We start from the raw sequence: 57,671 nt of genomic DNA, 5'->3' as shown, positions 1-57,671 counted from the left end.
GCTCTGTTTTTGAGCTATTACGGAAGTATCACCTTTTTCTCGCATTATCACGTGGTTAACGGGGTCACGATTGTCCATTCCCATTTCTTTTGCGGTCACGCCGATGCCGACGGGAAAGCCGATCACACGCACTCCCCCAAGGAACTGACATTAATCGCCTACTTAACCACTTTCATCACCTTGATCAGCGTCGCATTGCTTATACTGATCTCTTTCTCGATAACCCAGAGACATTACCATATCCGGAATCAGGCAGATGAACCGGACAAACATATTTTCACCTTAAGCCAACTCCGGGCTCCTCCCATTCTCGCGTAATTATTTCATTCAGACTAAAAAGCATTTCTCAAAGAAATGTAAGGGACTATAATTGTCTCCAGGCGGGTACGTCTCATTCCAAGCCATACTTTTTCCAAGAAGGGAAAACTATGGCCAAATATTAGGACATCCCTCTTGTTATCAGTCTAGTAAGCACAAAGCTATGTGCTTTCTTCTTAGAAAAAACACCCCTCTTTCCCAGACAGGAATGAGGTATAAAATAATTACGTACAAATGAAAAACTTACTTACACTCGTTATATTACTTTTCCCAACCCTTTACGGTTGGGCTGATGAAGAAAACACCGTGAAGAAAACCACGGATGCTCATATCACCGGACACATTATCCTGAAAGAAACCGGTGAACATCTCCCCTTCATGACCATATTGTTGAAGGGAACCAACATCGGTACGGCCACGGACGAAACCGGGCATTTTTTCTTGAAAAACCTGCCGGAAGGAAAATACACACTCCGCGTACAAGGGGTTGGTTATAAAAGTGCAGAGAAAGAAATCGTGATCGTGAGAGGGAAAACCCAAGAAGTTAACTTCGAAATCAGCGAGGATGCCGTTATGCTTGATGGAGCAGTAGTCACCGCTAACCGGAATGAAACGGATAGAAGGGAAGCCCCCGTTATCGTCAATGTACTATCACCCAAAGTATTCGAGAACACGAACTCCGTATGTTTGTCCCAAGGCTTAAACTTCCAGCCGGGACTACGGGTTGAAAACAACTGCCAAAACTGCGGTTTCCAGCAAGTGCGCATCAACGGGCTGGACGGCCCCTATTCCCAGATATTGATTGACAGTCGCCCCATGTGCAGCTCGCTTGCCGGAGTGTACGGCTTAGAACAAATTCCCGCCAATATGGTCGAACGAGTAGAAGTACTACGGGGTGGAGGCTCCGCCCTCTTCGGGTCAAACGCCATCGCCGGAACAATCAACATCATCACGAAAGAACCCTTGTACAATTTTTTTCAGGCTGGGCACACCCTTTCCGCCATTGACGGGGAAAGTTTTGACAACGTGACCTCCTTCAACGGGGCCATCGTCAACGATCAACGGGATGCCGGAATCTACCTGTTCGGAATGGTTCGTGACCGCCAAGCTTACGACCACGACGATGATGGTTTTTCCGAACTGGGAAAAATAAACAGCACGACACTCGGTTTCAAGACTTACTACAAACCGACCCATTTCAGTAAATTCACCCTAGAATACCATCATATCAAGGAATTCCGTCGAGGAGGAAACAATTTAGACAGACCACCCCACGAGGCCGACGTGGCAGAACAAGCCGATCACAACATTCATGGCGGGAGCTTGAACTACACACTCTCGTCAAAGGACTACAAACACCGCTTGAACGTGTACTCTTCCATCCAGAACATAGGACGTGAATCCTACTATGGAGCCGGACAAGACACGAACGCTTACGGGAAGACCAAAGACTTCACGGTTGTGGGCGGAGCCCAGTATTCCTACGACTTCGACAACTTCCTGTTCATGCCCTCTTCCCTCACCGCGGGAGTAGAGTACTCCTATAACAAGCTGAATGACCTCATGCTAGGTTACCACAGGGAAATCAATCAAGAAGTTTCCGTGTACAGCGCATACCTTCAGAACGAGTGGAAAACCGGACGATTCAGTTTTCTATTAGGCGGACGTCTGGATAAAAACTCGGAAATCGACGATCCGATATTCAGTCCCCGCTTGAACATTCGTTATAACCCGATCCCCGATTTAAGCCTGCGAGCAAGCTATTCCGAGGGATTTCGGGCTCCCCAGACCTACGATGAAGACCTTCACGTGGCAGCCGTCGGCGGGGAAGTGACCCTAATACAAGTGGCAAAGGACTTGAAGACCGAACGTTCCCGTAGTTACAGTGCATCCGCGGATTACTACACCACCTGGGGCCCCGTACAGATCAACCTCCTACTGGAAGGATTCTACACCAGCCTCCACAACCCCTTCGTGCTGGAAGAGATCGAATCGGACGACGAGAACAAAATACTGGAACGCCGTAACGGGTCGGACGCCGTGGTGAAAGGATTCAACCTTGAAGGCAAGATTGCCCCGCACAAATCCGTACAATTACAATTCGGGGCCACCCTGCAAAGTAGTAAATACGATGAACCCGTCGCATGGAGTAAAGACCCGGACGTGGAAGCCTGTCGCAAACTGTTGCGCTCACCAGATCAATACGGTTACGCAACATTAAATCTGCTCCCGTTCAAAAACTTCTCGGCAGCCCTCTCCGGGACTTACACGGGCTCCATGTACGTGGGGCACTCGGCCGGGTACATCGAGAAAGACGTGTTGGAAAAAACGGACTCCTTCTTCGACGCCACGATTAAACTGGCATACGACATCAAGGTTGGCAGAGGCTATACGATTCAATTCAATATCGGGATGCAAAACGTGTTCGACAGTTACCAGAACGATTTCGACAAGGGGGAATTCCGGGATTCCGGTTACATTTACGGTCCGGGCTTGCCAAGGACTTATTTTGCAGGCCTGAAATTCGGAATATTCTAAAAATACAGTATCAAGATTTCACTTTATCGACAAAGGGCCGAACTCGCAAGGTTCGGCTCTTCCTCCTTAGTATTAAAGCGTACTTGCCTCGGTATTTCACTGGTGACTCGTTAATATATCCTTCACGTTTCAAGATAAAATCAAATAAAAATACACCACCGCCATCCATCCACTTCCCGTTGACTTTCCATTGACTTACTAACGAGACACTCCTACAACACCTATTCAACCACGGCAAGATACCAACGAAAGTACATGAAAAAAGCCATACCTTTTCGGTATGGCTTTTATTGAATATAGAATGTTGGTTATCTGATCTTTCCCGTTATTCAACCACACATTCACTAACTTCTTCTGTCGCCACCATCTTACTCTTATCCTGGTTCAAACCCTTGTTTTCACCCGTTTCACCAGTATTTTTCAAGGTATAGGTTCCACTATCTTCCCGGTTAACCGTTTCTGAAGTGTTTTTCCCGTATTCAGTCCAGAGCAGTTTTACCGGTACAGACGTCTGTCCCTCAGGCACGATAGATGTCAAGTCGAAAGAAACCCGTCCCCGACCCCAAGAATAATGTCCTTGATCGTTACCCGTGTCAGGCCTTTCTCCGTAAGCGTTATGACGCAAGGTCACGTAAACCGTGTCATTATGAGCCACCACGTCATCCTGTACCAAATTAATGAAGTGTTTCTCTTTAGACCCGTCTTTTACCGGAATCCGGAACTCGACATTCAAGTATCTTCCACCGAACCACGCTTCCCGCACGTTGATCGGATCATTACCAATACTATCTTGACGTACTTCCTCATCTTCATTAATAAAAGACTGTTTTACCGGCACCTTCGTCAACACGTCATCAAACCCGTAAAGACGAATGTAATAATTCATATTACCTTCCAACCCGGTCTCGTCACGTTCGCTACCCACGATCGAGTAATTCACGTACACCCGAAGATCTTCCTCCGCCCCGTCAAAATTAATAGGCATCCCTTCCGTCACGATCAGCCGGTTACCATCGTCCCGACGAATGGCAAACTTGGAACGGCTTCCATTATCAATTTTTTCGAGGTTACCATAACTAAGCCATGAGCTACCTCCGCCCACGTAGTAATATTCGTCATCATCGTCACAAGCCGTAAAACCCATCACGATCAACGAACAAATAAGTGCAAATTTCCATGTTTTATTTTTCATAGCTGTTTTTTTTAATACATTAAATAGATGCTTACATTTTTAAAAAGTTGCGTCAACAGGCTATATTATTGCTTTTTTTAAAATTCGTTTCAAAATATTCAGACCCTCAAAAGCAACAAGTTACTAAATATTAAAACACCCCGGAACAAGGCCAAAACCGACAACTTGTAACTTGCAACATACAACTAAATCTATATCTTTGTAACAAAATAATGCCTATGAAATACTCGCTCGTTATATTTTCTTTCTTATTTCTGATTATTTTCACGTTTTCCTCCACGGCACAGGAAACGGCCAAGGCAAACAAGGGAGAAGGAGTTCTGCAATTTTTAAAACGTTTCAATCGCACGAAATCATTTCATTTCGACCGTTTCGTCGAACTGAACCGGGATAAGCTGGACAAAAATAACGGGCTAAAACTCGGTGTCACGTACACCCTTCCCCCTTTGAAAAACGAGGGCAACGAACCTCTATTCGGAGAGAAATTGGCAAAATATACCATTGACTCTGACGAGTTAAACGGGGCCTGCTTTTATCTCGTGAGCGGACACGGGGGACCGGACCCCGGGGCCATCGGAGAATTACGAGGCCACCCGTTACACGAGGACGAGTACGCCTATGACATCATGCTCCGTCTGGCCCGTAACCTCATGTCAAAAGGAGCCAAAGTACACATCATTATCCAAGACGCGAAGGACGGCATACGCAACGATAAATTCCTGGATGTCAGCGACCGGGAAACCTGTATGGGACAAGCCATTCCTTTGAACCAGGTCAAACGTCTGCAACAACGTTGCGACAAGATCAACGAGCTATTCAAGAAAGACAAGGAACACTATCGCCGGGCTCTTTTTATTCACCTCGACAGCCGAAGCGAGAGTAAGCAAATTGACGTGTTTTTCTATCATTACGACGGAAGTGCCAAGGGCAAACATCTGGCAAACACGCTACAAAATGTTTTCAACCGGAAATACGACAAGCACCAACCTCTCCGGGGTTTTTCCGGCACCGTGTCCCCACGTGACTTGTTCGTAATCAAGCAATCCCTGCCCGTTGCTGTCTTCGTCGAGCTTGGCAATATCCAGAACAGCCGGGACCAGCAACGTTTTCTACTGGACGATAACCGACAGGCTCTAGCAAACTGGATGTGCGAGGGACTTATCGAAGATTATAAAAACTACAAGAATAAATAATTTATCAAATCTGCATGTATCACAATTGTTCTATCTCCTCACGAGAAAGACCCGTTATTTGAATTATCGTCTCTAAAGCTATCCCCGAGGATTTCATTTTTTCGGCTATCTCCTGTTGTTTCCTCTTTTCTCCCTCCACGAATCCTTCTGCTCTTCCTTCTGCTCTTCCTTCCGCTCTTCCTTCTATCCGACCAGTTTCAATGACGCTTTTTTGATAACGTAAAGCTTCCATATCCCGGTAATAAGCACGTTTTTCATGCTCCGGCAAGGCATCCACCCGCAAACGTTCACGCGCTTCAGGCAATCCCTTCGCCGTGGCAGTTCGGTCAATCTCTCCGGTCTTGAGAAATTTGACCCATTCATCCAAAGGCGTCCGAGCCACCGTATCGAAATCATTCACTCGCAACACGTAATACTCCGGGAACACGTCTCCAGCATCTTTACCCACGAATAATTCCCGTTGCCGGACAGACAATTTCAACTCGTCGTTCGGGTCATGCAATCCCCGGAACAAAGTTTTCCCATGATACACGTAATCCTTACCCTGTCCCAAATCGAAATAAACAATATTTATTGAGTAGACTTTTCGCACTTCACTGTAAGCGTCGCCTAACCCTATATATTCAGAGATCGTTTTAGACACCCCGTATAGCATCCGATGGAAGTAATCCAATTCACGGTTATTTTGGATCTCAATAATCATTAATTCTCCTTTGGTATCCTCCACCAGAATATCTGCCCGATTGAACTTGTTGCTCGCATCCGATTGATTGGATTCGCTTTCCAAGAACCGACAAATATGTATATCTTCTTGCAATAACGTTGACAAAAATCCTTCCAGAACGACATAATTACTCTTGTCCCTAAGCAAGCGTTTCATCGCCCAATCGAAATGTATTAAATTAGATCTCATGGCTATTCTTTTTATACCTATTACAAAGATAGGCATTATTTCGATAAATCCATCATTTAGAGTCGCTTTTGCTATTGCAGAGAAGTCTTTTTCTTAACCATCAACCCGAACCCTTTCCCCCACGACGTGGCAATCTCAACCGGATCACCTTTCGGGAAGAACTTCCTCAAACGAGCGATCACCCTATCCAAGTAACGATAGGACTCTTTAAAATCATTACCCCATCCCTCTTTGACCAGTTCATCCTTACTCACGTATTGATTTTTCTTCAAACACAAGGTTTTCAACACTCTTGCCTCCATAGGAGTCAGCTGGTTCGTCTCCCCTTTTATAATCAAGTACCGACGAATCGGGTTAAACGAAACATCATCTGAAATCTTCATGAAATCGGTCTCGACTTTCAACATTCCCATATTCCTCAACCACCGGTTCACCCGAGCACCCACTTCATCCAGAAGTACCTCTTTACGTATGTAGTCATTCGCTCCAAGGTCAAAACCATCAATAGCGTGTTGAGAATGTGTCAAGGAACTGATAAACAGGATTGGCGTCGAAAAATCCTCTTCCCGAATCTTTTTGGCCACCTCGAACCCGCTCATCTTGGGCATAATCACGTCCATCAAGATCAAATCGGGCGTTTCCCTGCGATACAACCACAAGGCCTGTTCTCCATCGGCAGCATGAACCACCTTATACCCGGCTCTTTTCAAATAATCAATACACGTTTTCGCCTGCATGGCGTCATCTTCGGCATACAAAATCTTAATCATTTTCCCGTTTGTCAACTGTTAATCGTTCTCATCTTTCACCAAAGGGATCATCACGGTGAAAGTCGTGCCAACACCGACCTCGCTTTCCACCCGAATCACACCTTCATGCGCCTCGATTACCTGTTTCACGTAGCTTAACCCGATCCCGAAACCATGCACATCAGTCGAACGCCCGCGGTGAATCCTGTAATACCGTTCAAAGATCTTCTCTTTCAACTTTTCCGGAATTCCAATCCCGTTGTCTTTAATGGCAATCACAACCATCCCGTCCACCTCTTTACACTCGATCTCTACTTTTGCCGGATCACCCGAATACTTGATAGCATTCTCTATCAAATTACTTATGGCATTCGGGAAATGAATATCATCCGCTTCAATTACATCAACGCTCAACTGATAGTCAACCTTGATAGAGACATTCTTTCCCATTAACATCGGATCAAACAATGCAACCAGTGAATCAATAGTTTCTCGCAAATTTAATCTATTCCACGATATTTTAAACCCTTGTTTCCAAACAATTAATAATTTATACACGAAATTATTCAATTGATCCACCCGTTTATGCGCCGCATTTAACAATATTCTCTGTGCATCCTTCAAATTTTCAGTTCCATACGAAATAATCCCGGAAAAAGCATTTTGCACGGCAGATAACGGAAGTTTCAATTCGTGAACCATACTACTCATAAATTCTTCCCGAATCTTGGATATTTGGTACTGAACGAGGATCGTTTTGATCTGGTAAATAAAACACACGACTAACAAAACTAACAAGAGAAAAGAACTAATTAGAGCTCCTGTCATTTGGGTAAAAAACGTTCTATAAGGTGTATCAAAATAAACAATCACACCATGATGACTTTTCAATCCTAATTCCACCATATTAGAAACAAGTTTCTTTTCTATCCCCAAAGCCCTATTACCTGTTGATGCAATTATATCCCCACTTTTTGTATCTACTAATTCTAATACATATTCATCCTTAATACCATTATTCCTAAAAATAGAACCACATACACTATCTAACATATTAATATTTTCAGAGGACTGTTCTTGTATCAAGTCATAACATACTTTCCGAAACACACCTAGATAACCAGCATCCTTATCGTAATCAACAATTGTCGTGTCTCCTTTCCAAACAAACTTTACGGTATTATCACTAGAATGAATACTAACACGTACAGGATTTTTAGATATAGTTCGATTTCCAACCACATATTCTTCAAATCCTGATTCTATTGCTCCAGATAAAATATTATTAATCAAATTCAAATACTCTATTTTTTTGAACTCAATCATTCTATTCAGCCAAAAACCTTGAAATATCAACAAACAAAGTATAGCAAAAATCGAAACACCCCAAACAACATGAATTCTTCTATTCATAAACCCTTGTTTTATAAATACACACAAAAATATAGAAAATATTCTCTATTACACATATTAGCACAGCCTAAAACCATTTAGATAAATTAACAAAAAATAGATACAAATTTGATACAATTTAAATCAAATCCATCCTCTATTTTTGTCTCACATCAAATACCAGTACAAATGAAAAAAATAGTATTAATAATAATCTTCATATCTATAACATTAGTACTTACATTAACAAATGTAGGTCTAAGGAAAGATTCTACGAATATAGATATAAAAATCCAAAATATCGAAGCATTTGGAAATAACGAAGATGATGATGACAATCCATGCAAATCTCCCGGAGGAGTATGTATGACATACGACAAAGATGGCAATCCCGTATTTTACGCAGGTTTATCACTCGAATAATATATCATGAAAAAAGTAGCATTTATAATTATAGCTTTATTTCTCGTATTCGGCTGTTCTGAAGAGAAACACGAGGTTACTAAACAGGATAATCCATTATTCAGTACAAGTCGTGCAATCTCCTTGAACCAATTAGGAGAAACAATTAACTTAGATGAAATTGGAATCTATAACCCAACAAAAATTATCAAGAAGGATTCCTTGTTTATTGTATTGGATCGAAACGGACTTAATAAAATCTCCATATACCAAGAAAACGGGAAGTTACTAGGTAGTTATCTGCCAACGGGAATGGGTGCGGATCGGGGACTCTATATTCTCACGATGACCCTCGACGACAAAGGAATCCTTTCCGCCTATGACTTTGGAAATGACAGATTAGTTGAATTCGATCTAAATCACTTCGGACAATCTGAATTCGGGCCTAAATTTATTGATATGCCCAAGGATAAAAAACACCTTTGCGTGGCAAAATCAGGCTCGACAATTATCTCTACCGGAATGTTTGACGAAGGTAGATACGGTTTAATGAACAACAATAGCGAAGAATACTTTTTAAGTTACCCGGAAATACCGAGTTATCGCACTATAAACGATACTTTAAGAAGTGCTTTATTTGCCAGTAATATCATCAAGATAAAACCCGACGGAACAAAATTTGTCTGTGCGAATATGCAGAGTGGCATCATCGATTTCTGCTCTCTCATACCTTGCACCAATATCACTCGCGTTGCCGAGCTGAATCTTTATTCTCCGAAAGCCACAGTTAAAAATATGCGGAGAACGCCCGTTGCCTATTCCACAGACAATCTCTTCGGGTTCTGTGATATTGAAATTACTGACGAGTACATATACGCCTTGTATTCCGGTAGAAGTTACCGCAAATATAAAGACCAGATAGTATACGGTGAACGGATTGTTGTGTTCGACTGGGAGGGCAATCACGTCCACACTTATTTATTAAGAAATCCGTTCACCTCTATTTCTTTCAACAAAGAAGAGAATGCAATTTACGGTTTGACAAACAACCCGAATTCAGTGTTAATCAAATATACATTGGATTAATTTCCGCGTGAGACCAGGCCTTGGAATGATGTCTCAGATAGGTCTCCTTCCAAGGACCTTTACCCGGAAACGGCAAATAATACCACGGAGAATTGAATCGTTAGATTAAACCATGGCAAGAGAAACACGAGACATAGCATACCCGATCGCTTTCACCGGATTCATATTACTGGTTATGACCATACTGGTAATTGATCCTGACAGAATGAACGGGCTAACGCTTGCCAAATATTTCTGGTTCTATTCCACGTTATTACTCACGGGAGTTATAACATTCGGTCTTGCTTTTTACTCTATGTCGGTCGCGAGTATCGACATAACCAAGTCAATAATGATAGGGATTTTGACTGTAGTGATTATTGACATATCCCGCTACTCTAACATGGAAATGATGAACGCAAAAATATTTTTGCTAGTAATCATTTCCTTTTTCTTCTTCGACACCTTTTTCCACCACTATCAAAAAGCCACCAAGGTATTCCAATTCGTACTGATCGCTTTTGCACTACTGGAGGTAATCTGGGGATATTGCCAGTTGTACGCCTATATCCCCGATATGCAAAAAGACTTCACGCTCTCAGGCTCGCTACCCCACACGAACTCCTATGCCATGTTTCTGGCCATCACTCTACCCATAGCTCTCTATTGGACCATCACGTTATTCCAGAAATTAAAATACGGTTACTCTCGTCTCCTTACCGAAGCCGATGAAGAACATGTGAGATTGGAAATTGTTGACGACATTCTTTTATTCCTTCTTTCTGCCCTCGGGCTAATCGGGATTCTATCCATACTACCGTTTACGGGAATCCCATCCGCGTGGTTTATCGCAGGATGTAGCGGGCTATTTGTCCTGTACTTTAAACTGGACCTTCACTCCTTTATAAAGGCCTCTATACTCCGAAGTCACAAAAGAACTGCCATATCCGGGATCACTCTCTTACTCGTGATAGGCTTGCTTACCACCGGTTTTTATCGATTACGGAAGGATGAAATAAACGAACATCTGTTAACCTGGAAAATATCCCTGCAAGTGCTGAAGGAAAAACCGATCATTGGTGTCGGGATCGGCAATTTCCGGAAAGCATTCGGGGATGCCCAAACAATCTATTTTGAACAAGGAGAACCAACCGAACAGGAAGTAGCCCTTGCCGGAAATCCCAACTGCCCGGTGAACGACTTCATTCAACTGGCAACCGGCACGGGAATCATCGGGATATTATTGTTTATCGGCCTCATCGTTTCCGTCCTGTTCTCCGGATTCAGGAACATGGATAAACACCCGGAGAAACTGGCTATCACGGGAGCCTTAATTGCTTTTATCCTTGCGGGATTCATCAATTCCCCTATTCAATCATTATCCCTCTCGATCTTGTTGGTACTATTAATCGCTCTCGGGACCTCAGACATTCAGCCCGCAAGAAAAAGAATTCCCAAAGTTATACCGATCATGACCTCTCTACTTTTGATCGGGATCACGACCACCATCGTTTACCCCCAGTTCACGATGTTCAAAGCATACAAACAATGGGCCCACGGACGTCTTTACTATAAAATGAAAATATATGCCACGGCAGCTAAGATATACGCCCCGCTAACAAACACGCTACGTCACCCCTATTTTTTCATGGAATACGGGTACGCCTTGTCACAAACCGGGCAACATGAAGAGAGTATCGCCATCCTTCAACGAGTGGCACAAATTCTCCCTGACCCGCAGATTTATAATCGCATCGGCAAGAGCTACCAAGCACTGGGCGAATATCAACTGGCAGAACAGTATTTTCAAAAAGCACATCACATGGTTCCCAACCTTGTGTATCCCAATTTCCTACTGGCCCAATTGTACCTTGAAATGGGCCTGCGGGACAAAACACTGGAGTGTGCCCGTCAGATACTCACGCTGAAACCTAAAAAAGAATCAGAAGAAACACTACATATAAAAGCACAAATGGAACAATTAATCCAACGACTGGATTAATCCCGCCGAGGGATCGACCGGATCCCATTCACACCATAGTACATCTAAATCCATCACTTTGGGGAGACATCATAGTCTCCCTTTCTTTTATTCTGACAAATAACTATATTCGCGACATCATAAATCAACACGCATGAAACATATCCGGTTACTCATTCTATTTTTGATCTTAGGTATAACCACCTTATCGGCACAAAAGTCCCCTAAGCGAGAATTTCGCGGGGCATGGATTCAAACCGTTTTCCAGAGCGAATATGCTAAAATGACACCGGAAGAGATGAAAGCCGATTTTATTCGTAAACTCAACCAATTGCAAGAATGTGGGATCAACGCTATCATTTTCCAAGTCCGCCCGGAAGCCGATGCCTGGTACTTGTCGGAAATAGAACCTTGGAGCCGTTTTTGCACGGGCAAGCAAGGTGTTGCCCCCGATCCCCTGTTCGATCCCATGGCTTTCCTGATCAAGGAATGTCACCGCCGTAACATGGAATTTCATGCTTGGCTTAATCCTTTTCGCGCCGGGACTTCCGGCACCTCCACGCTGGCAGAAACCCACGTGTACCACGAACATCCCGAATGGTTCGTTACCTACAACAAACAGTTACTTTTCGATCCGGGCATACCCGCTTGCCGGAAGTACATTTGCCGGATCGTGGAAGACATCGTGAGCCGCTATGACGTGGACGCCATTCACATGGACGATTACTTCTATCCCTATCCCGTGAACGGGATGCCTTTTCCGGACGACAACAGTTTCCGCACCTACGGGAAAGGCTACAAACCCGAAGAACGGGACGAGTGGCGCCGGGAGAATGTCAATAAACTCATCCGCGAGCTGAAACACACCATCGTGACAACCAAAGAATGGGTACGCTTTGGGATCAGTCCTTTCGGTATCTACCGAAACAAAAAAAGTACTCCCGACGGTAGCGGTAGCAACACCAACGGGTTGCAGAACTATGACAACCTGTATGCCGACGTAACCTTATGGGTCAAAAAGAAATGGATCGATTACAACATACCCCAAATATACTGGGAAATCGGCCACCCGGCCGCAGACTATATCACGCTGGCTGAATGGTGGGACAAAAATGCTCATGATGTTCACCTATACATCGGGCAGGACGTTGCCCGCACGATGAAAGCCAATGATCTCACCCAAAAGATGGAACTCGCTCGTTCCTTACGTCACGTGAAAGGCAATTGTTTCTGGCCCGCGAACGAGATTCTTTGGAATAACGGAGGGATTGCCGATAGCCTCCGGGAACATTACCACCGTAGCCCCGCATTAATCCCAGCCTATACCCACATGTACAACGGCCGTCCCAAGAAAATAGCCTCTCCCCGAGCCGAACGCTCGGAAAAAGGCTACACGGTGAAATGGTTCGCCCGCGGTGACCGGGAAGATCCCCGTAATCCCCAGTATTTCGTCATCTACCGTTTCTTTCCCGGCCAGAAAATCAACCTGAACGACCCGGCTCACATCGTCGCTGTCACCCGCTACACGGAATGTTACATCCCGAACAAAAAATTCAAATGCCGTTACGTGATCACGGCTGTTGACCGCTTTCACAACGAATCAAAAGGAAAGAAGATAAAAGGTATACGGTAAATTTCACCGTGGTGAAATTTACCGCTGTTTATTTTGCACTCGCCTTTATTTCAGCATTTCCTTCAACAACCTCCCTGGCTAGCCTTCCCCCTTTGGCATCAACGCTTTATATGCTTTTTTTCCCAAACCAACGCCTAAAACGCAAGCATGCGTCGTTTCGAGAAGCCGTTTATAATTTAGCGATATGCATGCCTGCGATATTATTAACTTGTTGTTACTTTCCCAAGACTTTCTCCACTACTGCCGACAGCTCCTTTTTCTCCATGTGGGCTCGCACCACGATCTTTCCCTCTTTATCCACGACCACGAACATCGGCACGGCCAACACGTGGTACAAACCTCCCACACGAGACCTCCCCTTCTCGATTTCATCTATCACCTGCGGCCACGGCAACCTCTCCTCATCCAATGCTTTCTCCCATGAGGCCTTATTCTCATCAATACTCACCCCAATAATCTCGACCCCTTTCTCGCGATACTCTTCATAAAATTCCCGCACCCAAGGAAAAGACGCCCGACACGGCCTGCACCAACTTGCCCAAAAATCAAGCACCACCACTTTACCCCGGTAATCAGCAAGGCTCACCAAAGAACTATCACGCCGGGCTAGTGTAAACTCCGGAGCCAAGCGTCCCGGTTCAATCCGTTGCCGCAACTCGATACTTTCCCGAATCGCTTTTCCCCATTTGCTCTGCTGCACTTTCACGTCGAACTGCCCGAAAACCTGCTCCAGTTGCTCCAACGTCATATTATCCTTCATATAACCCAATTCATAAGCCACCATTTCCACGGACGGATTGGCTGCCATTATTTTCAACTGTTCTTTCTTTACACGTGCAATCCATACATCATACCCTTTCTTATACTCCCAATAAAAAGTAGTATCTTCCAATATTTCCGGAGTTTCCAGCACCTTTTCTAGTATCTCTGCAAATTTTGTAAACTCCGGCAATTCTTTTACCGCTTTATATTGCCCCTCCACTTGTTCGTACACGTCTTGATTCTTCGAACCGATAATTTGCATCCCAAGGACAGCCAGCTCCTCGTTTTCATCCATTCCTAAATTATTCCAATCACCTCGCATTTCGATCCGGCTATTTTCCAATGCCAACATCATTCGAACGCCCTCCTTCCCCTCCGGTTCCACCACCACGGTTGCCCATCCGGCATCCGGCACTTCTCCCTCAAACACGAACTTTCCTCCCTTCATTTCCACCGTATCGCTGATCACCCGCTGATCTTCACTACTCATCAATAACACGGCACGCCCGTTACCCGCTCCCTTAAACTCACCTTTCAACACGTATCCCGCCTGACTACCACAAGAGAACACCACGCTGATCACCAATAATATTAAAAAGCTTTTCATTTTTATCCTATTTTAAATTAATTACACGTCTATATTTTACGTCTTCAAGCACTTATCCACCCACTTTTTCAATTTTATACAATTTATCATTCTATACATTATTTCCAACCGGCATTCTGTTCCCACCCCATCATCTCCGCTTCAAAGGTATAGAACGGTAATGCCCAACGAGGATCATCCGGGGCAATTTCCAATACGGTACGCGTATTCAAATCAACAGGGTTTGTCAAAATTTCACGACGTACATAAATACCGGCATCTTCCGCCCCGTTCAGACGTTTAACATCAAAGAATCTCCAGAATGCACCCATCTCCCGTAATCGCTCATCCAGCACGTCCTGCACGCTACCTGTTACTCCGGCCTCGGCAGACGCCTCGTCCATGAAACGAGTGTATCTCAACGTTCGCAACGTCTCGGCCGCCTCACCTGTATTGCCACTCCGAGCCTCGCACTCAGCCTTGATCAGATACATCTCGGCCGTGGTCATCCCGATAAGCGAGTTACCAGCAAAACGTGAATAGCTATACAAATTCCAAGGTTTCAAACGTTGCCAATTTTCATGAGTGATATATTCGGTCCATGTCTCTGGATCCAATTCGACAAGATTGGCATAAGCCATCAAAAGAGGCGTACAAGAACTATAGAAATAAATCCAGCGGGCATCATTCTCCCGATCCCAAAGCTCATAAAAAGACTTTGATATCGGACAAGTTCCCCCTAACCCTTCCCAAGACACGTTGGGTAAGTACAACTCTTCATACTTGGCTACCGCCTCCACATCCATATCGTCCAACTCAAACATAGAACTTATAACAATCTCATCCACCGGTTCACCCTCTTCATCTAACACGCTAATCCAACTCCACTCTTCCAACTCGTACTCCGGTTCGTTCTTGAAATCCACTAGAACATGATGGGCTTTCAATGCTTCGGTCGCATTCGCCAACGCCAACTCGTAATCCCCCCGATATAAAGCAACCCGCGCACGGAACGCTTGCACGGTCGGTACTGTCGGACGGAAATTACGCGTCTGATCAAACGTCGTACGTCCTGCTCTCGTCAATGCTTCTTCCGCCAACCTTAAATCCTCGTAAATATGCTCCAACGTGTAACCGACAGTCTCCCGTCCCGGAATCTCTCCCGCCTTGGCATTATCCCGATAACCGATCCCCGGCTTGTCTTCATCCCACAAACAATATTGCGTCAACAACATAAAGTGGTAATACGCTCTACCGAAACGGGCCTCTCCCTCCACTTGATCGTGTACAGCCGCTGTCGTCTGCACGACCTCATCCAAATATTCCAGCACCGTATTGAAACGATAAATCCGTTCCCAAACCGGAGTCCAAGTCCATATCATCCAGTCCGACGTCATCAACGTCTCCCCTTGCCAACAATACGCCTCGTAAGTCGTAGGCTCTCCCGACAACAACCCGTACACGTAAAACTCCGGAGACAACTCCACCGCATCTGACAGCGGTAGCGCTTCCGTCAAGTAAGCCCCGGAAGAAGATCCTTCCCCCGTATCCGAATCTATATTGTTAAACAAATAAAGATCAATACTTCCCATCAGCCCGTAAAGCTGATCCATGTGATAAATGTAAGCGCTACCCGACTTGTCCGTTGGCTCATCCAAAAAGTCACTACACGCCCCCAATATCATGGTTCCCAACAAGGCGATAATTGCATATATTTTTTTCATATTTCTTATTGTTTTATCCATTCATAATCATTCTACCAACTCTTAAAACCGAGTCTCAATCCAAACGTGAACACGGGCATTGGTTTCAAACTTCCAAGAGGATAATCTGGATCCATCTTCCCGTTAGCACTCCAAATTAGCCCCAAATTACTTGCTTGTGCGTAAATATTCACCCGACTGAACACCCCTTGTTTTGCTAACAGGTTTTCCGGTAGATCATACCCCAAGAACACTTCATTCAAGCGAATATGATCACCTTTCACGAAACCACTCTTAAAATACATCGCTGCCCCTATCGTGGCCAAATATGTCTCTCCACTCCGGAAGGCATCCACATTACTATCCGTGTAAAGCGGCAACTCGGAATAAGACATCTGATTGGCGTATCCTTCGTCATATACCTCCAAAGCCTTGTCCAAGCGTTTAGAATAGGCCGCCGAGTTTCTACTAGCAGGTGAAAAACTGTCAGAAGAAGTCGTATTGACATAATAACCAAACTGCCCCGTGATCATGAAAGAGAGTGTCAATCCTTTCCAGCTAAACTGGTTACTAAAACTCAATGAACTCGTCGGGGCCAACGTTCCCAAATAATAAGCCCAATTACTATCATTAAACGACTCTCCTTCCCGAGGTATCACGTAATCCATCGAATGCGAAAAATTATAATCCATGATGGTCTCTCGTGTACCGTCTTTTCCTTCCAACAACACGTAACCTTCCGGCGTATACCCCACCGCTTTCAGCACTCCCACAGAACCGATCGGGTGTCCTACCACGTATGCAGGTCCCACCGGCATATAAGGCCCCGTGTAACCGAATTTTTTCAACTCATTGTGATTATAGGAATAATTCAACATCCCGCTCCAAATCAAATTTCCCGCTACCGGAAGATCCGAACCGATAGAAAACTCGATTCCCCTGTTCAATATCTCTGCATTATTCAACAACATGGATGTCTCTCCCTGTGAAATCACCGGCACCGTCGTGTTCGCCAATACATCGTACGAAAACTTGTTATAAAACTCTATGCTACCGCTCAACTTATGCCCGAAAAACGCCACGTCCGCCCCGATATTCAGCGTCCTCGACTTTTCCCATGTCAACGTGTTGTTTCCGCGTGCAGCGATCGTATTAAAAGACTCGTTACCAGAATAAACCAAGCTACCCGGATATACAGCCACCGTCGTCACGCTGGACGTTCCCTGTTTACCGGCTGCCACACCCGCAATACCATATGATACCCGCAACTTCAACTGATCCACCCAAGAGACCTCTTGCATGAAACGCTCGTTCGAAATCAACCAACTAGCTCCCATCGACCAAAACGGAGAGAATTTATCACGCACGTCTTCCGCTTGAAAATTGGATGCATCCGTACGGAAACTGGCAGTCACCGAATAACGATCGTCATAAGTGTATGATGCATTCGCATACACCGAGAAAAAGCGATCCTCCAATGTTGACAGACTTCCCAATTTCTCGAAAGGCATATACTCGGATACCCCGAAAATATTATTCCGTTTCGTCACGTAATCCAACTCTGTCAACACGGAATTAGTGTATTTGTTATACCCGTAGCGTGTCACTTTCGGATCCGCCTCCGTCGTGGCGGAAATAACCTCCGTCCCCACCAAGGCATTGAACATATGTTTATCTTTTATCATCGTATAGTCCACCTGCCCGCGCAAATTATAAGCCTCATACGTGTGTCCCTCGTTCGAAAACACACCCCCGGTCGGGAAATAAGAAACGTACCTCCCGGACTCTAATGGCTCGGCATACGTGTTATACAAATTTCTCACGTAAAATGATTCCGGCTCGTAAGACACGTGCTTGGTATATCTTCGCTGTTCATATTGTCCCTTGGCACTCACGTTCAATCCCCAATTTGTCCGGTATTCAAAACCTCCCTGTATCCTGTAATTCATCGTTTTCGAATAGTTATCCGTGTATTTCCGGTCGGCTACAGGATTGTACGTCCAGTCCGTCGGAGTCTTTCCTGCATAATATTCCCCCGACATCAACAAAGGCTCATATACCGTCTGAGAGGTTGCCACGTGTACGAAATTTCCCTCGTCATCCGTCAGTCTCGTCCACGGACTAAGCCACCCCCGCATACTTTCAATGCTCGTCCCATTGTTCTCATCCCGATCAAACATAGTACTCACCGCAAATTCGAACGTCAAGTTCTTCGTCAACCGGGTATTACTCGCCAAGTTCAACAACATACGTCGCTTGCCATTTTCTTGCAAGTAACTATCTTCATCATCATAAGAAGCCGAGAACGCGTAATCCAACTTCTCTGAACCTCCCCGCAACGACACGTTATATTGCTGACGCATCATCCGCTGGAACATATACTCGTTCAAATCATCTTTCCACACTTCCCGGTTTCCTAATTCGATAAGTTCCTGTTTTTTAGCCTCATAATCTCCCGCGGAGAGATTCTTTTTATTATCCCGTTCGTACAGCATACCGAATGGAGCCGACATATATCGCCTCCGGGAGGAAAGTTTCGTGTAAGGATCATTACTTGCAAGATTAATCGGATTATATTTATGCATCAATTCCTCGAAACGGAATTGATTCTCCGCTGAAGCCATATTGAACAAATAGTCCAAATCTGTCCGTGAACTCACAGACCAGTACGCATCTGCCGCAATCTCCAACTTTCTCCCCGTTCGTCCCTTTTTCGTAGTGATCACGATCACCCCGTTGGCAGCACGTGCACCGTAGATAGAAGTTGCCGCCGCATCTTTCAACACCGTCACCGATTCTACATCATTCGGGTTAATCGTTGAAAACGGGTCGCTATCAAGCCTATAGCCACTGATCGGGAACCCGTCCACCACGATCAACGGATCATTGTCCGGCTTAAAATTGGCATTTCCCATAGAGACTTGAGATATGGTGCCCTGCCCCCGAATAGCAAACCGCACCTGCCCATCCACGGGGGCGCTGACAACTGTTAATCCCGGTACCAACCCAACCAACGCTTGCGCAAGATTGGACGTCGGTTTCTTCCTTAACGTCTCCTCATCCACGATCGAATAAGCTCCTGTTGCCCGCTCCTTGGCAATCGTCTGGTATCCCGTCACCACCACATCTGCCAATGCCTCTCTATCCTCTTCCAGCACAACTTCAATAAATTCCTTATCGGTCACCGGAATCTCCTGCTTTTTCATTCCCACGAAAGAAAACACCAACATATGCTTTCCCTCCTTCGGTAACATAATATTAAAAGCTCCGGCTGTATCCGCAACAACTCCTAACGCCGTACCTTTCAATATCACGGTTGCTCCCGGCAGAGGCATCCCATTCTCATCAACGACTCGCCCTTTCAATATTCTTTCCTCTTTCACATCCTGTTTCACCGGAGTACCCTTCCATATAATAATTGTCTTTTCCTCGATTGCAAACTTCAATCCCGTCCCTTTCAGACATACTGTCAAAATATTCTCAACAGGTTCATTCTTAAAAAAGACATCCACACATTCCATTCCCGCAATATCCGCATCGCTATACACGAAACTGAATTCCGTGTTCCGCTTGATCTCCCCGATAACTTGTTTGATCGTAGCCTTCTCCAAGTTCATGCTCAACCGTACCTGCTGGGAATAAACCCCGGCATGCACTTGCAGCGCAAACAAAACCGATAAAATAAACGTCGCTTTCATCATTAAAATAAGCTTCATTACTTTTCTATGCCTGTCCATGCAGGCATAAAGATTTTTTTTCATAACTTTGTAATTAAGATTCTACAATAATTCAATTCCTGTTTGCAGCAGGATTGAACGAGTTTGACAAGGAGCAGTGTTTGCAGCACGGCTCTTTGTTTATTTCACAATAATCATGTTTTTATTCACTTCAAACTTCACTTTCCCGGTTCGTTCGATAAATTTCAGCACGTGAGCAATATCCTCATGTTTCTTGATGTTCAACGAGTAAGGAATTTCTTTCAACTCCTTGTTCGTATAAAACACATCGAACGAATACCAGCGGCCCAATTCCTCCAAAATAAATTCCAAGGGCTTGTTATCAAATACCAAACGGCCATCTTTCCAACCAACATATTGTTCAACATCAACCTCGGCCACGGTTAACCGGTCATTTTCTCGATTAAAGTCAGCTTGCTGCCCGGGATTCAACTCCACTTGTTGCCCGTCAGCCTCCACGTTCACCCGTCCCTGTACCAAAGTCGTCAACACATTCACCTCCCTCGTGTAGGCCCGTACCCCGAACGAAGTTCCCAACACCCGAATCGCCACCTGCTGCGCCTCGACAATAAAAGGCTGTTTCTCGTTACGTTGCACGTCAAAATATCCCTCTCCCGTCAAGTACACTTTCCGCTTCTTTCCCCTGAATTGTTTCGGGAATCTCAATTCCGATTCGGCATTCAGATAAACCGTTGTTCCGTCAGCTAACACCAAAGTATATTCTCCCCCGCGAGGAACACGCAGTGTATGATATATCTCGCAGGAATCTTGTAGCCCACCGGAAACAACCTCCGTGTAATTCAACGTATCACCGCTATTTCTCACGCCCTCTTCCAAAGCCCTGTTCATTTCCCGATCCAACATCACTTTCGTACCGTCAGGCAACACCAATTCTGCCATGGATGCTCCGGGAACAATCCGTGAAGAAGTTTTCTCCGACTTCACTTCCCGAGTACTATCCCACGAAAGATACACGATCCCACCTACCAACAAAGGCAAAATAAACATGGCTGCATAACGCATCCACAACATTTTCCGAGAAGATCGTTTCTTCCGTACTGTCCGGCTTAAAATCCGGTTCCATTCCAGTTCTTGCTGTTCCGGGGTCTTCACGAAACGACGAATCCCGCTCTCCAATCGTTCCATGGAAACCACGTTACGGAACAACTCTTCATGTTCCGCTCGCTCGTCTCTCCAACGCTCTAGCTCGTCCATTTCCCCCTCGCTTAACTCTCCTTTCACGTAACGGACGACCAATTGTTTTATCCGGTCATTATTCTGAATCTCCATATTCTGATATTCATTTTATACTAAAGCACGCAAACTTTCATTTGGTGTAATACAAAAAACAATTATTTTTTATTCGAATCAAAATATTTTTCTAATCATACCCTATTTCAAGGGTTAAGTAACCCTTTTCACAAGGTTATAATACCCCATCGCCCTTCTATCTCCCTTTCATCACCCTTTCATCGCCGTTCTGGAAGGACGAGGAAAGGTTAAAGAATAGGTCTTGTAACGTCCGTTAAGTAGTTAAACCTTAGTATTACAGTAGTAAAACCCTAGTATTAGTAAGTATTCAGGAAATCCAGACTAGTAGAGAAAGAACGTTTTTCAACCGTTCCCTCATATAATGATTGGCATTATTCTTATGCTTTTTGACCGTGTTGACCGAGATATTCAACGTTTGCGCAATCTCCTCATGACTTTTCCCGTCGAGGCTCATCTGGTAAACTTCTTTACATGCCGGGGATAATTCGTTGAAGACATCCGATAGGATTTGAAATATCTCCGATTCCAGAATCCGATCCAGAAATGACTCGGAATCCTCCCCCTCTGTTACCACCCGCCTAGCATATTTATCCTCCACCTGCTGATGGCGCATCAAATTGAGACAGTCATTCCGGACGGCTTTATACAAATAAGCCTTCACGGCATATTCCCCCCGGAAATCAGCTCTCTTCTCCCATAAATCGACAAAAGCATCCTGCACGACATCATCAATCATCGTGTCCTCGTTCAAGTACTTTGCGGCAAAATAACGTAATGCGACCGCAAACTTGTCATACAAGACACGGAAAGCCTTCTCGTCCCCTTGAGAAAAATCAATGATAATATCTAGCTCTTTATCACCCAAATTGATATTATTTAAAACTACTCGATCTAACTTTTATCCTTCCCAACCGTTTACAAAGATAAAACTTTTATTTCAGAACGAGATATAAAAATAGAGAGACCCGGCAATAAACCTTTTCTCTCCCGTTTTGTCTTAAATGTAAATGCATTTTTAAAACGCATGAAATTTATCGACCACTTAAAATTCTAAATTCCATGCCATTACAAACGTTAATAAAACAAAGTATGAAAACAGTAACCCTAATTATCTCGTCGCTTTTTCTTTTCATGGCATTAGGAGTAAGCGCACAACAACACGGCCCACAACATCGCGGGCAAAGAGGTCACATGAACCCCGAAGAAATGGTAAAGAAACAGGTTGAACAAATGAAAACCGAGTTGAAACTCAACGAGCAACAAGAAAAACAGGTGAAAGATTTGTTTACCGAAAACCTCAAGAAGAGAGAGGAACTCATGAAAAAATATCAAGGACAACGAGATTCCGTGATGGTCAACATGAAAAAGATGGAAGACCAGCAAAACCTTTCCCTAAAGAAAATCTTGACAGAAGAGCAATATAAAACTTATTTGACTAATCTGGAAAAGAGAAAACAAGAAATGGAAAAACGCCGGAAAGAGATGATGGATAAACGTGGCGGACAAAGAGGCGGCCACGGCGACCCTGCTACTGTAAATGAAGACCACGAATGTAAAGGTTGCGGCGGTTGTGACAAACACAAGTAATCCCATATATTGATCAAATCATAAAGCCGAACCATTTTCTCGTTAGCAGAAATGATTCGGCTTTATTTATGAATAAAAATCTTCTATTCCCCCAATTTCTGCACCAAAACCTTCTGTACTTCTTCCGGTTTCGGATTCACGGCAAGAATCGTCCCGTCCCGATCGACCAGAAAGACCCCGCCCCCGGCATTTCCCAACATATAACGGGTCCACAATTTCTGCCCATCATCCAGCTCGACCAGTTGCAACCAAGGGTATTTATCCTGAACAATAGCCTGCTTCATCCGCTCGGTATTCTTGAATTCCCTAGCAACACCGACAATCTCGAAACCTTTATCCTTATACTTCTCGTAAATCGGGATCATCATTTTCGCCTTTGCCCGGCAAGGCATACACCATGAGGCCCATAAATCAATGATCGCAATTTTCCCATTGATCACCTCCGAAACATTTACCACACGCCCCTCCAAATCCGGAGCCTCAAATTCCACATAATGCCCGCCCGGTTTCACGGAATGAAAACCGTCGATTAACATCTTTCCCAAACAGGTATATTTACTGGATGCGAATTTTTCTGCCAACACGTGATAAGCATTTTCCAATTCATCGTCCAACTCCGCCTGATACACCTGACGCCGTTGTAATTCATCCACCACAAGGAAATAGTACAACTCATCCCATTGCCCCGCACAGAATTTATGCATAAAAGAAAAACGTTTCCAGCCGATCTCCTGTTGTTGCAGTTCTTGATATTTCCGGTATCTATCATTAAAAATTCCTCCCCGTATCTCGTAGCTCTTATCGACATTCACCGTGATATGCAATTTCCCGTTCTCGACGATAAACGGGACGGTATACCACACTCTCGGATTCTTAGTTACAAAGATCAATTTGTAACCCTCCACGTGCGGTAATTCCAGCACGTATTTAAAACGTCCATTCTCTACCGGAACGTACGTCCCGTGGTAACGGGAATCCACCGTGGCATCCACTAAAAGAACCTCCTTTGCCTCCATACCGATCAACTCGCCACGAATCACGCAACGCACCTTTTTCTCCCCCGCGATAGCCAGATTTCCCACGAACAAAAGCAATATCAGGCATTTCAAATAATTCGTCATATCTTCTCATTTACAAGTAAAAAAGGAGTCGCAAGCGACTCCTCGAAACTACATTCATCACTATTTTATAACCGGAAATCCTTCCTGCTCCCGATCCAAACGATACAAATGATAAAAATTACCGTTTCCGGATTCATAAGTTACATTCATCACCTCTCCCTTACCATTATCACTTTTAACAAGGAAACCATATTCATCCAACGCGTAAGAAGTCGTTTCTCCATTCAAGTTCAACGATAATGTTCGGGTATCACTATAATTTTTTTCCAACGAGTAACCATCACCCTTTACCGAAACCAAATTGTTACCTGAATACGTGTAAATCCGATCTTCCATCAAAACCCAACTTTCCTCACTCTGGTTATTCACCGTGTAAATGCGATTCGTCACGATCTTCCCCCCGTGATATTCATACTCGCATTTATAAAGTTCACGAGACACGTAATCTTTCGCATTTCCCGGGCTATACTTATCAACAAACAAACGAACATTCAACACGCTTCCTTTCTCGTCGTACTCGTATATATAAGTTTCAACCCGTTCCAAAGGATAATCATTATTAAAATCCTCACCCACCCCAAAATCTTTTTTCGGTGTAAAATAAGAGATTTTCTGTCTGGTAACTACACTCTCTTCATCAAGCGTAAGTGCTACTTCGTAAATAGTTTTCGCAACCAACGGGATACTATCTTCTAACGAATAATTTCCCGCTCCATATTTCCGGGCTAACTCTTGATCCAAATCAGCGATGGCATTCGCATCAATCTTGTACACGTAATCATCCAGAGAATATGTCATCACACCCTGTTCCTTCGTGATCACAAGTTCTCCTTTCTGGCGTCCGTTCTTATCGAATCGCTCTATGGTCGAGATCTTATCATTCTCATACGCCAATTTTAGCGTGTAATCCCCCCAATGCTCATTATGCCCCGTGATCTCTTTGACACGAACCGGGTTAACAACTTGCTTGCCCACTTTGACATCATCGTCATCATTACAAGAAACCCAGACAACAGCAAATAACAACAGACATCCTATATTTCTTAACATCAATTTCATAACCAATATATTTTAATAACCACTCGTATTATTATAAGTCACGCTCGTAATCCGTCCAAAACCCTCGTATCTTCCATGAACGTCACGATTGGGTTCCAACGTTCCACTCCTCAATTGTGTAATAGGGATCGTGATCACTTTACCCTCTCCTGTTGACTCCTTGTAAGTCGTTATCACCAACAATCTATTTTGCGCACTCTGAGTAGAAATTCCGGTAGAAGAACCAGAATTTGACACGTTCATTCGGGAATACTCTTCACGCCACAATCTCATCGAAGTAATATCACCATCCCTTTCTTTATCCACTGCATAACGAGGCTCTGCCACAACTTCACCTGCATTTCCCAACGAGAATGTATAAATCTGATCTTTGGTTGCATAATAAAAATCAGGAGATACCGGAGATGAGGCAAAGCCGACAGCCTCGCTTATACCAGGACAATGAGATAAATCAAACTTCCCAACCCCAACTTTTTCATTAAAACCGTAAGAGTCGTATTTCATCATTCCCAACCATCTTTCATTTCCTTGTTCAGCCTTGAAAACCGTCAACAATTGAGAATTTTCACCCTCTCCCATCCATATCGCATCGTATGCACCAATATTATTCACGTCAAAAGCTGCACTTGAACTCTGTTTCGGGAATTGTTGGAAGGAATCATACCAACTGCTCACAACCAATATTCGTTGATTTTTTTTATCAAAAACATAAGGGAATTCATTATAATATGAACCACAGACTCCCATCATCGTGACATAATAATCCCGTTCATCAAAATCCGGTGGTAAAAGATAAAAATCATACGTCAAATTTCCCCAGTTGGTTGTTCTCCGATAAACATGACCATCTAAATTTAATAATTCCAATCCTTTATAATTCCACAAAAGAATCCCTTTAGGCACAAATTCAGATTCATCTATCGGGAAAACAAATATATCATTGTTTTTTTCCTTATCGACCAACTCATAAGGATCTACCCGATAAACATTCTCCGCTGTAACGAAGGTCAAAGTACGACAATCACCGGATCTAATCAATGAAGACATTCCTGTTACAACTCCATCCAACAAATGTTGATTCACGGAAGAATAGACATTTCTGAAAATACGGGTATCCTTATCCGTGAAATTACGCGTGGAAAAGTTCATCGACATGATCAAGGAAATATCCGAATTTTGCCCGTCACGCGTGTCTGCCACGAACAATCCCGTTCCTAAGGATGCCTGCACGGAAACTGAAATTCGGGCAAATTCCTGAATCCCGGTTGTTTTATCTGTCACGGTCAAAATCAAATTATACGCTTTACTATCCGGAACCACGGAAATCGGCTCGCTAAACGTCATCTTGTGTGACAACACTGTTTCCGGATACTTGTCTCCCTGTATTTTCCACTCGTATGTCAAGTTTTCATCTTTTACCCCATTTTTATAAATGATTGGGCTAATCTTCAACGTGTCGAATTGAAAAACATTCACCGAAGTCGATGCATCTCCAAAGTCGATCACAATGGGCTTCACAACTTCGAAATCAGTGGACGACTTGTCATCATAACAAGAAGTCGCCACGACCGTCATGAATAATAAGAAGAATATGGATAATTTTTTCATTATTTCTTTCTTTATCGCATTAAACATCATCAATTAAGGCATCACGACTTCATCCCCCTCATACTTGCCATCCTCATGTCGCAAGGGTTCTCCGGGATGTTCCCGATTATATTTATACAATGCAGCTCTCACTTGTGCCACCGCAGCATCCAACTCCGTGTAAGTCCACTCAACCATTCCCTCTGGCACCTCAATATCAAAAGGAATTAACGGCAAGTCTAGCACTCCTAAAATGAAACGATACCAACTAACAGAAAAATTACCGAAATACCAAGAAAGATAGCTCCAATTGGATGGTTGTGTTAATTGATCAGTTACAGACAAAGAAAAATAACGTCTATCGAAACCAGCTAAGGGAAAATCCTCATTGGGCACCAACTTCACGTGAACGATAAAAGTGCTATCACTCATATCCTTCGTGCGATGGAGTTCAACTGCCGCAGAACCTTCAAACTTACCGGCAGGCACTATTCCCTCCAACAATTGGTATTGCTCCGGACGTGCAGTATTCACGTAGTTCGTATCACCTTCAACGACAGCAATCATGACTTTCCGGTCATAATTCACAGAATCACCCGTTGTCACCACCCGGATGTTTTGCACGTAAACATCTCCACCCAAATTGGTTACAAAACTATACTCGCTCTCTGCCTTTCCATAAAAATACACGCCGGCTGCTTGCTCGTACATCAATGTTTTTTCCTGTTCGCAAGCAGACAAAAGACCTAAAAACAGAGCGCCCATCAGCCATCCGCTAATAATTCTCTTTATATTTTTCATATTCGTTCTTTTTATTTCTTGTAATCTTCCATTCCGCCTAAATCCACATCCCACGTGGGTAACGGTACTACGTAAACAGCATCAGTTGCGGCTTTTGTCGCATAAGGAATTTTCTCGAATCCCAAGCGTTTGTAATAGTAAAACAATTGTCCCTCGTTGATAAACTCACGTTGATATTCCTTCGTGATCTCATTCTGCACGAAAGCCACAGTTAAGTCGTTACCTAAAACAGACATTCCTCTTTTCTCGCGAACGATATTCAATCTATCGATAGCCAACAAACGGTCTGCATCCTTTCCGGTAGCCAGCAAGCACTCTGCCGCAATATAATACATCTCTGATTTCCGAATCAAAGGCATGGTACTACCGTATTTGTATTTTTCTACTTCCCAAAATTTCACAAAAGCCCATCCGTCATAATGCTCGTTTCCAGTTTGGTCATACCAACGAGCCAAACGATAGTCCGTGGACTCGAATAAACCGGTGGCTCTAGCCTTTGTATGGTATAACAAATCGGCATTCTCATTCGGATCATTCGCCCTCGGATTCATATAGTACTGCATATTCTCGAATAGCTTGGTAATATCCAACGCGAACACATGCTCGGTAGTAAAGGTCAAATCCCGATCTGCCGGATCGTAAGCATCAATCACGTAAGAACTAATCCAAGAGGTTTCACCACCTTCTTTCACAAATAACTCGGCCAATGGTAATGCCTCGGTTTTGTTGCCCATCCACATATACACACGGGCCAATGTACAAACAGCAGCCCAATAATTAAAACGCTTGTGCCGATTCTCGAAAAATTTATCCTCATTCGGTAAATCATAATCATCCGGTTTAGGAGTCAATCCAAACGGATCATTATCATTCAAGAGTTCCATGGACTCCTGTAAATCAGCAATGACTTTCTCCAACGCTTCCCCCACTGTCAATTGCTTTTGTAACTCCCGAGAATATTCCTTCATGTAAGGTAAACACAAACGCTCCAAATTTTCAGGACGTTTGTCCAAATCTCCCCATCCGAACAAACGTAACAAATCAAAATGCAAGAATGCCCGCAATCCTAAAGCCTCTCCTTTTATGACAGCGTACATGGCTGGGGAAAACATCTCTTTTTTCTTCTCCAGATTTTCCAATAAAAAATTCACGTTGGCAATAATATTGTAACTTTTACTCCAAATTCCATTGGATGAAGTTGTTGTTGCCGAATAATTATAACGAGTCGCATTATACCAGGCAGAAGACTCTCCCCCCTTCACATCAGTTTGTTGCGCTAAGGCATCCACGAATCCCCAAGTAGCCTCTCGCCCATATAAATCCTGATCACTCATCAAAAGGTAAATCCCGGTCAAGGCATCTTTAAAACCACTCACGGATTGAAACATCACATCGGCCTTAACCTCCGACTTCGGATCTACATCCAACCAATCTTCACATGACGTCATTGTTCCTAAAAGTAACAAAACGCATAATATATTACATAATCTCTTCATAATCATTAAATTTAAAATGTAGCTTGTATAGCGAAATTAAATGACCGAGCAAAAGGGTAGGAAGTACCTCGTTCTGTCTTGATAGAAGACAGCATAAACACATCATTCATATAAAACTCTACCCGCAAGCGCTCCATGGAAAGTTTCTTGATAAAATCGTATTTCCAGAAGTCATAACCGATTCTTAACGAAGAAAGACTAAACTCGTTACGATCCTGCACGAAACGGGAAGTCGGTTGAGTTTTCTCATCCTTATACTCGCGCTCTTCTTCCACCCATCGATTAGGTAATGTCTTGTATGGCTTTATGTCTCCCGGATTTCTCCATCTTCCAGCATACAAACGTTTATCCACGTTCCCTGTAAGTGAGGCATTTTCCACTTTATCCACCAAAGTTTGATTGTACATCTGAGCCCCGTATTGGAAACGGAAAGTGGCATTCAGCTCTATTCCTTTATAGCTGAACATGAATCCAGCCGTTCCTTGGAAATCCGGCATTTCATCACCACAAACGACTTGATCTGCTACTCGATACGTGTAAGTCCGGTTACCATTTTTATCCAAATAAATTTCCTGACCGTTTGATGGATCAATTCCTAAAGACCGAACAGCCCAAATTGCATCTAGTGAAACACCATCATAATATTTCTGAACCGGCTTATTATTATTCAATACATCTGAAACGACTTCATTCTGTTTTGCATTGAAGTTCTTCATGGCAGAGGACACGCCCGTCACTCTATTTTTATTACGTGATATGGCCGTCGTGATCGTGAAATAGCCTCTCTCTTTAGGCATATTCCAAGGTGTAACACTCAAACGAATATCGAATCCCTTGTTTTCCACATCACCTATATTCTCTTTCACGGTTTCAAATCCGGTATAAGTCGGGATGTCAAAATCCAACAAGTTATTTTTCGTTTTGCCGATATAATAATCAAACTTTACCCCCAATACTCGTCCTAAATTAAAATCTACCCCAATATTGTAATCAAATTTCTCTTGCCATTTCAGATCATCGTTACGCATTCCTTTCAACATGGCGCCCAAAAATCCACCGTAAACCCTCTGCAAATCGTACTCGTAAGTCGCCAAAGACTCATAAGCATCCGCACTCTGAGAACCGGTATATCCCAAAGATCCCCGTAATTTCAATTGTTGAATCTTAGAATCCTTTAACCAAGCCTCGTTATGAATATTCCATCCCAATCCGACACTCCAGAATGATCCCCAACGGTTATTCTTTCCATACTGGCTGGAGGCACTCGTCCGGTAAGAACCATCTACTAAAAAACGATCGTCAAAAGCATAGTTCGCTGCAAACAAGATACCCATATCCCGAATCGTTGATTCACGTCCTGTCGGGATGGCATCTTTTGCATACTGACGGGCAAAAATAATATCGTTCATCCGATCATGCGGAAAACCTTCTGCCTTGTAAATAATTTCCTCGAAGAAAGCTTCAGACAAAGTATACCCCACATTGGCAAACACGTAATGTTTTTCCCCGAATTGCTTAGAGTACTGCATATTTACGTCACCACTCAATCGTTTTTCTTCTCCCTCATTAATCTGGTAACTTCCTTTACGGAAAAATTCATCATCTTTATAAGACCTGAACTTTAAATGATTAGCCGGATAAAATTCATCTGCACGTACTCGTTTTTCTGTAATTCCAAAACGTCCCGTTACTTTCCATCCCATCACGATCATCCATTCCACGCTCAAGTTATTCGTCACATCAATATATTTCGATTGTAACTTCGTGTTCAAAGAGGCATTATACAATGGATTCGCCACAAAATTATCCGCCCCCGGAATAATGTTAGCATTTTGTACCAACTGGCCCTTTTCATCATAAGGAGAAAGGTAAGGATTGACGGCTGCATACTCGCTAAATGCTCCATAAGGAGAATCATTGGCCACGTTAGAAGTAATCGTGAGATTATCTCTAAAATTCAATCCTTTATACCGATAAGAGATCGACACGCTTCCCTCGTAATTGGTTCTGTCAGATCCCTTCATCGTACCTTGTACATTATTATAATTAAATCCGACAACCAGATTCAAACGTTCATTACCCATCTCAAACGAAAGCCCATGTTTCGTACCGACACCATTACGCAAAGGCTTGGATAACCAATCCGTATCAATCCCGGAAACCACTGCTGCTAATTTCTGATTATACTCTTTTTGCAAATTATAATAGGTATCCGGATTTTTATCATAAAACATATTTGCATCTTTCTCCAACTCTAACTTTTGAGCTGCATTCGTTAAATTGTAAGAAGAAAGATCTGGAGCCTGAATTTCCAGACTACCATTATACGAAATACGCAGAGAGGCATCCGTATTCTTAATTGTCTCAATAACAATCACCCCGTTAGCAGCTTTAGACCCATAAATGGCTTTTGCCGAAGCATCCTTTAAAATGGTCAATGATTCAACCCTATTCATATCTAAATCCGCAATTTTTTGGATAGAGGCTTCAAAACCATCCAAGATAAATAAAGGTGCATTCGGGTCATTAGCATAACTTCCTTTCAAGTCTATATCATCCGAATTAACATCAAAGGCCGTCTTTCCTCGCAATGCCATTGTCGGCATTTTATTCGGGTCCGATCCATATTCCAAGTTATCAAAAATCATCAATGACGGGTCCAGATTTTTCAAACTGGCAAACACGTTTGAATTACTTACCTTTTTCAAATCTTCTCCCTTCATGGTCAAAGCCGAACCGGTAAAACTTCCCGCTTTTCGTTGAAAGATACCATTCACAACGACCTCTTCCACTTCTGTCACGTCCTCTTCCAAAATAACCAAAAGCGGTTTATCATCCGTAACTTTAATCTCTTTCGTCTTCATTCCCACAAAAGAAAATTGCAAAGTAATTTCCTTATTACCAGGCAAAGTCAGCCGGAATCTTCCTGCCGTATCCGTCACAACTCCCCCCGTAGTTCCTTTTATCAAAACAGTTACTCCCGGAAGTGGCATTTTATCCTTATCCGTCACCTTCCCCTCAATCTTTCTCCCCTTATCATCTTCCGGAGCCGTTTTTACGTTATCCTTGGCGATTACCAAGAAATCTTCTACCAGCTTACAATGTAAACCACTTCCTTTTAAAGCCTCGTTCAAAGCCTCCACGGCATTCACATTCCGTAAAGTCACGGTAACCCGTTTTACAGTCTTCAACAGTGTATTGTTATACACCACCACGTAACCGGATTGAGCCTCGACCGCCTTGATAACCTCCTCGATCGCGGCATCCTTGAACAGGATACTCACCTTTTGCTGCGTGTAACTATTTTCAGCATGTAACTGAAATAGCGTCACAAAAATCATTAATAGCTGCAATCGCATAACTTTCCAAAATTTGCATGTCACTTTCCCGCACCGGGATGTGCCATCTTTTGATTTTTTTTTCATAGATTTGTGTACCATTAATTATTAATTCTCTCTTGCCGGAGAGATTTAGTTAAATAGAAAAGGGGAAGAGGACCAATTCTTCCTCTTTTATTTTTTATATATCAAGATTGTTCCATCACTCTGTATATCAAATTTTAATGATTGTGTACTCGCCAACAATTCTAACATAAAATCAATTGATTTACTTCGTAGTGCAGCCCCGGAAAAACACACGTCTCGCAAGGATTCATCAGCAAATTTAAAATTCACATCATACCAGCGTCCCAACTTCTGAACGATCTCGGATAAGGGCGTGTTGTAAAAATAAAATGTACCGTATCGCCACGAGGTGAAGTATTTTAAATCAACGGTCTCCACGGTCACTTTACCCGAAACAATATCATAAGAGGCACACTCGCCCACGTCAACGGCTGCCACCCCATGCTCTGTTCTTAAATTGATCTTACCACTTTCCAACACGGCCCTGCATTGTCCTTCTCCCGGGTAACAAGATGCGTTAAAAGAGGTTCCCGTGACCTCGATTGTCGCCCCCTCCATGATGACGTTAAAATGCCTTGCCTCATCCTTTGTCACCTCGAAATAAGCCTCTCCGCTTAAACGTACATCCCGGCTATACTTGCCAAATGCAAGCGGGTACTCCAAGCGGGTTTCTGAATTCAACCATACTTTTGTCCCGTCAGATAACACCAACATATACTCGCCTCCCCTCGGAACCTCGATTCGATTGTATGCTAACTCTTTTGGTTGAGTAGTATTCCCTGTCACACCACTATAATTCAAGGCGTTTATATCCTTTGATAACGTAATTTCCTGTCCTGAATGTTTATCCACGATAACCGAATCAATGGTCCGGTTCAAATCAATCACTTGACCATCTGAAAGGTAAAGAATCGCCTTAGGTCCTCCCGGTAGGATCTGTTTAGCCACAGATACAGGAAGCACCTCCCTCACTTGATGTTTAAACTTGAGAAAATAAAATAACGTGCCACCTAACAACAATGGTAAAAGAAATACTGCCGCATATTTCAGAAGTCGAGAATACCCCAATGATCTCTGCCTTGTTCTTTTCAGAATATTCTCCAAAGCATTTTCCTTGTGCAAGGAATCAATCCCCTTCAAAAAGTTTCCCATCCCTGCAATTCCCTTTATATCCTCGTACATCTGTTCATTTTCGGGAGTCTCATTACGCCACTCCTGTAACTTCATCAGCTCTTCCGATGAACACTCGTTCCGCAAGGCCCTCCATACAATTTCTTCCCAATTTTGGTTCATATAAAATCTAAATAAATGATCAATTATTGAGAAAGAAACGTGGGAAAAAAGACTTTTTTACAATGAACTGATTACGAGAGAAAAAAGAGATTTCAATTGTTGAATAATAGCTGTTAATACAGCTAAATTCTAACTATTATTAAAGGATCGTTTATTAATACAACGAAAAAAACGAAAAATGGGTGAAAAGAATTAGTAAGAAAATACAAAAAAAGTAAGAAATAACTCGAAATCCTCTCTGTTCAAATTTTCCCTTAACAACTTCAAAGCCCTCGCTAGTTGGGTCTTAACGGTATTAACAGAGACTTGCATTTCCTCTGCCACGTCCTTGTATTTTTTTTCATTGAAACAGATCGCAACAAGCACTTGCTGACATTTAACAGGCAAATTTTTAACGGCTTTCATCAACAAATCAATCTTGGAATCATCTTCTGATTCCGGCTGAAAATAATAGACCAATTGATCTGTCATTACTTCCACATCCACAACGCTTTTGGGTCTCTCCCGGACACGATCCACACACATATTTCGTGTCATCCGATACAATAAAGGCCGGGCATTTTCCGTGGTCAAACGATCTCGATACATTTCCCAAAAACGTACAAACGCCTCCTGTACTATATCCTCCGCCTCCAAAAAATCCTCGGTAAACTTTACGGCATACAAACACAGGGCCTCGTAATTCTTATCGAAAACCATCGTGAAAGTCCTTTCTTTATCCTGTTCAACAAAAGCCATAACTTTATACTTTTACACACATTACCCGTGTAAAAGTATAAAATGATTTTCAAAAACCAAATAAATTATATTATCACACTAAAATATGAATCTTATTCCTAAATAGATCGAATCACACTTTTCATATTTACCGACCTTACCGAACAGTACGTTTCACAATCCAAATACTCACCTCGTACAATAACCACATCGGCAATGCCACCAATGACAACGTGAATATATCTGATGTCGGGGTTATAACAGCAGCCACGATAAGAATAATTACCACGGCATGACGTCGATAGCGTTTCATAAAATCGGCAGAGATAAATCCCAGCTTGGCAAATAACCACGAAAGTATAGGTATCTCGAAGACGATTCCCATGGCAAGACTCATCAAAATCAAGGTACTGATATACGATTGCAACGCGATCATATTCTCCACGTCACTACTCACCTGATAAGTTCCCAAGAAACGAAAAGTTAACGGAAAGATAAGAAAATAGCTAAGCAGGACACCCAGCATAAACATGACATACCCACTCCCCACCACTCTCACGACATATTTGCGCTCGTTAGAGTAGAGAGCCGGGGACACGAAACGGAATAATTGATACAAAATATAAGGAGAGGCACATAAAATCCCCATACACATCGCCACTTTCATGTGGATCAGGAACTGTTCCGCCAACCCGGTATTGATCAATTTCACGAAAAAGTCCGGGGATTCGGCACCCGTCATCCATCCACTAAGCAAAAATAAAAGCCGGTAAGTAATAAAATCTGCCTCTTTGGGCGCTAATATAACAGCAAACAACTCATCTTTGAAAAAGAACGCAACAACACCAAAAGCCACGGTCACGATGGCAATCTTCACCAACGAGGCCCGCAGCACGTCCAAGTGTTCCCAAAAACTCTGATTCTCAGACTTACCGACTTGTTCCATACTACTCTTTTTTCTCTTCTGAAGTAATTTCTTTCTCCACCCCGTTCATTCCTTCTTTGAAAGAATGTATACCTTTGCCAATTCCTCTCATCAATTCAGGAATCTTCTTGCCACCAAATAACAGCAACACAACTAACACGATAAGCAGCACTTCCGGCATACCGACACTGCCAATAAATAATGAATTCATCATACTCTATTTACGAATTATATGGTTAATAAATAGCCAACCACCCACAACCTGCATCAACATTCCGGGTAACCCGATACGAAAATCCTGTAAGGCAACATAAAAACTACCTTCCAGCATCCACTCGCCTAACGTTCCCACGATCTGGTAAAAAAGTACCACTCCCACGAGTAATACCAAAGAGGCCTTCCGAAAACGGGTTGCAGCATACCCGGCAGCCACGGCCAATAATACCGATTTCAGCAACACGGCAGGCAACACGGCCACCGCAGGCATCCCGAAAAGAGCCGAATTTACCAACGGAGAAACTAGTGCCGTCAATAAACCCACCTTCCAACCGTATTTATAAGCCCCCACGAGGGTAAAGAAATAAATCGGTAACCAGCGAATACCGCCCTGCGGAACCAGATGACACAACTGCGGCAGGATAATATTACCCGCCACGAATAAAGTCACGGCCAGATAGGTCCTCAACTGATTATATTCCAATGAATAAAGTTTTACTGTTGTCGTTCTCATACTCTTATATTCTTTAATCCAATTTTACCAATTCATACTTCTGACTTCCCAAACCGATCTTTTCGCCATATTCCAGCGTGTGCATTCCATTACGGGAATCAATACGCTCAATCAGATGGATCTTTCCATGATCTTCAGAAGCCCGAACCAAATCCGTACAGGCCTTGTCCAAAGCAACCGGATCAAGAGAGGCCAGAATACCGATGTCTCCCATCTTGGGGTCCTCCGGAGAAGAATCACAATCGCAATCCACGGAAAGATTATTCGCCACGCTGATATACAAAATCTTGTCCCCACAATGGTCTACGATTGCCTTTGCGGCCTCGGCCATAGATTCCAGAAAATCATCCTGTGGGGGCAAATTACCCCACGGGTTGCCTTTCGTTTTCCCGGCTGAATGAATCCAAGCTTTTCCGGCAGAGGATGCAATACCAATGGATATGTTCTTGATAGCTCCACCGAAACCACCCATCGCATGACCTTTAAAATGTGAAAGAACAATCGTGAAATCATAGTTCAAGTAATGTGAACCGACAAAATCCTCTTTCAAATGCTTACCACCCTTCACGGGAAGTGCCACTTCTCCCTCCGCATCCATGATGTCTACCGGAGCAATGGCAGTGAACCCGTGATCTTTAGCCGCTTTCAAATGATTTTCGGTATCGGCACGTCCGCCCCCGTAAGCCGTGTTACATTCCACGATAGTTCCCTTCACTTTCTGCACCAAATCCTTGATCAAAGCCGGTTGCAGGAAATTATGTCCACCCGGTTCTCCCGTGGATAATTTCACGGCAACTTTTCCTGTTGCCTCCCGGCCTAAAGCCTCGTAAATCTTCACCAAATTCTCCGGGGAAATCTCCTTGAACATATACACTTTCGGTACATTGGTATTTCCATCGGATTTTTGTTCTTGTGCGTTAGCGCAATTCATCCCTGTCACGGTTGACAACACGGAGAACAAAATCATACAAATATTCCTTCTCATTTTCATGATATTATGTATTACGATTTAAAATTTTATATTCACTCCCGCCATCACCGTCGCCTTCGGCATCGGGAATCCGGCATTGATCTCGTATCTTTGAGCAAGTAGATTCTCTCCCTTCACCCAAACATCAAACCCATCCAGTACACGGAAAGACCCGCGTACATTCCATAACAGGAAATCCTCGGTTTCTTCCGGATCAAGTTCTTTATACAACCCAGCCACATATTGCAATCCGGTTGACACGTTCCAACGTCCCTTTGAAAAAGCCGTTCCTGCATAAAGTTTATGCTCCGGAGAGGCTAACACGGGATTATCCATGTGCAAATAACTATAATTCGCATCCACGGACCAAGCAGGAACAATCCGGTAAGCCACCTGAGCCTCTATGCCGGAATTCTCAATCTTTCCCGTGTTCACGTTTAAGGGACGCCCGTCTATCGGCATACGCATAATCAGATTCTCCCCGTCAATATAGAAAACATTCACACCATATGACAATCGTCCATCCAGCAACCGCTGTGCAAATGAAAGTTCGTAACTCCATAACCTCTCCGGTTTCAGATCCGGGTTAGCCGGACGGAACATATACATTTCACGAATCGTCGGGTAACGGAATCCCTTGCTTGCCATCAACTTCACCTCGCTGTTTTCCGGCAAATGGAAAGAAAATCCGACCTGCGGAACCCATTCCGTCCCCACTTGCGAATGATGGTCAACACGGAGTCCCACGTCAAAAGTAAGCCAATCTCCCAAATTCTGCCGGAAATCAATATATCCTGCCACGTCATCCTGTGTTTTATCCGCTTGAGTATCTCGTTCTCCTGCTAACGTCTTATTCCAAGCCTCTCCCCCGAAATGGAAATAATCAAATCCCACGGTCAGGCGATTTCCCTCGAAAAGCTGTACACTCTGGTACCAAGAGACACCCAACATCAGGTCACGTGAATGAAACCGATAATCAAGAGGATCACCCCCTAAATTATAACCATCATTAATCCAATGTTTCCCCCAGTTATAAAAGAAACTCAACGTTCCCGACGTTTTCGCATAATTATTAGCCAAGGCAAAAGAGGTCATTCCTCGTGTAATTCGCTGGTCGTTATCAAGTAATGGATTGGAAATTTCTCCCGGATTCGAGGCATCAAAATGAGTCAGATTCACATCGGCCCAGACATTCCACGCATCCGAAATCTCGTATCCGAATTTGGCATAGCCGCCATATTGTTCGAACTCCATATCCTTCCGATGGCCGTCCGTACGATTATAGGAACCACTGACAATACTTGTGAACCGCCCCTTCCGAATACGATTGGTAACCTCCGATTGCAACGTGTTATACGAACCGTACCCCACGTTAGCATGTGTCCGGATTCCATCCTGCTGCATCTTCCGAGTTACAATATTGATCACTCCCCCCATCGCGTTCGACCCGTATAACACAGACGCCGGACCCCGCAGCACTTCTACACGTTCCGCCAGCAAAGACTGGTAAGCATCGGAAATCGGATGTCCCATCAGTCCCATGTATTGCGGGTGTCCGTCAATTAACACGAGCATCCCTGTTGTCGGTAATCCCTCCTGTGGCACACCCCCAATTCCCCGCAAACTCATTCCCCCGGCAGCCCCTCCGGATACACCATATCCCATCAGCCCTCTGGACGTCGTGAAAAGTCCCGGTATATACTCGGTCAAAAGAGGCAATAACGAGGGATCGTTACGATGTTCGATCTGTTCCCGGTTCACCACGGAAACCGTCATTGGCAAATGCCGCACGTCCGTCTCGTTTCGAGTTCCGGTAACAACAACCTCTTCTATGGTCACTTTTTTCTGCACCGATAAGCTATCAGGCACTTCCTCAGCCCGCAAGGAAACAAGCCCACCCAAAAATAGCACGGTAAATAGTATCTTTTTCATCCTGTATTATTTTGTTACGTTATTCATCGTATGTATAAAATCCTCTATCTGTTGCAGACACTCTTCTGCCGTGTGCATCCGGAAACAGCAAGTCTCCAACGGACACCAACCTGTTTGAGTACGATTAATAATATGAGGTACTTCCGACAAAAAATCCACCTTAATTCCGGATCGTTCCAAAAGCTCTCTGGCCGGGCTACTGATAACCCGGGCAAACACCTCATCCACGCCCCCCAAAGCCATCAAGGCGGCAGCAGCCTTGCCAATCACTTTATCCGCAATAAACGCTCCCCGAAGAAAATCCAGTTCCGTTTTCAACAACCGGTACAAATCCTGTACACCCCGCTCCCAGAACAACCGGGTCTCTCCCCCGTTATAAATCACGCAGGAACATTGTTCCGCATCCAAGCGCTCAATCAACACCTTTCGGTCCGTTTCAACCATCATGCTCATTTTCTCTATTTAAAATACCCGTTCCTGTTTCAAATCCTCCACGAAATGATCAATTCGTTGCATCTCTTTCGGGATGTTAATTCCCTGCGGACAATGATGCACGCACTGGTCACAACCGATGCAATGACTGGCCTGTCGCAACCGGGGAACCGAACGGTCATACCCGATAAGGAATGCCCGCCGGGCCTTACGGTAATTCTCATCTTGTGACGAGGCAGGCACGTTACCCTCGTTAATACACTTGTTATAGTGCAACAACACAGCCGGAATATCCAAACCGTAAGGACAAGGCATACAATATTTACAATCATTACAGGGGATGGTCGGGTATCGCAACATCAGTTGTGCCGTTTCCTCCAAAAATACCTTATCATCATCCGTCAACGGGTCCAGCGGTGAGAAAGTACGCAAGTTATCCTCTAGATGCTCCATGTAAGTCATCCCGCTCAAAACAGTCAATACCCCGGGAAACGAACCCGCAAAACGGAACGCCCACGAGGCCACGCTAGATTCGGGCTTACGCAATTTCAACGTGTTCGCCACATGAGTCGGCACGTTCGAAAGACGGCCACCTAACAGGGGTTCCATGATAATAGCTGGGATGTTCAACTTTTGCAATTCCCCGTAAAGGTACTCGGCATCTGTATTCCGGGTATTCACCTCCTTCGCGTGTTTCCAGTCCACGTAATTCAACTGGATCTGCACGAAATCCCATTTTACCCGATCATGTATCGAGAGCAAGTAATCAAAGACTTTTATATCCCCGTGATAAGAGAATCCCAAGTTACGAATCCGCCCCGTCTCACGTTCTTCAAGCAGGAAATCTAACACACCGTTATTCACGTAACGAGCCTCGTACTCCTTCATTCCGTTCCCCATCCCGACCCCGTGCAGTAACAAATAGTCGATGTAATCCACCTGCAATTCTTTAAACGAGTTGCGGTACATCGCGATAGAAGCCTCACGACTCCAAGTCGAAGGGGCAAAATTGGACAATTTGGTAGCAATAAAATACGTGTTGCGCGGATAACGTTTCAAGGCAATACCCGTGGCACGCTCGGAACGCCCCATACAATAAGCGGGAGACGTGTCGAAATAATTAACACCATGTGCAATAGCCGTATCCACCAACCGATTAATCGTCTCCTGATCCAAATCCGCATCCGGATTCCGTCCTGCACCGCCACTCGTATCCGGCCAGCGCATACAACCATATCCCAGCAGGGAGACTTTATCACCCGTCCTCGGATGCGTCCGGTAAGTCATTTGATCTGTCGGGATTTCCCCTTGTGCCGAACGATTGCCCGACACGATATTATTTCTCGAATTACAACCCACCAAACCGATCGTCGATGCAGCCGCACCAACCCCTAATCGCTTTAAAAATTCCCGGCGGTTTATCTCTTCTTTTCTATCTTTCTTTTCCATGTACTCGTCATTTTTAGATCGTTCTGTGCTGTTCATGTCCTTCCACGTAAATGGCACTGAATGGACGTGCCGGACAAAGATTCTCGCAAGCCCCGCAACCGATACAACGTTCCACATTCACAACCGGAATTTTCAACGAATCCGCATCATCTGCATCGGAAGGAACCATAGTAATCGCTCCCGTCGGGCAATGCCGGGCACAGTTACCACACTCTACTTTATCCCGAAGTGGCACGCAATTCTTCTCCACCCACACGGCATGACCAATCTGTGTGGCCGACTTATCCGCCGGGGTAAGTTTCAAGATTGCTCCCGCCGGACATACCTCCGAACATTTCGTACATTCCGGTCGGCAATACCCTCTCTCGTATGACATTTCCGGCTGCATAAGCGTTTCCAACTTGGTAGAGGGACGTAACACCTGATTCGGGCATACCGAAACACAAAGCTGACAACCGGTACAATGCGTCCGCATATTACGTATCCCTTTGGCTCCCGGTGGTACAAGCGGTGTCGTCCGGGCAGGGACTTTCTTATCGAGAATAACAGCCAAACCGCCATCCACCTTTTTCTCCTGCGCCTTGACAGCCGAAGAAACAAGAACCAGTCCCATCCCGGTCAAAAAACTACGACGAGCATTATTTGTATTTCCCGTTTCGGAAGTTTCTTTTATCTCTTTTTTCCCAAACCGATATTTATAACTGATCGCACCATGCTTACAGGAATCAATACAATCCATACAAGTCACACAACGACTATAATCAATCCGATGATCCTTGTAATTAATGCAAGCCGCCTTGCATCTACGGGAACATAAACTACAATTTGTACATTTCTCCGCATCAATCTCCGGACGAAACAAGGAATACCGGGAGAAGAATCCCAACACCGTACCTACCGGACAGATCGTGTTGCAATAGGTTCGACCATTTCGCCATGCCAGTACAACTAACACGACAAACGTGCCCGCCGCAATAATAAACGTCGGCAAACTCTTCAGCCATACCGAAGTCTCGTAAAAAGCGTAGCTATCACTCCTTTCGGCAAAATAAGCCAACACGTTATTTCCCCACTGGTACACGGGAGCGAAAAGATTCGAAACGATTCGCCCGTAAGAACTATACGGAGCCAACAATGCCACAACCGAACCAATTCCGGCAATCATGGCAATAATAAACACTCCCAACACCCCGTACCGTAACCACGAAACCGCGGGAGAATACGAAAAACGATACTTCTTTTTCTTTCGCCGTCCGCTAAACCAAGACACCACATCTTGAAACACACCCAACGGACAAATCACCGAACAATACACCCGTCCAAACACGAGCGTCAATACCACCCATAAAAGAATGACCCCGACATTCAAGGCCAGCACGGCCGGCAGGAACTGTATTTTCGCCAGCCATCCGAACCACGCATGTAATGTTCCCGTAAAATCGAGAAACAACAAGGTGATCAAGATAAAAAACACAAGGGCTACTATTAATCTGATTCTGCGTAGCATAAGCTGTTATTTTAGTTATTAAAACATTACAAAATTATGGAATGTTTACACTATAATTTGTACACGAATTACAGATTAAAATACCAAAATTACTGATTGAAATAATTTCTTGATTTACGATTTCAAATAAAACTCTTCATTTTCACCAATCAGCAAAATACAAAAAACACTTCCGGTTTCTAAATCCTTGTTGGAAAGAAACCAGAAGTGTTTATACTCTTTTGATAATATTTCCTTGTCTTATTCCGTCAACTCGTATTTCAATTCATACCCTTGTTCATCAATTGAAATACCCTCCGTCATCCAACGGGGAGCCGGGCTCTCTTTCAAATAATGATCAAAAAACTGCCGCATCCGCACTCCCCAATCTATCATGGCTGCCTCGCTATTCAAGGCATGGCTCTCTCCTTTATAGTTTAACAACCAAGCAGGACGTTGCAATCGTCTCATGGCCATAAAAAGATCCAACCCCTGAGCAAAAGGCACGGCATTATCTCCATCACAATGGAATATCAGCAAGGGAGTCTTGATTTTATCCGCATAAAATATAGGAGAATTACGAATATACATCTCCCGGTCCTCCCACAACGTCTTGCCCAATCTTCCCTGAGCATCTTCATAAACATACAACCGGGGCATTCCTCCCCCTCTCAGTGCCGTATAGGAAGAAATGGTGTTAGAAACAGCAGCTCCGGGACTGGCACAACGGAAAATATTTGTCCTTGTAACCAAATAAGCCACCTCATAGCCTCCCCAACTATGCCCGATAACACCAATATGATCTTTGTCCGCAATACCCTTATCAATCAACATCTGTACCCCACTTACCACGGAATTATAGCAACTCTCGGCAGGATCGCCAATCTTAAAATGTACATCCGGCATGAAAACCACATACCCGTTACTTACATAAGTTGGTACGTCTATTACCGAACTACTCAACTCCGGTAAACGATAACTGTATAACTCCTCTGTATGTCGTTCGTAGAACGTCACGATCACCGGATAGCGTTTATTGGGATCATACCCTTCCGGCAAAAACAGGATTCCATCATTTTCCCGGCCGTCAAAAGTCTTCCAACGTTCCAACCTTGCCGTTCCCCACAGGTAATTCGTCTGCTGCGGATTGGTATTTGTTATTCGGCGAGGATTCGTAAACTTCAGATTACTCCACCACAAATCCCCGTATTCACTAAAACTAGATTTACTCCAAACACAAGTTTTGCCATCATCAGCCATCTTTACGATCCGGGCAGCATATTCCCCTTCCAGTAATTTATTAACTTTCCCGTTAGCTTCCAAAGCATACACACCTTTACTCTTTGTCCGGGTATTAAAACTACTTAGAATCGCTCCTTTCGTAAGATCATTTCCTTTCGCTTCAACTAAACGTAGCTCTAGATCATGTTTCCGACCATATTCACCTGTAAGCGAATAAGGCTGTTTATGGCCTGTCAAATCCACAACCCACATGTCATAACGATCATATAACACCAGACTCTTACCCCCATTTATCCATCCGGCATAACCATAGGCCGAAGGGGCTTTAGGCATATCATGTAATTCATCATACATCGGATAACCGATAGCAGAAGATATATCTTTCAACTCTCCCGAAACCATATCTATATTGTACCACGTCCGGGCCTCTACATCATACCACACAGCATACTTTCCGTTCGGACTCCAAACAGGAACATTTCGCACATTGGTCAATAACTTCGTCTGTTTTCCATCCGCCAAACGAATCAGATAAATATCTGAATTCAGTTCGTGCCTCCAATCAAATTGTGTAAGATAGGGAGTTGAAGAAGTCGCAAATATATAATCAAAATCCTTACTTTCAGGTATAACAAAAGCACTCATACCCGGATCAGATAACTTTACACATTCTTTGGAATCCACGTGATATATGAATTTGGGATAATCCATCGGATTAAAACCACCTCGGGCCGGTCTTTGCCTCCGATGAGACAATGGCTCGTTCCAACTCCATAATTCCAATTCAAAACCCAGATCAGACTTTTTTCTTGGTGCCGGTCTCGGCATTTTTACCGGCTCTATCTCCAACATTATATCTCGTCCCCCGTTGAGTAAAGGATAAGGATTACGAGTCACCTTCATCCCTTCCGGAAGTCCTGTAATCTCTTCAAAGTTGACCACCACATGACAATCCGCAGGAGCTAAAGAAAACGAATAGAGCAGATCGGGATTATTCACCCGGGAAGAATCGGAAGCAACCGTGAAAGTACCAACTTCTCTCTCCTCATCAAACCATACCCGGCCAAAGAGATTTTTACCAGTCTTGAAAATATCCCGGGATTTCCCCTTTAAGTCCCGAACACGCAAAACAGTCTCGTCATCCCCTTTGTATTCATAAACAAGAGAACGTCTCCCATTAAAAAAAGTATAACTCCCAACCCGATCTATCTCGATCTTCTCCCCGGTTTCCACGTTCCACACGTACAAACGATTATAGGAAGTGTTCCCCTCATTCACGAACTCGGTATAAACAATCCAAGGAGAACTGACATCCACATTGGGAAAAGCCGTTTTATCCCAAACGATCTTTTTCCAATCTTTCAAACGCACGATAAAAGTAGAATCAACCGTTGTCCCCGTGGTATCAACGGGAGTTTTTTGTACCATTTTTACCCATTTCCCGTTATTGAAAAAGAAGAACTCTGAAACATTCTTCAAAGCAGTTGTCCGATTCCGTTCCGCATCATATAAATACAACTCTGAATCCTGATTCCCTGTATCATAAAGATATGCGTAGCGATAAGTTGCCCATCTCCCGTCAGGAGACAAATTCGGTTCTCTCAACGTTCGCCATAATTTACATTCTTCCTGTTGCAATGCTTTTTTCTGCGCGAACAGTAAAGAAGGCAATGCAAGAAATAACAAAATACAAAATACGATTCGTTTCATCTCTACTACTTTTCAGCTTTCAACAACTCAATGACATAAGATATTTCATCAGCCAACTTACTGGGACTACCGCAATACCCTCCTGAAGTATAACGCATCACGCCATCTTTCAAAATTACTTTTCGCGGAATCCCCGAATCATTGAACATTTTGGCAAAGCGTGAGAACACGACATTGGCCGATTGACTCTTTTCATTATAATTGTCATACAACACATTGAACGTGAAATCATTTTTTGCAAAGTACTCCTTAATTTTCTGTTTATATTTATCCCCGCTTTCCTGGGTAGCAATAAAATAAAACTCCACCTCTTTATCTTTAGCATATTTATCCACAGCCATTTGCATGCCGGGGAAGGCCATCTTACACGGACCGCACCAAGTTGCCCAAAAATCAAGTACCACAATCTTTCCTTTCCAGTCTTTACTATTCACCTTTTTTCCCGTCATACTTTCTAACACGAAAGGTTCAACTGCTACATTCGTCAATCCCGCCTTGACCTCCTTTTTCATCTCTTCCAGTTCTTTCATGGACTTCAGCGACTGCACATATTCCTCGAAACCTTCAGACTTTCCATACTTTTCCGTATACACTTTTTTCAACATCTCCAACATAGCCGGAGTCACCACATTCTCTCGCACACACTCCTCCAACACGGAAAATATCTTCGATCTATTCCCGGTCTTTTCCAAAATTTGGATATAGGCCTCATTCAAGTCCGAATTGCTATACAATCCTTCTTTCGACAAGTTTTCAAAATAAGGAAGAGTCTCCTCGTATTTTTCCATCCGGGTCAACAAAAGAATATGACTTGTCAGTTTATCATCAAGCTGGCGACGAGCAATTTCCCTCGCCTGCCCCGGAGTATATCTGACATCCTCCATAAAAGAAAGATCACCTTGTTTCTTCATCATCTCTTCTATCATTGCGGTAGATAAAGGATAAATGACCTCATCAGGACTTAATTTCAACTTAAACATCCGGAAAATATTCCAACGATACACCTCATTCAATGTCTGGAAATTCATTTGATCAAACCAAGAGGCAAATCCCTCGTAATCGTGCTTGGCAAACAAAGCCTCTTCCAAAACACGGAATGTACTGTAATAAATAAAAGCATGTTGCCCCTGTTCCGGGTGCTTACGCCATTCACTGATCGGGAAGTCAGCCAAAAACTTGCGGGTTGAATCCAGTTTCACATCATCCAGCGGCATTTGCTCGATAGTCTTAAAAGTCTTAAAGCGAGCCGCAGCACCGTGAGGATAATTAGCAAGAATCATTTGTTCCAGCGAATCGGCTTTTTCCGTATCTCGTAATTCAAAACGGTAAAGATCCCTAGCCCACAAATATTGTTGTTCACCCAAGCCGGGGATACTCAAAAACTGAGTAATATACCGACGAGCCGCATCCGAATATTGGTCTCCACTTCTCAATTTCACCATCGCCATAAAACAGTCGAACATTTTCGGCATATTCTGCGGGAAATATTCCAACTCTTTATACACCCACATTTCCACCGCCTCATCAGAAATATCGTACTGATTAAAATACCCCATCACACCTTTCCCCAAAGAAGGTTTACGAAATATAGCCCAAGCCAGTCTTCCTCCGGGAAGTTGTTGTCCATTCTGGTCAAGGGTTACCCACATGAAACCCTTATCATCATTATTATCCGCAACACCCATATCATTCACATCCTTCGGGATAAATTTAAAGGCAACAAAAGCGCAATTTCTCGGTACATAAAAATTCCCGTACCAAATTCCCTTGTATTCGCTCAAATCCACATCTGCCACTTCCCAACAATAATCATTATACATATAGGCAACTCCGGTAATAGCCTCCTTTCCGACCAACGGTCCTCCCGTCGGATCATATTGTATTTCCAACCGAGTTCCAGCCACAGGACTCCCCATAAAACCGGATAAACGAGACTTTTCTTCTTGCCCTAACACGTTCACGGCAAGACCACATAACAGCATTACAATAATTACGAACTTATTCCTCATAGTAATAAATTTTGGACATAAAATTCCAAGGGCTATTATAAAGCCCCGGAATATATCAATTTCAAATTCAAATGTTTATTTACTTGCTTGATTCCCGATCGCGTGCAGATCGATATTATACTTTGTTTTAAAATAATCCAACACGATCTCGTATTTTTGTTTTATCAGGTAAGTACGTTTATAGGTTCCGCTACTTTGATCCCATTCTGCACTGACATCAAAACTATCAGATAACGCCCAAGCCTTAAACTCATCCTCGCTCATGATTGTCAAATACTTCACGTAAAGCCCGAAATCATAATTCACATCAATATTTTTATAATATTCCAAGAACCCACAACCATTATACCCCCATTGTCCTTGATTCTCGGTATTTGACGAGTTATTAAACAAATCAGAAAATTCCGTCGGAATCTCTATTTTATCACGAGAAGCCGCATATACGATCAAAGATTTTGTAATCTCCCCGGTCGCATTTAATTTCTCATTTTCAGTCAATTGATCGAACTTTTCACTCGTATAACCGAATGCGATATGATTTAAACCACTTGCAGCTGCATGATACGTGGTATCATACACTTTCACACTCCCCCATTCTTGTGTTTCTTCATCATACACGTAATCGTATCTTTCGGTTACACTATATATTTCCGAGGCCAATAACACTCTTAAAGGTAATATTTTCCGTAAGAAATCTTCATCCCATATAGCAAAACTATTCTCTGTTATAAAATGAAAAGCCTTGTCAGCATACGCCTCATCCGCTTGAACCGAATAATAGGGAATATATTCCGTCACATTCCAACGAAAATCCGATTCCTTATATTTATACAAAAATTGTACGTTATATTTCTCGTAATAAGCAAGAAATTCCTGATCATAATCCGCATTCCCTTGGGGAAATTCATAAAAAGTCTGAGGTTCCGAAGGAGTTAAATCTTTTTCCCCACAGGCAAAAAATAAACCTGTAAAAATCAACAGTATAAACAGTATATTATTTTTCATAGTACTTCAATTTATCAATTGGTTCCAATTCGATCCGTAGCTAATTCATTCTGTACCAATTTAGAATTCCGATCTAAAACATCCTGCGAAATCGGTAAGGTATATCCAGGATCTTTTTCCTGTAACACGTATGTTGTCCGCTGTCCATTTTCACTAACCCACGTATGTTCAATTCTAGGCATCCCGTAACGACGAAGATCAAACCAGCGATGTCCTTCCATAAAAAGTTCACGACGACGTTCCAACTTACACAAGTTTTCCAAATCATCAGCCGTACTCAACGTGTAATTCGAATAATTTGTAAACCGGTTTTCCCGCAATTTATTTAGATCATTTACAGCTAATTGACCACATTCAGCAGCTCCCGCTTTATATTTCTCCATATATGCCTCTGCTCGGTTCAAATAAAGTTCAGCCGTTCTCCACACGTACCCTCTTTCCGCAACCCCGTGTTTATACTCTTGATAAGGATAAATATAACCGCTTGCCGTGGCCTTAAAATACATCCCGTTACGACTATCATTCGGTTCTGAAAAACTACTCACCAAATCCGTAGACAGGCATACAGGCGTTCCCATAAATCCCATCCGTCCGGGCATACTTCCAAAGACAAAAATAGTTTCCGGGAAACTGGAAGAAACGACCGGATTCGTAGAATTCGTGGGATAATTCACATTCGTGTAAGCATAAGTCGGTAAATAAACCAAATCCGGAGCCCCTGCAAGAGCCTGGGTGGCATGTTCAATCACTTTATCCCATTCCTCCATGTACAGATAAATACGGGAGGCGATCAAATGCGCGGAAACATAATTGATCCGGTAAACCCCATTATTTGTTTTATTCTGATCCAACAATGACACAGCCCGCTCAATATCCGCTGTAATCTGTTTGTAAACATCTGCCACCGAACTACGAGCAATTCCTTCATCCCGAATTTCGGATTTCGTGACCAAAGATACTCCTAAACGCTGGTCGGGAGTTGAACGGGAATCGTTGTAAGGAGTTGCAAAGATATTCACCAACTGCAAATAATAATACGCCCGTAAAGTCAGAGCCTCTCCCAACACCATATTAATCTGTGATTCCGTACCCACTGACATCTCTATATCATCAATGATAACATTGCATACCATAATCTTCTCATAGTAATTTTCGTATGTTGCATCAGTCACATTTGCATCCTTCAGAGACTGATACATGTAATATTGCCAAGTAAAAATATCCCGGCAAGCATTATAGACATCCGTGTATGAATAGGAAGATACGCCATCAATATCATCATCCATATACCAGGTCAAACCATCCAATTCGGCAAATGCATACCCTGCCCCGTTCAATAATTCTGAATAAGCATCCGTTGTTTCCGGTTCAAATTCATCTTGAGAAACTTCCTCCAAGAAATTCCCACACGCACAGAACGTTATGATAAAAAACGCTCCTAATATAAACTTATTAAATACTGAAATCATAGTTCATCATCTTTACTAGGTTAAAAACTAACATTTAAAGAGAACGAGTACGTCTGCGTGATTGGTAGAGCCGTTCCTCCGGTTCCGCCTTGTTCAGGATCTTGTCCCCTAAACTTCGAGCTACAAATCGTCAAAGGATTGGTAACATTAAACATACAAGACATCATGGATACCCCGAATTTTTTCAAATATTTCTGGGGAATCGTATAGGACAGAGATAAATTACGACATCTTAGGAAATCTCCCTTCACCACCCGAATATCTGAATAATTATACATTTCATAAGAATTCAAAGACACGGTAGAAGGAATCGGAACATATAAATTATACTCTGTCGAACCATCAAACACGAATCCTGGAATATTTGTCGTAAGCTCGTCACCCGGCTTCTTCCAACGTTTCAAAAGATCTTTATGCAAATTATCCTGTGGAGCGGGCATGGTGAGAGCCCCGCTATACAAGAAATTCAATCTCTTTACACTACCCAAGCTATAAGCGAAATTAGCATTCAACGTCAGATTCTTATATCGCAAACTCGTGGTAAATCCACCGCTGATTTTAGGATCAGCCTGTCCGGAATACACCAAATAATCCTTCGGGTCATCCATTTTAACAATCTGGCTCTGGTCACGAGAAGTATGAGCAAAAGTAGCGTATCCATATTGCGGATCTAATCCGGTAAATTTCCATGAATAAACCGCATTTACAGGCTTTCCGTTCTCAAAAGCATTTCCGGCCAGATAATCCGTGTAAGTATATTCATTTTTTCCTGTATTCTGCACATTATTCGTGTTCTTTGAATACGTGGGAGTAATTGTCCATTTAAAATCTTTCGTCTGTACGGGTACAAATGACACGGCCAACTCAAAACCCGTATTCTTTATATCCGCTCCGTTTTTATAGGTCGTCTTAACTCCATATTCCGCAGGAACATCCAAACTAAAAATAATATCTTTCCCTTTTTTGTAATAGTAATCAATTGTTCCACTGATTCTTCCTTTCCAGAATGAAAAATCCGTTCCGATATTTATTGTCTTTGTCTTCTCCCAGCGCAAATCCGGATATGCGTAACGACTAACGTTCAGCACGTACTCCCCGGACCAACGATTAATCACGGTTGTCGGATATTTCACGACAAGATTGGGTCCCACCGTGGTAGGAACATTTCCCTGGCTACCATAGGACAAACGCAGACTCAAGTCTGCCCGTTCTCCCAACAATTTAAACCACGGTTCCTCAGAAACACTCCAACGTCCCGCAACACTCCACACGGGTAAAGCTTTATTATTTGTATATTGTCCGAAACGGTTGGAAGCATCCATACGGATATTTGCATTCAACACATAACGATTTCTATATGCATAAACTAACGTCGCAAAACCGGATAACGTATTAGATAACGTATTACTAAGTTTAGCCGTATGTTTCTCCAAAGATGAATTTCCACTCAATGAAGTTGAGCCGGACGTATTGGTATCATACTCGTAACTAATTCCCAATCCCCGATCCGGGAAATATCCCCATTCCTCAGTATTAAATCCATCATTTTTTACCGAACGAACCTCATATCCCACCATCGCGTTAATAATATGATTCTCGTTCAATATCTTATTATAAGACAACTGGGCGCGAGCCGTATAACTTATATTATTATTTGTTTCATATAACAATATACCTCCCTTAGACAAACGCGAGGCTTTTTCCTCTTCACTATTTGGAGTAACTGCCCCGTAGTCATATCCTCTGATTTCCGCAATATAATAAGAACGTTCATCTGCCCATTTCTTGTTTACCGTGTTCGAATAATTTACACCAAAAAGAGTATTTAAAGTCAACCGAGGATGTAATTTCGCATTTATCCCCACACTGGCATTCACTTGACGAATATTCGCCTCATTACCCGTATGCTCTATTTCGTTCAAGATATTATAAGAAAGCGGAAAATTTGAAGACAATCCGGGTACAGTAGAATATTGTGTCGTGTAGAATTCATCTTTACTAATGGCTCTTGATGCAGAAAGAGCATAATCCGAAGGATTTACCATATAAAAACCATCTGATTTTCTATCCGAAAAACTCAATTTACCCTCCACATTGACAAACTTCCCGATATCGGTACTTAAATTCAAATTTAAATTATATCGTTCCAGGTTGTCTCCCTTCGTCGTTCCTTTACTATTATTGTAACCTACTGAAAAATAGTAACGACTAGTTTCATTTCCCCCGGAAACACTTAATGTATAATCCTGATTAAAAGCATTCTGACAAAGAATCTTAAACCAATCCGTGTTCATTGTCTCCAAATCGGCAACTTTCGCATCAAACTCAGACTTTGTAATTTTACCGTCATAATAATCAAACAGAGCCCCTTCATACCCTGCAGAATAAGGCATTGCCCCATATAGATAACCGTACTCTGCCGTTTCCCGGGACACCCCGATACGTTCCTTAGAATTCATTAATTGGTAATCCGAATACCGGGGACGTTCCGTAAACCCGAAAGATGCTGAAAAAGTAACTGACGGCTTTCCTACTTTACCTTTTTTAGTTGTCACAACAATCACGCCATTAGCAGCTTGCGTTCCGTAAATAGCCGTAGCGGAAGCATCTTTCAAAAAAGTAATCGATTCAATATCCATCGGATTCACCCCGGAAATGGCATTACCTAACAAACTCAGACTGGCATTTTCTCCCGCTTGTTCCCGTATGGTTGAGGCCGATCCCGTTAACACGTCATTTATCTCGTCGTTAGATAAATCCACCGGGTCCTCATAAATAATTCCATCAACAACCCATATCGGAGCAGCATTCCCATGAATGGTTGAAGAACCCCGGATACGCATTTTCGGAGTCGCATTCGGGCTACCGGAAGTTGTCATAACCATTAATCCCGGAACACGTCCCTGTAACATAGCGTCTACCGAGGCCACGTTAGGAATCAAAATATCATCTATTTTCACCGAGGTAGTAGCACTGGCTGATAACCGTTTGTCTACTTTACCATACCCCGTAATCACCACTTCTTCAATCTCCGTCACGTCCGGTTGCAGGCGAATAACCAATTCTTTGTTATCGTTCTTCTTCAAAGCCACCTCTTGCATCTGGTAACCGACAAAGGTCACGAGCAGAACAGTCGTGTCCATCTGTGGAATTTCAAGCGTAAACGTTCCGTCAACATTAGCCACTCCACCAAGAGCCGTTCCTTTTAAAACAATGGTCGCTCCCGGCAAAGATTCCCCTTTCTCATCCAGAATCTTACCTTTCACAATCCGTTTTTTGGGCTGATTATCCTCCTGTCCCCGCTTGATAATAATTAAAGAACCATCTTTTTCATAAACCAATCTGGTTCCTTTCAAACACAAGGCCATGACATTATCAATATCAGCCAGTGATACCGAAAGTGTTAATCCCTTAATTCCGACAACATCATCCGATTTAAATAAAAACCGGTAATCGGAATTTTTCTCTATTTCCCTGAAAACTTCTTTTAATGAAGCATTCTCCACGCTTAACGTGAGGTTCTGCGAATGTACATTCCCGTAGGTATGTAACATTCCGAACAGCATAAACAAGACATAAAATTTCATCATTCGCATAATTTGTGCGTACTTTCTCGAATGGAGAAAGTCATCTTTCCATTTTTTTGTCATAACTTTGTAGTTGTAGAATACAATTTAATTTGTCAGGAATGGGGAGTGTGGGGACACTCCTCTTCCTTTATTTATCGATCACAGTTATATTATTTCCTTTTATATCAAAATGAACAATATCCAGTTTTTCTATTTTCTCTAATAACACGGAGAAATCCTTGTATCGGCTAATGTTTCCGTTAATTCGAATCTCCTTCACACCGGGATTCTGATAAAACAAATTTACGTCATACCACCGGGCAACCGTATTCATCACATCCTCCAAACGCTCGTCTTCGAACACGAAATACCCGTCCTTCCATGCCGTATAGAGACTGACATCCACCTTTTGTTTACTCAATTCTCCTGTATTTGTTAACACGGCCTGTTCCCCCGGTTCCAACAATAACGTTTTTCCCTTCACGTTTATTTCCACACTTCCTCGTTCCAGTGTTGTTTCAAAACGACTCTCTCCCTCGTAAGCATTTATATTAAACCGAGTTCCAAGTACTTTCACTTCAAACCCGTTAAGCTCTACAATAAAAGGAGTCCCGGACTTTGCCACATCAAAAAAAGCCTCTCCGGAAAGCACCACCCGTCTCTCCTCACCGCTAAACCGTACCGGATAACGTAAATCCGTTTCAGCATTCAGATGAACCATCGTCCCATCACTTAATTTCATGGAGAACTCTCCCCCTCTCGGAACTCGCATCAAATGAAACTCATCCACCATTTTTCCCTTCGCCTCGATCCCCTCGTAATTCAACACGTTACTATCCTGTTGCACGAATAGACTGTCGGAAATAACAATATTCGTACGTAACCTGGATTCTAAAACAATCGCTTTCCCAGAACCGGTATACAACACGGCTTGATCCTTTCCGGGAGCCAATGCCAACGAATTAACTTCCGGTTGTACAGTGTCGAATTTTTGCCACAAAACGATCGTTCCGACCAGACAGATAAATACAGCTACATACTTACACAACCCGATGAATATCTTTCTTTGCTTTCCATAGGTTCTTTGTTCAAATTTCTTCAAATTTTTCCGGACGTCAACCTCTTTACTTTTCTCTTGAGTAAAAAAGTTCTTCATTTTCTGGTAATAGCGCTCATTCTCTCCCGACTCATTTCTCCACGCCTCCACTTCCTGTTTCTCCTTTTCTGTTAAATCGCCATTTACAGACCGCCTTAATATGGACCAATCAATTTTTTGCATAGCTTGTATTTATTACTTACATACATAAGACAACTTCAACAAAAAATACAGTGACAAAATTTCAAGAAAAAAATTATTTTTCTTGTAACAAATTGATACTATGAACTAAATAACAGACAAAAGGATTAGGAAAGAAGCTCCCAAACGAGAACGGATAAATTTATACGCCCGGCTCATCTGCGTGTTTACAGTATTCACGGAAATATTCATTTCTTCCGCTACTTCCTTGTATTTTTTCCCGTCCAGCACGCAACGCTTAAATATAATTTTAGACTGATCCGGCAATTCTTCGATCACATCATACACCTTCTTCAACATATCCTGATCAATTTCTACCTCCGGAATTTCTGCATAAGCTTGAGCCTCAAGTAACCATTGTTTATAATTATCTTCCACATGAAGATGTTTCAAACGATTCAGACTACGATTACGCACCTGAGTAAAAAGATAAGATTTCAAATTAGATACCTCCGGAAGTGTCGGAGCATTATTCCATAAATCTATAAATACCTCCTGAACAATATCCTCAGCCTCACCACGATCCAACAAAAAATATTCTGCAAACAACGTCATCTTCTTGAAATAAGATTCAAAAAGTTGTTTAAACACTCCCTGCTCCCTCCGCCTTATCGCCTGCAAAACATTTTCCATATCAAATCCCATAGGTATCCTTGTCTACTCGTGTTGAATACACAAATATAAATCTTTCTTTTAAAAATGCTCTTCCCCACGATAAATATTAACTTTTCTATTACCAAAAAGATCACAGACTACATAAAGATGAACCTTCAATTAACGACATCGCTCAACGGGATTTCATCCAAGCTATTTTCTTCTTCGCACCAGCAACAAACACATGCACCACCACTCTATTCCCACACCAATCTAATCCAAATAATGAGGTAATCCTACCCTAATAATCCCACTCATACAGAGCTTATTCGTTGTCTATTCGTTGCTCATGCATTACGACATATGTAAGCTCTGAGTAAACGTCGAATGATGTTCGAATATGTGGGATTATTTCTTTAGGTTCTCCTTAGGAACTCGTTAGGTTCTCTTTATAAATCAATCAACAAGTCACCCTCCTATTTTCTACTATCCAGAATCTTCGTCCCGATATCCATGTAACGATACACATCCCGGGTGGTCTCCCGGATACGTTCCTCGTCCTTTTTATGTCCCAACCGGACAATAATGGCATTCTTTTCGGGAATAGCGACAATATATTGTCCCAACATTCCCCGGAAATAGGGATTCTGTTGCCCTTTATAGTTCATAATCCAAATCTGGAAACCATAATAATCCAAAGAATCCTTCCCCCACTCGTCCTTCAGATACCCCGCCGGACTCATGGCCTCGTTAATATATTCTTCCGAAACCAACTGTTTCCCGTTCCAGTTCCCATGATGCAACATCAAACGGGCAAAACGGGCAATTTCCCTCGCCGTGGTGTGAAAACAACAGAAAGATTTCTCGTCCCCGTCCTTTTTATCCAGCAACCAATAGGCGTCCTGACAGGCTTGCATCGGTTTCCATAACTTCTCTTCGGCATAATCACTAATGCTCTTCCCGGTCGCTTTCTCCACGATAAAAGCCAATATCTGTGTATCCCCGCTCCGGTATGAAAATTGTTTCCCCGGTTCCTCGATCACGTCCAACGTAGTCACTAAATCATAAAGATCGTTCCCGTAGTAGCCATGTGTAGTTACCGAAAACAGCGACGCATAAGCCTCATCCCAATTCAAACCGCCACTCATGGTTAACAGATTGCGAATCGTGATATTTTTCTTTTTTCCCTCGTTAAATTCCGGGATATATTTCCCCACCGGATCATCCAGACTGGTAATTTTTCCCTCGTCATAAGCAATGCCGACCAACAGCCCCACGATACTCTTGGTCGATGAAAATATATTTGATGTTTTCGTGTCATTCCAACCAGACCGATATTCCTCGTACACGATACTATCATTCTGGATCACCAGAAAAGAAACCGTACGAAAATCATTCAAGTAGGCATCATCCTCCGGACTCAACTCGTACGTGTTATAATCCTTGGCAATCCCCCATGTCCAGCAAGTGTCAGCTTTCCGCACCGTATGCTTGTCAAACATCGACAAATCATCTATCGACGGGTACCAATAAAGCAAAGCCCGCTGCGCATAATAAGGCAGACAGAAATAAGCAATCCCCAGCACCACAACAACCGTCAAAAGTATCTTATATCTTTTCTTCATCATAATCAATTTATAAAGTTTGTAAGGTTCATAAAGTTCGTAAAGTTCATAAAGTGACGGGTGTCCTTCGGACAGTTTTTAACGGCAGCCCCCGCTGCCGTCTATAAAGCGCCCCGCAGGGGTCCAAGGACCTTATAGACCTTATGAACCTTATGGACTTTATGAACCCATTTTCACTTTCACCACCATTTTCCGGATTATCCCCTCCCCGATACAAGGAGCATGAGCATCTTCCGGGAAAAAGATCACGAACTCTCCGGGAGATAACGTGAACACCCGCTCCACCGGATCCCGGTAAAAAGTAAAATCACCCGCACCATCATACGGCGCCCGTTCTTCGCCCAACAGACTTTTAGCCTTCCAGCCATATCCTTCCGGCATACTCAAAGGCATCTGAATATCAATATATTTATCATGCCGTTCGTACACGGCCTCCTCTGTTTTTCGTCCTTTGGCATCTTCAATTTTCAGGTAGGCATTATCCCCGTCAATGTCAATTCGTCCCACGGGCATACTTGCCAAATCATGCGTTTTTATATAGTCAAAGACAACTTTAAAATACGGGTTCAACCCCTCAATTCGTTCGCTATTAGTCAGTACGTCTACAATCATAATTTTATTTCAATTTTTTTATACAACAAAGATAGGAAAACTCGCCCGATTTCGGATGGATTTAGGAAGAATAATGTAAACTATTGGGCTTTCAGGGAGATACGCAGCATTATT

Annotated in this window: 42 protein-coding genes (1 of these 42 running past the window's edge); 8 read left to right on the top strand and 34 right to left on the bottom strand. The window is 43.2% G+C overall.

What is annotated here, in order from left to right:
• Together I2I33_RS13625 and I2I33_RS13620 are read left to right on the top strand one after the other, a co-directional pair.
• On the top strand, nt 1–318 hold the 3' portion of the coding sequence (locus I2I33_RS13625; protein WP_087421220.1) for a hypothetical protein. The gene continues 45 nt to the left of window position 1, outside the view; the window shows 318 of its 363 coding nt (coding positions 46–363); its start codon lies off the left edge, out of view; the stop codon is at nt 316–318.
• Between the two features lie 234 nt (nt 319–552).
• On the top strand, nt 553–2,856 hold the full coding sequence (locus I2I33_RS13620; RefSeq protein ID WP_087421219.1) for a TonB-dependent receptor: 2,304 nt from the start codon (nt 553–555) through the stop codon (nt 2,854–2,856).
• A 325-nt stretch (nt 2,857–3,181) separates the two neighbouring features.
• Here I2I33_RS13620 and I2I33_RS13615 read toward each other — a convergent pair whose 3' ends face one another.
• Nucleotides 3,182–4,048, bottom strand: a complete 867-nt coding sequence (locus tag I2I33_RS13615) for a hypothetical protein (protein ID WP_087421218.1) — start codon at nt 4,046–4,048, stop codon at nt 3,182–3,184.
• A gap of 218 nt (nt 4,049–4,266) precedes the next feature.
• On the opposite strand from I2I33_RS13615, the gene I2I33_RS13610 reads away from it, so the two are divergent.
• On the top strand, nt 4,267–5,241 hold the full coding sequence (locus I2I33_RS13610) for an N-acetylmuramoyl-L-alanine amidase (RefSeq protein WP_087421217.1): 975 nt from the start codon (nt 4,267–4,269) through the stop codon (nt 5,239–5,241).
• 19 nt (nt 5,242–5,260) lie between these two features.
• Here I2I33_RS13610 and I2I33_RS13605 read toward each other — a convergent pair whose 3' ends face one another.
• From I2I33_RS13605 to I2I33_RS13595, 3 genes are all read right to left on the bottom strand, one after another.
• Nucleotides 5,261–6,154 carry an Rpn family recombination-promoting nuclease/putative transposase gene (locus I2I33_RS13605; RefSeq protein ID WP_229128301.1) on the bottom strand — a complete coding sequence of 298 codons (894 nt, stop codon included), beginning with the start codon at nt 6,152–6,154 and terminating at the stop codon, nt 5,261–5,263.
• Nucleotides 6,155–6,225: 71 nt separating this feature from the next.
• Nucleotides 6,226–6,924 carry a response regulator transcription factor gene (locus tag I2I33_RS13600; RefSeq protein WP_087421216.1) on the bottom strand — a complete coding sequence of 233 codons (699 nt, stop codon included), beginning with the start codon at nt 6,922–6,924 and terminating at the stop codon, nt 6,226–6,228.
• Between the two features lie 18 nt (nt 6,925–6,942).
• Nucleotides 6,943–8,316, bottom strand: coding sequence for a sensor histidine kinase (locus I2I33_RS13595; RefSeq protein WP_087421215.1), 1,374 nt, complete (start codon nt 8,314–8,316; stop codon nt 6,943–6,945).
• A 168-nt stretch (nt 8,317–8,484) separates the two neighbouring features.
• On the opposite strand from I2I33_RS13595, the gene I2I33_RS13590 reads away from it, so the two are divergent.
• From I2I33_RS13590 to I2I33_RS13575, 4 genes are all read left to right on the top strand, one after another.
• The gene (locus I2I33_RS13590) at nt 8,485–8,718 is read left to right on the top strand and encodes a hypothetical protein (RefSeq protein ID WP_087421214.1); all 234 of its coding nucleotides are present in this window, start codon (nt 8,485–8,487) and stop codon (nt 8,716–8,718) included.
• A gap of 6 nt (nt 8,719–8,724) precedes the next feature.
• Entirely contained in the window at nt 8,725–9,783 is a 1,059-nt protein-coding gene (locus I2I33_RS13585; protein ID WP_087421213.1) for a BF3164 family lipoprotein, read from the top strand.
• Between the two features lie 112 nt (nt 9,784–9,895).
• Nucleotides 9,896–11,764 carry a tetratricopeptide repeat protein gene (locus I2I33_RS13580; RefSeq protein ID WP_087421212.1) on the top strand — a complete coding sequence of 623 codons (1,869 nt, stop codon included), beginning with the start codon at nt 9,896–9,898 and terminating at the stop codon, nt 11,762–11,764.
• 133 nt (nt 11,765–11,897) lie between these two features.
• Nucleotides 11,898–13,376 (top strand): glycoside hydrolase family 10 protein, encoded by a 1,479-nt coding sequence (locus I2I33_RS13575; RefSeq protein WP_087421211.1) that lies wholly within the window; start codon nt 11,898–11,900, stop codon nt 13,374–13,376.
• Nucleotides 13,377–13,590: 214 nt separating this feature from the next.
• Here I2I33_RS13575 and I2I33_RS13570 read toward each other — a convergent pair whose 3' ends face one another.
• The 5 genes from I2I33_RS13570 to I2I33_RS13550 all read right to left on the bottom strand — a co-directional run bounded on the left by I2I33_RS13570 (nt 13,591) and on the right by I2I33_RS13550 (nt 22,301).
• A complete protein-coding gene (locus I2I33_RS13570) occupies nt 13,591–14,745 on the bottom strand; it encodes a TlpA disulfide reductase family protein (RefSeq protein ID WP_087421210.1) in 1,155 nt (384 codons plus the stop codon).
• A gap of 98 nt (nt 14,746–14,843) precedes the next feature.
• Nucleotides 14,844–16,448 (bottom strand): RagB/SusD family nutrient uptake outer membrane protein, encoded by a 1,605-nt coding sequence (locus I2I33_RS13565; RefSeq protein WP_162613785.1) that lies wholly within the window; start codon nt 16,446–16,448, stop codon nt 14,844–14,846.
• Nucleotides 16,449–16,480: 32 nt separating this feature from the next.
• On the bottom strand, nt 16,481–20,188 hold the full coding sequence (locus I2I33_RS13560; RefSeq protein ID WP_087421208.1) for a SusC/RagA family TonB-linked outer membrane protein: 3,708 nt from the start codon (nt 20,186–20,188) through the stop codon (nt 16,481–16,483).
• Between the two features lie 96 nt (nt 20,189–20,284).
• On the bottom strand, nt 20,285–21,454 hold the full coding sequence (locus I2I33_RS13555; RefSeq protein WP_087421207.1) for a FecR family protein: 1,170 nt from the start codon (nt 21,452–21,454) through the stop codon (nt 20,285–20,287).
• A 289-nt stretch (nt 21,455–21,743) separates the two neighbouring features.
• Nucleotides 21,744–22,301, bottom strand: coding sequence for an RNA polymerase sigma-70 factor (locus I2I33_RS13550; RefSeq protein ID WP_087421206.1), 558 nt, complete (start codon nt 22,299–22,301; stop codon nt 21,744–21,746).
• A 224-nt stretch (nt 22,302–22,525) separates the two neighbouring features.
• Between I2I33_RS13550 and I2I33_RS13545 the strand changes: the two genes are divergently transcribed.
• On the top strand, nt 22,526–23,023 hold the full coding sequence (locus tag I2I33_RS13545) for a hypothetical protein (protein ID WP_140402589.1): 498 nt from the start codon (nt 22,526–22,528) through the stop codon (nt 23,021–23,023).
• Between the two features lie 83 nt (nt 23,024–23,106).
• Here I2I33_RS13545 and I2I33_RS13540 read toward each other — a convergent pair whose 3' ends face one another.
• The 25 genes from I2I33_RS13540 to I2I33_RS13420 form a co-directional block, all read right to left on the bottom strand.
• Nucleotides 23,107–24,144, bottom strand: a complete 1,038-nt coding sequence (locus tag I2I33_RS13540) for a TlpA disulfide reductase family protein (RefSeq protein WP_087421204.1) — start codon at nt 24,142–24,144, stop codon at nt 23,107–23,109.
• Between the two features lie 60 nt (nt 24,145–24,204).
• The gene (locus I2I33_RS13535) at nt 24,205–25,203 is read right to left on the bottom strand and encodes a hypothetical protein (protein WP_087421203.1); all 999 of its coding nucleotides are present in this window, start codon (nt 25,201–25,203) and stop codon (nt 24,205–24,207) included.
• Between the two features lie 12 nt (nt 25,204–25,215).
• Nucleotides 25,216–26,811, bottom strand: a complete 1,596-nt coding sequence (locus I2I33_RS13530) for a PKD-like family lipoprotein (protein ID WP_162613784.1) — start codon at nt 26,809–26,811, stop codon at nt 25,216–25,218.
• A 33-nt stretch (nt 26,812–26,844) separates the two neighbouring features.
• Nucleotides 26,845–27,591, bottom strand: coding sequence for a DUF4843 domain-containing protein (locus I2I33_RS13525; protein ID WP_087421201.1), 747 nt, complete (start codon nt 27,589–27,591; stop codon nt 26,845–26,847).
• 11 nt (nt 27,592–27,602) lie between these two features.
• The gene (locus tag I2I33_RS13520; protein ID WP_162613783.1) at nt 27,603–29,087 is read right to left on the bottom strand and encodes a RagB/SusD family nutrient uptake outer membrane protein; all 1,485 of its coding nucleotides are present in this window, start codon (nt 29,085–29,087) and stop codon (nt 27,603–27,605) included.
• A gap of 11 nt (nt 29,088–29,098) precedes the next feature.
• A complete protein-coding gene (locus I2I33_RS13515) occupies nt 29,099–32,512 on the bottom strand; it encodes a SusC/RagA family TonB-linked outer membrane protein (protein ID WP_162613782.1) in 3,414 nt (1,137 codons plus the stop codon).
• Between the two features lie 87 nt (nt 32,513–32,599).
• Complete coding sequence (locus I2I33_RS13510; protein WP_087421198.1) at nt 32,600–33,784, bottom strand: FecR family protein; 1,185 nt, start codon at nt 33,782–33,784, stop codon at nt 32,600–32,602.
• Between the two features lie 192 nt (nt 33,785–33,976).
• A complete protein-coding gene (locus I2I33_RS13505; protein ID WP_087421197.1) occupies nt 33,977–34,522 on the bottom strand; it encodes an RNA polymerase sigma factor in 546 nt (181 codons plus the stop codon).
• 136 nt (nt 34,523–34,658) lie between these two features.
• Nucleotides 34,659–35,447 carry a twin-arginine translocase subunit TatC gene (tatC, locus tag I2I33_RS13500; RefSeq protein WP_087421196.1) on the bottom strand — a complete coding sequence of 263 codons (789 nt, stop codon included), beginning with the start codon at nt 35,445–35,447 and terminating at the stop codon, nt 34,659–34,661.
• Nucleotide 35,448: 1 nt separating this feature from the next.
• A complete protein-coding gene (locus I2I33_RS13495; protein WP_183312882.1) occupies nt 35,449–35,640 on the bottom strand; it encodes a twin-arginine translocase TatA/TatE family subunit in 192 nt (63 codons plus the stop codon).
• A 3-nt stretch (nt 35,641–35,643) separates the two neighbouring features.
• Nucleotides 35,644–36,156 (bottom strand): ECF transporter S component, encoded by a 513-nt coding sequence (locus I2I33_RS13490; protein ID WP_087421195.1) that lies wholly within the window; start codon nt 36,154–36,156, stop codon nt 35,644–35,646.
• A gap of 13 nt (nt 36,157–36,169) precedes the next feature.
• On the bottom strand, nt 36,170–37,087 hold the full coding sequence (locus I2I33_RS13485; protein WP_410492003.1) for a DUF362 domain-containing protein: 918 nt from the start codon (nt 37,085–37,087) through the stop codon (nt 36,170–36,172).
• A 78-nt stretch (nt 37,088–37,165) separates the two neighbouring features.
• The gene (locus I2I33_RS13480) at nt 37,166–39,058 is read right to left on the bottom strand and encodes a TonB-dependent receptor (protein ID WP_087421194.1); all 1,893 of its coding nucleotides are present in this window, start codon (nt 39,056–39,058) and stop codon (nt 37,166–37,168) included.
• 6 nt (nt 39,059–39,064) lie between these two features.
• Complete coding sequence (locus I2I33_RS13475; protein ID WP_087421321.1) at nt 39,065–39,502, bottom strand: DUF1893 domain-containing protein; 438 nt, start codon at nt 39,500–39,502, stop codon at nt 39,065–39,067.
• An 18-nt stretch (nt 39,503–39,520) separates the two neighbouring features.
• A complete protein-coding gene (locus tag I2I33_RS13470) occupies nt 39,521–40,939 on the bottom strand; it encodes an aldo/keto reductase (RefSeq protein WP_087421193.1) in 1,419 nt (472 codons plus the stop codon).
• A gap of 13 nt (nt 40,940–40,952) precedes the next feature.
• Complete coding sequence (locus I2I33_RS13465; protein WP_087421192.1) at nt 40,953–42,446, bottom strand: 4Fe-4S binding protein; 1,494 nt, start codon at nt 42,444–42,446, stop codon at nt 40,953–40,955.
• 240 nt (nt 42,447–42,686) lie between these two features.
• A complete protein-coding gene (locus tag I2I33_RS13460) occupies nt 42,687–45,377 on the bottom strand; it encodes a S9 family peptidase (RefSeq protein ID WP_087421191.1) in 2,691 nt (896 codons plus the stop codon).
• 5 nt (nt 45,378–45,382) lie between these two features.
• Nucleotides 45,383–47,386: a TlpA family protein disulfide reductase gene (locus I2I33_RS13455; RefSeq protein WP_087421190.1), complete on the bottom strand. Its 2,004-nt coding sequence runs from the start codon at nt 47,384–47,386 to the stop codon at nt 45,383–45,385.
• A 75-nt stretch (nt 47,387–47,461) separates the two neighbouring features.
• Complete coding sequence (locus tag I2I33_RS13450; protein WP_087421189.1) at nt 47,462–48,391, bottom strand: hypothetical protein; 930 nt, start codon at nt 48,389–48,391, stop codon at nt 47,462–47,464.
• A 14-nt stretch (nt 48,392–48,405) separates the two neighbouring features.
• Complete coding sequence (locus I2I33_RS13445) at nt 48,406–49,860, bottom strand: RagB/SusD family nutrient uptake outer membrane protein (RefSeq protein ID WP_087421188.1); 1,455 nt, start codon at nt 49,858–49,860, stop codon at nt 48,406–48,408.
• 20 nt (nt 49,861–49,880) lie between these two features.
• Nucleotides 49,881–53,450 carry a SusC/RagA family TonB-linked outer membrane protein gene (locus I2I33_RS13440; protein WP_158571921.1) on the bottom strand — a complete coding sequence of 1,190 codons (3,570 nt, stop codon included), beginning with the start codon at nt 53,448–53,450 and terminating at the stop codon, nt 49,881–49,883.
• Nucleotides 53,451–53,577: 127 nt separating this feature from the next.
• Nucleotides 53,578–54,708: a FecR family protein gene (locus I2I33_RS13435; RefSeq protein WP_087421186.1), complete on the bottom strand. Its 1,131-nt coding sequence runs from the start codon at nt 54,706–54,708 to the stop codon at nt 53,578–53,580.
• Nucleotides 54,709–54,813: 105 nt separating this feature from the next.
• Nucleotides 54,814–55,359: an RNA polymerase sigma-70 factor gene (locus tag I2I33_RS13430; RefSeq protein ID WP_229128300.1), complete on the bottom strand. Its 546-nt coding sequence runs from the start codon at nt 55,357–55,359 to the stop codon at nt 54,814–54,816.
• 437 nt (nt 55,360–55,796) lie between these two features.
• Nucleotides 55,797–56,945 (bottom strand): serine hydrolase domain-containing protein, encoded by a 1,149-nt coding sequence (locus I2I33_RS13425; RefSeq protein WP_087421320.1) that lies wholly within the window; start codon nt 56,943–56,945, stop codon nt 55,797–55,799.
• A gap of 159 nt (nt 56,946–57,104) precedes the next feature.
• Entirely contained in the window at nt 57,105–57,557 is a 453-nt protein-coding gene (locus tag I2I33_RS13420) for a YhcH/YjgK/YiaL family protein (protein WP_087421184.1), read from the bottom strand.
• Between the last annotated feature and the right edge of the window lie 114 nt (nt 57,558–57,671).

It is taken from the genome of Butyricimonas sp. BSD2780061689_150309_C8 (assembly GCF_015560935.1).
Taxonomy (GTDB): Bacteria; Bacteroidota; Bacteroidia; order Bacteroidales; family Marinifilaceae; genus Butyricimonas; species Butyricimonas paravirosa.
Note: the sequence above shows the minus strand (reverse complement) of the source record. Positions and strands in the feature narration are given on the sequence as shown.

Coding starts and splice junctions, on each gene's coding strand:
- I2I33_RS13520 (WP_162613783.1), bottom strand. CDS start 29,087: ATGAAGAGATTATGTAATATATTATGCGTTTTGTTACTTTTAGGAACA.
- I2I33_RS13425 (WP_087421320.1), bottom strand. CDS start 56,945: ATGAAGAAAAGATATAAGATACTTTTGACGGTTGTTGTGGTGCTGGGG.
- I2I33_RS13510 (WP_087421198.1), bottom strand. CDS start 33,784: ATGAACCAAAATTGGGAAGAAATTGTATGGAGGGCCTTGCGGAACGAG.
- I2I33_RS13610 (WP_087421217.1), top strand. CDS start 4,267: ATGAAATACTCGCTCGTTATATTTTCTTTCTTATTTCTGATTATTTTC.
- I2I33_RS13435 (WP_087421186.1), bottom strand. CDS start 54,708: ATGCAAAAAATTGATTGGTCCATATTAAGGCGGTCTGTAAATGGCGAT.
- I2I33_RS13470 (WP_087421193.1), bottom strand. CDS start 40,939: ATGGAAAAGAAAGATAGAAAAGAAGAGATAAACCGCCGGGAATTTTTA.
- I2I33_RS13445 (WP_087421188.1), bottom strand. CDS start 49,860: ATGATTTCAGTATTTAATAAGTTTATATTAGGAGCGTTTTTTATCATA.
- I2I33_RS13605 (WP_229128301.1), bottom strand. CDS start 6,154: ATGAGATCTAATTTAATACATTTCGATTGGGCGATGAAACGCTTGCTT.
- I2I33_RS13615 (WP_087421218.1), bottom strand. CDS start 4,048: ATGAAAAATAAAACATGGAAATTTGCACTTATTTGTTCGTTGATCGTG.
- I2I33_RS13430 (WP_229128300.1), bottom strand. CDS start 55,359: ATGGAAAATGTTTTGCAGGCGATAAGGCGGAGGGAGCAGGGAGTGTTT.
- I2I33_RS13465 (WP_087421192.1), bottom strand. CDS start 42,446: ATGCTACGCAGAATCAGATTAATAGTAGCCCTTGTGTTTTTTATCTTG.
- I2I33_RS13490 (WP_087421195.1), bottom strand. CDS start 36,156: ATGAGAACGACAACAGTAAAACTTTATTCATTGGAATATAATCAGTTG.
- I2I33_RS13480 (WP_087421194.1), bottom strand. CDS start 39,058: ATGAAAAAGATACTATTTACCGTGCTATTTTTGGGTGGGCTTGTTTCC.
- I2I33_RS13530 (WP_162613784.1), bottom strand. CDS start 26,811: ATGAAAAAATTATCCATATTCTTCTTATTATTCATGACGGTCGTGGCG.
- I2I33_RS13420 (WP_087421184.1), bottom strand. CDS start 57,557: ATGATTGTAGACGTACTGACTAATAGCGAACGAATTGAGGGGTTGAAC.
- I2I33_RS13460 (WP_087421191.1), bottom strand. CDS start 45,377: ATGAAACGAATCGTATTTTGTATTTTGTTATTTCTTGCATTGCCTTCT.
- I2I33_RS13570 (WP_087421210.1), bottom strand. CDS start 14,745: ATGAAAAGCTTTTTAATATTATTGGTGATCAGCGTGGTGTTCTCTTGT.
- I2I33_RS13475 (WP_087421321.1), bottom strand. CDS start 39,502: ATGGTTGAAACGGACCGAAAGGTGTTGATTGAGCGCTTGGATGCGGAA.
- I2I33_RS13535 (WP_087421203.1), bottom strand. CDS start 25,203: ATGAAATTGATGTTAAGAAATATAGGATGTCTGTTGTTATTTGCTGTT.
- tatC (WP_087421196.1), bottom strand. CDS start 35,447: ATGGAACAAGTCGGTAAGTCTGAGAATCAGAGTTTTTGGGAACACTTG.
- I2I33_RS13525 (WP_087421201.1), bottom strand. CDS start 27,591: ATGAAAAATATAAAGAGAATTATTAGCGGATGGCTGATGGGCGCTCTG.
- I2I33_RS13590 (WP_087421214.1), top strand. CDS start 8,485: ATGAAAAAAATAGTATTAATAATAATCTTCATATCTATAACATTAGTA.
- I2I33_RS13485 (WP_410492003.1), bottom strand. CDS start 37,087: ATGAATTGCGCTAACGCACAAGAACAAAAATCCGATGGAAATACCAAT.
- I2I33_RS13575 (WP_087421211.1), top strand. CDS start 11,898: ATGAAACATATCCGGTTACTCATTCTATTTTTGATCTTAGGTATAACC.
- I2I33_RS13545 (WP_140402589.1), top strand. CDS start 22,526: ATGAAAACAGTAACCCTAATTATCTCGTCGCTTTTTCTTTTCATGGCA.
- I2I33_RS13585 (WP_087421213.1), top strand. CDS start 8,725: ATGAAAAAAGTAGCATTTATAATTATAGCTTTATTTCTCGTATTCGGC.
- I2I33_RS13620 (WP_087421219.1), top strand. CDS start 553: ATGAAAAACTTACTTACACTCGTTATATTACTTTTCCCAACCCTTTAC.
- I2I33_RS13595 (WP_087421215.1), bottom strand. CDS start 8,316: ATGAATAGAAGAATTCATGTTGTTTGGGGTGTTTCGATTTTTGCTATA.
- I2I33_RS13580 (WP_087421212.1), top strand. CDS start 9,896: ATGGCAAGAGAAACACGAGACATAGCATACCCGATCGCTTTCACCGGA.
- I2I33_RS13450 (WP_087421189.1), bottom strand. CDS start 48,391: ATGAAAAATAATATACTGTTTATACTGTTGATTTTTACAGGTTTATTT.
- I2I33_RS13505 (WP_087421197.1), bottom strand. CDS start 34,522: ATGGCTTTTGTTGAACAGGATAAAGAAAGGACTTTCACGATGGTTTTC.
- I2I33_RS13495 (WP_183312882.1), bottom strand. CDS start 35,640: ATGATGAATTCATTATTTATTGGCAGTGTCGGTATGCCGGAAGTGCTG.
- I2I33_RS13540 (WP_087421204.1), bottom strand. CDS start 24,144: ATGACGAATTATTTGAAATGCCTGATATTGCTTTTGTTCGTGGGAAAT.
- I2I33_RS13560 (WP_087421208.1), bottom strand. CDS start 20,188: ATGAAAAAAAATCTTTATGCCTGCATGGACAGGCATAGAAAAGTAATG.
- I2I33_RS13600 (WP_087421216.1), bottom strand. CDS start 6,924: ATGATTAAGATTTTGTATGCCGAAGATGACGCCATGCAGGCGAAAACG.
- I2I33_RS13440 (WP_158571921.1), bottom strand. CDS start 53,450: ATGATGAAATTTTATGTCTTGTTTATGCTGTTCGGAATGTTACATACC.
- I2I33_RS13515 (WP_162613782.1), bottom strand. CDS start 32,512: ATGAAAAAAAAATCAAAAGATGGCACATCCCGGTGCGGGAAAGTGACA.
- I2I33_RS13455 (WP_087421190.1), bottom strand. CDS start 47,386: ATGAGGAATAAGTTCGTAATTATTGTAATGCTGTTATGTGGTCTTGCC.
- I2I33_RS13555 (WP_087421207.1), bottom strand. CDS start 21,454: ATGGAGATTCAGAATAATGACCGGATAAAACAATTGGTCGTCCGTTAC.
- I2I33_RS13565 (WP_162613785.1), bottom strand. CDS start 16,448: ATGAAAAAAATATATGCAATTATCGCCTTGTTGGGAACCATGATATTG.